Genomic DNA, 57,671 nt, shown 5'->3' on the forward strand with positions numbered 1-57,671 from the left:
AACATAGAAGAATCGGTTCTCACCTCCCTTGCAAAAAGCATTGCGAGTGCACGAGAAGAAGGGTGGCGTGTTGTACTTGTTTCTTCTGGCTCTGTGGGTGCCGCCAAAAAAGAGTTTGATGCTGGACGACTCGGAAAAGTATCCGCCACGGAACTCGCACAAATTCGGAGTGCTGTTGGGCAGCCTATGCTCATGAAACAATATCGTGATATTTTTCAAAAACATGGTATTCCCGTAGCACAAGGACTCGTAACGCGTTCAGATTTTTCCAGTCGTGAACGGCATCTTTCGATGCGAAATATTCTCGATAAAATGCTTCGGAGCAATATTCTCCCTATTCTCAATGAAAATGATTTTTTGACACCTGAAGAGCTCGATTTTTCCGACAACGATCAGCTTGCTGGATTTTTGGCGGGGCTTCTTTCAGCAGACCTTCTCGTGCTTCTTTCAAATGTGGATGGTGTGTACAGCGGAAATCCAGAACAGCCAAAAAGCAAAAAAATTGACGTCATCGAGCGTATAACACCAGAAATCCTGCGTTTCATTTCAGAAGAGAAGAGTGAGCACGGACTCGGCGGTATGCGAAGCAAAATGGAAACCGCACACCTCATGGGAAATATTGGTATCGAACTTGTTATCTCCACAAGTCGCACGCCAAATGTTCTCTCTCGTATTCTTCGAGGAGAAGCAGGCGTTGGAACTCGTTTTCTTCCTCTTAGAGGAAAAAAACAATCGGGTATTCGAGTATGGCTTGCGGCAGGTGCCACGGAATGCGGAAATATTGTAGTGAACCATTGCCTTGCTTCGGTACTCAAAACAAATCCCGGAACCTCTATTTTGGGAGTAGGAGTAGTGGCAGTGGGCAAAGATTTTGAGGAGGGAAGTGTTATTCGTATTGATGCGGAAGATGGAGAACACTTAGGACGAGCAGTTGCCAAAATTTCCTCAGCAGAAATGAGCCATCTTCTTCACTCTGGAGAAACACGAGGAAAAATCTTTATTCATGCGGATGATCTTTTTCTCTTCTCTCGAGAATACTCAAAAAACAAAATGTGAAGCGTCGTTTTCTCCTTTTCGGCTCTTTTTCGAGTTTTCTTGCTGGTGTTGCCCTTATTTCTCTTTTTTCTATTCCTGTTGCTGGAATAGTAGGTACTGGATGTGTTTTTGGAATGCTCTGTGTTCAGAAGGCACGGTTTTTTCCGCTTTTTCTTTGGACGATATTTTTCGTACTCGGAATGTTGCGCGCCACCTATATTCCATTTCTGCCGCCATCGGGAGATATAGGAAACTTTGCTACAAATGACGGGATAAGTGTGGAAATTACGGGAATGCTTTCTTCTCCGCCAGATATTCGTTTCTCCCAAGAAAAATGGATTCTCACCGCAGAATCCCTTCGCCTTTCTCCAGAAGAAGACGTGCAATTGACAAGAGGAAAAGTGCTCCTCAGCATTCCTCGCCGTGGAGCAGAAATAGAAGTTGGTCAACGGATCCGCGCTCATGGCATGCTCAAGACGCCCTTTGAATTTCCAGATTTTTCATATCGAACGTTTCTCGCCAAGGATGGTATTTTTTCTGTTATGAGTCGCCCAAATATCACGCCTCTCGAACGCAACCCCTTCTCTGGAATGCGCCTCCTATATTCCCTCAGAACGTCATTCTTAAATATTCTGCAAAAACACGTTCCTCCGCCAGAATCTGCACTTGCCGCCGGTATTCTCATCGGCGACCGAAGTGGATTTTCTCCCGAGCGAGAACAAGATTTTCGTGTGACAGGACTCGCTCATCTCGTGGCACTTTCGGGGTACAACGTCACCATTCTTTGTATTGCAGTGTTTTGGGTATTTTTTTGGATTCCAAAAATAGCGAGAATCCTTTTGACTATTTTCTTCCTTGTTTTTTTTCTTCTCTTCGTTGGAGGCGGATCATCGCTTGTTCGTGCCTCTGTTATGGGCGGGATTGGTCTCTTTGTTGTGCATTCGGGAAGAATTTCTCGAGGGGGAGATGCACTCCTTCTTGCGTCTTTCATTATGGTGCTCATCAAGCCGGCGATTCTTCTGTCAGACCCATCATTTCAGCTTTCTGTTGCCGGTGTTTTGGGGCTCCTCCTTTTCTCCAAACCACTGGATAATGTTTTCAAAAAAGGAATTTCAAATCGATTTTGGCGAGAAATTCTCGTTGCTACTCTTGCGGCACAAATTGGCGTATTTCCGCTTCTCTCCTTTTTGTTTGGAGAGATTTCGCTTATCGCACCACTCGCGAACCTTCTCGTAGTTCCCCTTATTCCCTTGGGAATGCTTCTTTCATTTCTCACAGTACTTGGCGGGGAAATTTTTGACATTGTGGGAAATATTTTTGGATTCTTTGCTTGGTCACTTCTTCATATATGTTTCTTGGTGATTGAATCTCTGGCAGATATTCCAGGAGCGCGCATTGGTTTTGGTTCTTCTAAAATTATTGTTTCTTGCATTTCTTTGGGAGGAATTTTGACATACCTTTTTTGGCAGAGAAAGCAGATGATGGCAGAAAAAATAAACGCCAAAGAGCCATGAATATTGTTCGGGAGAAACAACACAGAAAATAAGCGTCAAACTCTCTACAAATCTGCTACCGCAAAAAGTATGGAGGAACTTTTTTGATATTAAAAAAACAAACTTTCAAATAGAACAAATACTCAGAAGGATTATCTATAAAAACGTTCTTCCTTTTCTATTTCTACTCACAAAAAAGACCTCTTCGGAAGAAAAAGTCTTGAATGGTAAAACAGGGCATAGAGGATACAAGGGTGTTTTTTGTTTTCGCTTTGCCGTTGATTTCAAGCGAAAGAGTTATATTGCAAAAAACAAAGAGGGGAAAAACTACACAGAAGCAGTTCTTTTGGTAGAAAAGAGAAGTCCCATTTCAAGTGCCGCTTCTGGTTCTTTGAATCATAGAGAGAAGAAGGGGTTGGAACATGTCAGAGAAAAGATTGAAAAAACTTGAGAATCTCAAATAATTTCGGTTAAAAATGGCACGATATTTTTTCAACACAAAGGCAACAGTGGAGCAATGTAACAGTATTTCCGTTGTAAAAATGAAACAATGGGGATTTTTTGAAGAAAGTTTTCGGAGTGGCTCTTTTACTTGGGGAAATGGTCAAAATAAAACAAGAGTGGAATATTCTTTTTCTTTACCAGAGAAAAAGCTTCGGCTTCAGTATACTTTCACAAGTGATCCTGACGACCCAAGGGCAGAACAGGACTACACAATACACCTCAGCACTACTCCGTGCCGTTATGGTGGGGTTCGGTATTGGATGCACTGCCCAAAGTGCCAAAGAAGGGTGGGGAAACTCTTTCTTGGTGGAAAATATATTTTCGCTTGTCGGCAATGCTGGGATCTCACTTACAGCATTTGTAATGCTTCGGGTCTTGAAAGAAGAATGGGGAAAATTCTTTGCTTTCCTGATCTTGATGAAGAGTTTTCAAAGCTCAAGAGGCGATATTATCGAGGAAGAAAAACAAAAAAGTATAAGAGGCTTTTGCGTCATTCGGACAAGATAGACAGAGCATTTTTCTTTTGGGGAAAAGGTTTGGAGCGGAGAAATGAGGCACTCAGAAAGTGTGTGTAAGCCGCCCCAAAATAATCAGAAGAACAAAGAGAATCTCAAGAAAAAGAGAAGACGAAAAAGGCGGCGTCACTTTACACAACTTATATTCGTGTAAAGTCTTCCCTTATTCCTTTGGGATTTTTTGAGGGTTTTTTTATTTGTGGGCTTTGGCTTTTTTTCAGCAACAAGACTTTTACACAATATCAGTTGTGTAAAAGCGGTTGGAGCGGAATGTTTCGAGATTGGGAGGGGTTTTCTTGTCTTGCACAAAAGGAGGAAAAAGCCGCCCGAAGCTGGACAGGGAAAGTGTAGGGCGGCTTTTTCCGGGACTTTTGGAATATTTGATTTTTTCCATTTTTTTCTTTTTTTTGGCACGATGGAAAAAATTCCCATCAAGATATGTACAAAGATGATTCAATCATTTCCTCACTTTTCTCTTTGCTGAAAAAAGACTCTCGTTTTTGGAATGAAGAAAAAACGGAGCTGAATGAAACGAAGCTCAAAGACCACGCCGACAAGCTCGATACTGAGCTTTTGGAGCTCCTTATGAATGATGAGACTATGAAAGAGCGGTTTTTTGTATCAGTGGGGAAAGCGTGGATTTTTAAGAATAATGATTTCAAATTTTTTCTTGAGGAAAATAGTCTTGATAACAGCTACACGCAATTTGAAAACAAAATCGGTCTCACGGCAGGAAATAAACTTTTGAGGGAGCGGAGTGAAGTGGTCCTGAATTTTCCGTATAAAGATTGCGTACTGGAAGGAGGACAAACGACCGAGGAGGGCATGGAAACGGTGTTTGAGTATGATGAGAAGGCAGAAGACTTTTCTGAAACCAAAAAAAAGAGGAAGGAGATCTTTTTTAATGAGATTTTGGCGAGGGATGAAATTGACCGACTGGAAGAGGCAAAGGCTTTGGTGAACTGGAAGAAATGGACCAAAGACGGGGAGGAAAAAGTGGAGAAATTGGAGAGAGATGAAGATGGAACGATAAAAGAAAATTTGATCATAAAAGGAAATAACCTTTTGGCGTTGCATAGCCTCAAAAAGCAATTTGCGGGCAAAGTAAAGCTGATTTATATTGATCCGCCGTATAACACGGGAAACGATGGTTTTAAATACAACGATAATTTCAACCATTCCACTTGGCTGAGCTTTATGAAAAACAGGCTGGAATTGGCAAAAGAACTTTTGAGAAATGATGGTGTGATTTTTATTTCAATTGATGATAACGAACAAGCATATTTAAAAGTATTGATGGATGAGGTCTTCGGAAGAGAAAATTTTATAACAAATTTTATTTGGACAAGAAAGAAAAAAGGATCTTTCTTATCCAAAAAAATTAGGAAAATGACAGAGTTTATTGTTTGTTATACAAAAACTCCTAATAATTTTTCTTTTTATGGAGAAGATGCGTACTCTGACAAATGGCAACCCATAGTAAAAAGAACAAACTCTTTAAAAGAGTTGAAAATTCCACAAAATACAGTTTCTACTGTATTAAAAGATGGGATATATAAAAAAGGATTTCAAGGTACAACGGAAACGGGCATTGATTTTTTAAATAATTTTGAAGTGAGAGAAGGGGTGATTATTACAAATTTAGACATAAAGGGAAGATTTGTCTGGACACAAGATTTTCTTAATGAGGAGATTAAAAATGGCTCAAGAATATCATTATCAAGTAAATTTGGTTTCAATGTTTTGAGATATAATCAATCAGAGAAAATAAAAACTCCTTCGACTCTTATTAATCAAGAAAATGGGGTCGGGACAAATGAAGATGCTACTCAAGAATTAGCAAAGATATTTGGTTCAGGGATTGGAGAAATGTTTGCTTATAATAAGCCAACTTCCCTTTTGAAATACATAATAAATATGCTTACATTTAATGAAAAAAATGCGATTATTCTTGATTATCATGCTGGCTCTGGAACCACTGCTCATGCCGTTTTAGATCTGAATAAAGAGGATGGTGGAAATCGGCAATTTATTTTAGTGGAACAAATGGACTATATTGAAACAGTGACGGTTCCACGAGTTGAAAAAGTAATAGAACAGCAAGGCGGTGGAAGTTTTGTGTATTGCGAGCTAAAAGAATGGAATGAAGAAGCAAAGCAGAAGATTTTGGCGTGTGGAAGCATAGAAGAGCTGGAAACGCTTTTTAAAGAGCTGTATGAGCGGTATTTCCTCAATTACACGGTTTCGGTGAAAAAATTCCGTGAAACGGTTCTTCCCGATCCTCGTTTTCGCTCTCTTCCGCTCAAACGGCAACAAGAAATGTTTTGCAAAATGCTCGATCTCAATCAAATGTATGTTCCCGTTAGCGAACGAGAAGATGCTCTGTACAGCATTTCAAAAGAAGATTTGGAGGTGATGGAAGAGTTTTATGGAATTTTGTAATTTATTTTCTATGCCATGAAAAATACTATGCTTACCCTCTTTGACTATAAAAATATAAAGGTTCGCACCGTCATAATAGACGGTGAAATTTGGTTTGTTGCGAAGGATATTTGTGATGTTTTAGAGCTTACGAATCCTACTGAGTCTATGCGTTCATTGTCGGATAAAATGAAAATGACACTGGAGGGAAAAGAAAGCATCCTCAGTATTACTGAGGATCCTAATGCCGTGAGAATTTCGCTTATTTCAGAGCCAGGGCTTTATAAACTTGTTTTTAAGTCTCGAAAGCCAGAAGCAGAAAAGTTTAGTGATTGGGTGGTGGGAGAAGTCTTGCCAACTATCCGAAAAACAGGAAGCTATGGCACGACAAAAGCCCTCAGTCCTATGATGATGCGGTTTAGTTTGAACTCAAAACAAAACAGTACTTTGGGGTATTGGTCCATGCTCAATAAAATGGTGGAGCTTTTTGCTCTTCCGCTCGAACACAACGGCTTTGAGATACCTGAAAATGTTATTCCAGATATTAGTACCGGACAGCTTTTTAGTAAGTATTTGAAAGAAAAAGGGCATGATCCAGAAAGAATATGCAAAACCTATACGCATATTTATCCAGATGGAAGACAAATCCCCGGGGTGCGACAATATCCTGATTCTTTGTATCCTCTTTTTACCGAATGGTTCCAAAAAGACTGGCTTCAAAAAAGATGTGCAAAATATATTATCGACAGAACAGATGATTATATTCTTCCCTATTTACAGAATACCTTTCCGAATATGATTGAGTACAAAGAGCTGAAAAAACTCAAAAAAGATAATACGAAATAATTTTGTTTTCCTCCTTTCTCATGACCGACCAAAAATACCTCTTTGATTTAGTACTGGAAAACACGGGAAGGCGAGTCCTTTCCAAAATTGAAGTCCCCGAATATATCACGCAAAATTTGCGTTTCCCTCTTTGGGATTGGCAAAAAGAAGCTCTTCAATATTTTTTGGCGTTTGATGATCCAGAATTTGAGTATGAAAAGCCACTGAATGATCCGAGCCACCTTCTCTTCAATATGGCAACAGGGACAGGGAAAACGCTTCTTATGGCGTGTTTGATGCTGTATTACTACCAAAAAGGACACCGAAACTTTCTCTTCTTTGTAAACCAAAATAATATTGTCGATAAAACAGAAAATAATTTTTGCGATCCGAACCATAACAAATACCTCTTTGCGGAAAATATTGTTCTGGATGGAAAGACCGTAAAGATAAAAAAAGTGGAAACCTTCTCGGATAATAGTGATGACATACAAATAAAATTTACTTCGATTCACAAGCTTCACAATGATATTTACACGGTCCGAGAAAATGCCGTGTACCTCGAAGATCTCCAAAATAAAGATATTGTCATGCTGGCAGATGAAGCACACCATTTGAACGCTGACACGAAGAAAAAGAAAAATGAAGCGGAAGAGCTTGGACTTGAATTTATGGAAGAACTCAAAGAGGGGGCTTCTCAAAAGGATATTGAAAAAAGCTGGGAAAATACGGTGATGAACAAGATTTTGAAAAAAGGGAGAACAATACAAGAAAAGAAAAACAACAATGTACTTCTGGAATTTACGGCGACGGTTCCAAAAGATGAGAGCGTACAAGAAAAGTACCGAGAGAAAACCATTTTCAAATTTGATTTAGAGGCATTTTTAAAAGCCGGATATACCAAAGAAATAAACCTTATTTCTTCCTCTTTTGATAAAAAAAGAAGAATTGTACAAGCCCTTCTTTTTCATTGGTATAGGCACAAAATTGCCCTCAAAAACAGTATCCCCAATTTCAAACCCGTTATTCTCTTTCGGAGCAAAACCATTGCCGAATCAGAAGCGGACTATCAAGAGTTTTTGGATATTATTGAAAATCTTACTTCAAAAGATTTTGATTTTCTTTTGAGCATAGAAGAGAAAATCACCGAAGGAAAAGAAATCTATCAAAAAGGGCAAAGCCGCATTCAGGGAATTGTATCTTTCTTGGAAAAAAATGATATTTCCTTTCAAGAAGTTATTGAGTTTTTGCAGTATAACTTTTCAGAAAAACACTGCATTATTACCAACTCAAAAGACAAGGGGGCAAAAGGACCAAGAGGAGCAGATAAAACAACGCCAGAACAAGACAAGCTTCTTAATAGCCTCGAAGACAAAAACAACCATATACGGGCAATTTTCACCGTCCAAAGGCTTACTGAAGGATGGGATGTGCTCAATCTTTACGATATTGTGAGGCTTTATACAGGGCGAGATGAGGGAAAAGAAGCTTCAGGAAAAAGAAAAGCAGGAAGTTCAACCACTTCCGAAGTGCAACTCATTGGGCGAGGGGTACGATACTTTCCTTTTGCGTATAATGACCACGACAAACGAAAACGAAAATTTGATGGAGATTTAGAGCATGAAATGCGAATACTGGAAGAGCTCTATTTTCATAGTGATAATGATGAACGGTATATTGATGAACTCAAAAGGGCATTGAAAGAACAAAAACTCATTCAGGATAATAAAAAGATTAAAACCTTTTCTTTAAAATCTTTTTTTCAGGAAAGTGATTTTTACAAAGAAATAAAAATTTTTGTGAATGAAAAGCTCGAAAATCCAAAAAGAAAGAAAAAAACATTGGAAGAAATACAAGCAGACTGGGAGTTTTCTCACGCTATAAAAAAAGAAAGAACAAAAGAAGAACAGGTGGGAATTGGAGATAAAGATAAAAAAGATAAAACACTCTATAAAAGCGAAATGCAAGAAGGAAAGACAGAAAAAAAATATCTTTCTGACTTTGAAAGACACCTTGTTTTGAAAGCCCTTCATGCACACGGAAGAAAAGCAGGCTCCCTTTTATCTTTTGAAAGACTCAAAGAGGAGCTCGATATACAAAGCAAAGAAGAAATACTCAAAAAAGAGCTTTTTGGTGGTCTTTCTTTGAATGTGATACTCCCCAAAGGAGAAGCGTGGGAAAATGTCTCAGGAGGGCAAAAAATAAGTATTTTGCTTGCCTTCTTTGGGCAAGTAGAAAATGAAATGAAGGCATTTTCACGCCCTCATATCGGAAGCGAGTTTTTTCCCGAAAAACTCAGTACATTTTTTGAAGAACCAAAAGAAAAAAGCATTCTGGAAGAAGATGAGAACAAGAGACTTGAAGAAGAGCTTTTGCAAAAAAATTGGTATGTATTGAACGGCTTTCATGGAACGGGTGAAGAAATAAATCTGATTAATTCCCTAAAAAACCATATGGGGAACTTGGAAGAGAAATATGAAGAAGTGTATCTCCTCAGAAATGAGGAAGTATATAAAATCTTTTCTTTTGAAGATGGAAAGGGCTTTCAGCCAGACTTTTTACTCTTCCTCAAGACCAAAGAAAAAAAGCTCTCTTATCAAATTTTTATAGAACCAAAAGGAGGACAATTTTCCGACAATGAAGGAGGCTTTCAAAATTCAAAAGAAGGATGGAAAGAACAGTTTTTACAAAAAATCTCTGAAAAGTACGGAAAAGAAAATATTTTGAAAGAAGAAGGGAAGGACTATCTGCTTTTTGGGCTTCCTTTGTATAACGAAAAGCAGAAGGGGGGTTTTGAGAAAGAATTTTCTTCATTGTACGAGAAAGAATGAGCTGGCAAAGAGTTACGCTTTTGGCATTTTTTAAAGAAAACCTCTCAAAGGCTTTGTTTGTTCTTTTATTTTCGGGGATAAGCCTCCTTTGGTATTTCTTTTCAGGAGAACCCTTTGAGTGGAAAGAAATTGAGGTTGTTGATGCTCTGGAATGGCAACGCCTTTTGTATAGTGCATTGACCTTTGTTTCTCTTGGAGCATTTTTATATTGGATCAAGTTTTATAAATTATTGCATTTTCTCTTTGTAGAAATACTTGGAGATTTTAGGGCATACAAAGAGATTAAAGGTATTATTTGGGGAGGATTACTTCTTTTGATGTATTTTAAAATTGTTCCTTGGTGTGTGGGAATAATAAACGAAGGAATTTCTTTTTTGTATAATATTACGGCTTTTGTGCTGTATTTATTCCCTCCTCTGGGTATTTCTCTGATACTTTTTGGAGGATTTTTTCTTATCAGAAAACGGAAGAATCCCAAATGATTTCGGTTTCAAAAATGACCAACTTTCAAATAGAACTGGCAGAGCCCGAAAAACTCTTTCTTGTGTATTACGCGCTTTTTTACCACAAAAAAAAGGATTGGAAAGAAAGGCTCAAAAGAAAATATGTTTTTCTTGATGTAGGAGCGAGGGCGTGTTTGGAGGATAAGGAAATAAAACAAAGCCTCAATGATTTCTATGAAGAAGAAATCCTGACTTCTTTTTATATTTGGGACTACAAAATAGAAAAGAAGGAAGATAAAGAAGAAAATATTGATAAACTCTTTTTTTTCGGAAAAGAAAAACCAAAATAACTCCCAAAAGATATAGGATTTCTCAAAGAATTTCCTGATATTGGAGGGTGGAATAGTGATTTTCAGTATTATGACATTCTGGCAGAGGTCAACGAAAAAAAAGCAGATCAATATATTTCTGAATATCTCGAAAAGTGGGAAAAGAACGATTTGTATTTCATAGAATACAATATTTTACGAAGAGAAAAACAAATGGAAATAGTTGTGAAAGATATTTTTTCCATCATAAAAGATCATTCTCATACAAACTTTCTCATTCATGAACCAAAAGAAGAAAAAATAAAAAATGAAATAGATTTTGTCGCTACTGTTCTTTATCTGGAGAGTATTGGAGATATTGAAATAACAGGTTTTTTCTCAAAAGATGTTTATTTTGCTTCTCGTGACAAAGAAGAAATTCATTTCCGTATTTCCCTTACAGAAAAATTCTTTGAAGACTTTACTTACAGCAAAAAAACAGGATTTGTACATTTTGATTTCAGGGAACTCACCACAAAAGAAAAGCATAAAAAAATATTCTTTGATCCTCCCTTTCGGCTTTGGACACCGAAAGCAGAATACCGAATGAACAAGGGAAAATTTCCCTATGAACTCATGAGTGTTTCCTTTGATGACATGGCAATAAAAAGCGTTCAAATAGAGGATTTGAAGGCATTGATGAAAGTGGAGGAAAAAGAGATTCAAAAAGGAATTGAGAATTTCAGAGCAACACTTCGAGAAAAATTTTCTTTCCCTACAAATGAACTCTTTTTCTCGGTACAAGATGGAGAAATAACCCTAAATCCAAAAATATTCAAAAAAAGGGAAAAAAAGGAAGAAAAAGGAGGGGAATAGGAGTATTCTTAGGAAAGCCCCTCTGGAAGAATAGGGGCATGGAAACGGAGATAACGAGAATAAAAACGGCATTTAGTGACTTTGAGTTTTTTTGCCATTACCCTGAAGAAAACCCAAGGGGGGCAGAAAAGGACATTACAGGTGTTCTTTCTCATATTGGCGTTTTTGATACTTTGAAAAAATATCAAGATTGATACCAAAATTTATTTGGGTTACAGTTGGCTCAATGAAAGAATTTCCAAGTGAAAACAGCGAAAAAAGAAGAGTTGCTATTTATATTCGTGTCTCAACTGCTGAACAAAAAATAGATGGATACAGCCTTGAGGCACAACAGAAAAAACTTCTTGATTATGTAAACAATAACACTGCGCTCAATCTCACAACAAAAGAGGAGTGGATTTTTACGGATACTCACACGGGAAGTGATCTGATGCGCCCACAACTGGAAAAACTTCGGGCAGGAGTTCGAGAAAGGAAATTTGACGCGGTTTTGGTTTGGAAAATTGATCGCCTTTCTCGGAGTCTCAAGCATCTCCTCATGATGTTTGAAGAAATGGAAAAGCATGATGTGAGTTTTGTATCGGTTCAGGAGAACATTGATTTCAAGGGTCCTATTGGCAAATTGATTTTTCAGATATTCGGAGCTATTGCCCAATTTGAACGCGAACTCATAAAGGGAAGAACGCAAATGGGAAAGATCGCTTCGGCAGAAATGGGGAACTATACAGGAAATGCTATTCCGTATGGATATGAAGCCGTAAAGAATAAAAGCGGAAAAGGAAAGCGTCTCAAGATTATTCCACAAGAAAAAAAGTGGGTCGAAAAGATGTACGAATGGTCAATTTATGAAGAAATGGGTCTTGGGCAAATTACCAATCGACTCAATACACTTGCAGTTCCAAGAGGAAATCAAACAAAAGGAAAAGGGGGTCTTTGGACAGAAAAGATGATTAGAAATATTCTCTCCAATCCAATATACAGAGGGGAATTTGTGGCAAACAAAAAAGATGAAAACGGAAGAATGCTTCCCGAGGATAAATGGACAGTAGTGGAGATTCCTTCTTGTGTTTCTGAATTTACCTTTCAACAAGCTCAGAATGCTCGTAGCGAACGAAAAGGAAGCGGATCAGGGACAGACTACCTTTTGAGCGGAAAAATCAAAGACATGAGCCTTGAAAAGCCAAAATCATTTGTTGGAAAAAAACGCTCTGACAACGCCTATTCTTACGCCAGAAAGCAATTCAAAGGAAAAGATGGAACGCATCACTCTGTTTTTGAGATTCCTGCCAAGCAGATTGAAGAATATGTTTGGGGAAAGATTATGGAAGCCATGAAAAATCCAGAAATCTTTATAAAAACCTACCTTTCTCAGGAATATTCTCAAAAAACCAATATTCTCCAAATCGAAGAAGAAATTGCACTCCTGCGAGAAAAGAAAATGAATTTGGAAATGAATATCGCCAGAATTGAAAACGCCTTTGAAAACGGAAGCTATTCAGAGGAAAAGATGGCAAAAAGAATTATGGAGAAAGAAGAAGAAATGAGCCGAATTGAAGAGGAGATACAAGAAAGGGAAGACAGGCTTATTTTTTTGAGTTCTCTTGATATTGAAGTGAAAAAGCTCAAAAGCGCATCAGAAGAAGTAAAATACCGGTTGGAAAACCTGACCCCAAAGCAAAAGAAAATTCTTTGTCATTTGTTTGTGGATCGAATTGAAATGAACCGAACACGAGAAGAGTCCAAATGGAAAGTGAGTGCAGAAATCTTTTTTCGGTTCAACCCTCAGAAGTTTGTGAATGGGCAGGAGGGGGATAGAATCGGAAAAGGGCTTGAGCAAAACAAAAAAAAGACCTCTTCGGAAGAAAAAGTCTTGAATGGTGGCCGGGGGCAGAATTGAACTGCCGACACGTGGATTTTCAGTCCACTGCTCTACCACTGAGCTACCCGGCCTCACAAAAAAATACTGAGCTATTCTTCCTCTTTTTTTCCGCCTTGGCAAGATTATCCATTTCGAAGAAATAAAAGTGCCTCCTCAACGCTAACATCTCCATGAACTATCTTTGCCATTGCCGCTACAAATCGCTCTGGATTTTCATGTTGAAAAGCATTTCGACCAATGGAAAGTCCGGCACATCCTGCGTCCATAGCACCACGAATCATCTTGAGCGTTTCTTCCTCTGTAAGCTTCGACCCCCCCGCAATAACAATGGGTGCAGAACACCCTTTTACCACTTCTCGCATTGATTCAGGATCCCCCGTGTAGTAGGTTTTAACAATATCCGCTCCTAACTCTGCTCCCACTCGAGCGGCAAGTGCCACTGATTCCATTGATTTTTCGGGATGTTTCAGGCCTTCTCCACGCGGATACATCATGGCGAGAAGAGGAATTCCCCACTCTAAGCATTGTCCTGCAATTTCTCCCAAATCTCGCAGTTGTTGTGATTCTGTTTTTGAACCAATATTTACATGAACCGATACCGCATCTGCTCCCATTTTTATAGCACGTTCTACAGTATTTACAAGAACCTTATCGTTCGTATCAACAGGGTTCACGCATGTTGAAGCAGAGAGATGAAGAATGAGTCCTACATCTTTTCCATGATGACGATGCCCATACATAGGAAGCCCTAAGTGTCCGATAACAGCGTTTGCTCCTCCATTTGCCACGGCATCCACGGTTTTTCCTACATCAATAAGACCAGGAATAGGTCCTTCGCTCACACCATGATCCAGGGGGATGATAATAGTTTTTCCTGTATTTCGATCAAGAATGCGTTCTCTTCTGATATATTTTCCGGTCGTTGTCATATTTTGAGAAAGAAAGAAATACCCCTTCACTTTTTTTTGAGGGGGACGGAGGAGAAAAATGGTTTTTCCAAAAGCTCTCTGCCCCTCTTTCAGGCAAATTGATAAAAGCCAAAAAACCAAAACCACTTTCTCATACGCTCCAATCCTGCCGAGGAAATTGAGAAAAATCAAGAAAAAGAAATGCGAGATTTTTAGTATAAAGAGATACATCACCGGATTTTGACTTTCCCTTATAAAAACGGCAACGTGCGGTATGTATTTGCCGTCTTCTCCCATGAACACTTCTGAGGGTTCCTCTCTGAAAACCAGTCGATTTTCTCCCCATATTCTGAGGATTTTTTTTGGTGTTCTCATTCTCTCTTTTTTGGGAAGTGCTTTATTTTTTCTCCTTCCTTTTTTTGCTGATTCACCAGAGGTGTCTAGTGGATTTGTTTCTGGAGTAGAACGAGATATAGCAAGCAATGGTTCCTTTCTTGTTTCATTCACAGAGCCAATGAATCGGAAAAGTGTGGAGAATGCCTTTTTACTCTCCCCTTCTCTTGATGGCGATTTTGAATGGGAAAGTAATGCAGCATTCCGATATGTTCCAAAAAACTCTCTTACAGAAGGAGATCGTATAACGCTTACCATTGCTCCTTCCGCAAAAAGTCATCGAGGGAAAGAGCTTCTTTCAGAAGTACAACTCATATATCGCGTTGTGAGTCCTCCAAAAATTTCGCTTATCACCCCCATAGATTCCGCCTCATGGCGAAATGTTCAACGAGCACAGTCCGGAGAAGAGGGAAAGCAAATTCCCGAAACAACGCTTATTCGTCCTGGACAACCTGTTACCGTTCTCTTTGATCGTCCTATTCATGCGCTAGGAGAAGAATCTGCTACCACACTTCAGCAATTTCTTACAACAGATCCACCTGTTTCAGGGGAATTTCGTTTTCTGGGAACAAGTGCCTTCGAATTTCGCATAAATGAGGAACAATGGCCAGTGGCACAAGAAATAACAATGACTCTTCATGAGGGTTTTCCCACAGAAGATGGTGGAAAGACACTTTCTGGAGCATCATGGAAGCTCAAAACACCGGTTCCAAAGCTTGTTTCCGTGCGTACCGGAAATATCTCTTTTTCAGAAGATTCCGAAGAAAACACGTTTCATGCAGAACATATTTCCCCAAATTCAACGCTTGTCCTTACGTGGAGTGATCCGGTAGAACTCGGCAGTTTTTATGAACATTTTTCCATTACTCCAGATCGATATTCACAGCAAAAAGATCAGGCAATGGACGACATTCTTATTCAGAACCCCGAAAATCCCAAGGAAATTATTCTCGATTTTGACCCTCCTCTTGTTCGCGAAGAAAATATTGTTCTTCATATCTCAACGGGTATTTCCCCTCGATCTGGAGATCTTCCCACAGAAGAATCGTATTCCATTTCATTTCAAACTCTAAGAGACCCTTGTTTCTCTCTTGTGAATGATGATGGGAATCAAACTTCTCATGAAAATATTCGTCCAGGATCATCGGTGACACTCGAATTCTGTACGCTGATGACATATTGGGATGAGAAAAAAGGAGAAGAAAAAAACCAATCCGAAGATATGCTTCGTCACCTTTCTCTCACACCAGAGATAGATCCAAAAGATATCTCCGTCTCTTGCTCTGGGACGCAGTGTTCCCTTACTTTTCCTAAAACACCACAAACTGAATATTCCTTGTCTCTTTCTGAAGGATTAACAGATGTTTTTGGACAACCGATATCTTCAGAAAAAGACCTCTCCGTTTCTGTTGGCGACTATGCTCCTTTTCTCACCGTAATGACTCGAGGAGATGTTCAAGGAGTTTATCGTTCCGATCAGCCGGCATCGGTGTATTTGAGCGCACGAAACGTGGACAACGTGCGATTTGTAACATGCGAAATTCCTGAAGAAAAAGTTCGCCAAATTGAAGGAGAAGGAGGATGGGGATGGTATCAGTTTTCGTGTGTGGGAAACCCTACTCGCAAAGAAAAAAATATACCCGTTCCAGGAACACCAAATGAACTCATTACTTTTGAAGCCCCCCTAGAAGAAGCCAATGCACGCACGCCATTTCTTTTTTGGGAAGCGAGTTCTACTCAGGTGGTAGATTCGTGGAGCAAAAAACCGTTTGTATTTTCGGGAGTTGCCTTTCGTGTCAATGCATCACTCACCATTAAAACAGGCTCTAGCAAGGCACTTGTTTGGATGACAGATTTTACCAGTGGCGCTCCGGTATCGGGAGCAAAAGTAAAGCTCTCTGGAAGTGATGGAAAGACATTTGCAGAGGGAACAACAGATGCGACAGGGATTGCCTCATTTTCGCTTTCGGAAGAGCACTCTCGTTTTTTCGCCATGGGGCAAAAAGATGAACTTTTTGCAGTAGCAGGAACTGAGTGGAGTCGCGGTATTTCAAATTGGGATTTTGGCATTCCGTTCGATTGGAATTCATTTGAAACCCGCACCATTGGAACCACATTTACTGATCGCCCCATCTATCGTCCAGGTGATACTGTACAATTTAAGGCAATTCTTAGAGATGATCGTGATGTGCTCCTTTCTCTTCCAAAAGCAGAATCGGTTCGCGTTCGTATTGAGAATAGTCAAGGAGAAGAAGTTATAAATGAGCTATATCCTATTTCTTCTTCTGGGACATTAAATGGATCGTTCTCTACTCCTGACTCTGCCCCTACAGGAAGATATTTTCTTTTTGTCACCAAGGATAAAGAAGAAGACTGGATTACTGATACAACATTTTGGATGGAAGAGTATCAGAAGCCACCGTTTCGAGTGAATATTACATCAGCACAGAAAGAATATGTTTCCGGAGACGATTTTTCTGCAACTATCAATACTTCTTATTTTTTTGATGCACCGCTTCCAAATGCACGTATCTCTTGGCATGTAGTAGAGACAGATCTTTCCTTCGACCGCTGGAAAGGAGAAGGTTGGTATTCTTTTGGGAATGAAAAGGGTTGGTGTGAATGGGGGTGTGAAGAAAATCAGGAGGTGCGCTTTCAAGGGGAGGGGGTCACTGATGAAAATGGAATGCTCGCCATTCATTTTCCCCTTAAACTTTCTGAAAACCGCCTTCTTACACTTCGGGTAACAGCAGTCGACGCAGAAGAACGAACTGTTTCCGAAAGTGCCACTTTTCCCGCATTTTCGAGCGCATTTGTATTTGGCGTCCGAAGTGATCAGTTTTTTCTCGATGATACCGATGAAACAGTTTCTGCAAATGTTATTGCGAGCGATACCAACGGGAATCTCCTGTCTGGAAAGAAATTCTCTGCAAAACTCCTTCAGGTGACATGGAACAGCATTCAGAAACAAGATGTTGATGGAAATTTCTACTGGGAGAGCGCAGAGGAAACAAAAGAACTCGAAACAGCTTCTGGAACAACAAACGTTGGAGGAAAAACAGATATTTCGTTTTCACTCCAAAAAAGTGCTAATTACTACGGTCAACTTCGTATTCTCGTAGAATGGGAAGATGACCGAGGAAACACTGGCTCCTCTTCGGATAGTGTCTGGAGGAGTTCTGCCGAGTATCCTTCGCCATGGCGACGAGAAAACAATGATCGCATTTCGCTTCAGTCGAGTGAGCTAGAAGTAAAGCCAGGAGAAAGCATCACTATCCTTCCAGAATCTCCTTTTGCAGAAGAAGCCTATGCTCTCATTACCGTTGAACGACGAAATGTCCTTCAAACACAAGTCACAAAGCTTCTTCCCGGACAGCCCATCATTCTCCAAACAACAGAAGATATGATCCCCAATGTATTTGTTTCTGTTATTCTCTCGAAGGGAAAAGGAAAGTTGGGGGAAGCAGAAAATATGATTCGAGAAAGAAAGGATGTCAAAGAAAATATTGGGGTGCTTTCGGAAAAAATTACCGCCCTCATGCGCCAACAAGAAGAACTTTCAAAAAAACTTGTAGAAACAGGGGATTCTGCAGAAGTAGGTATTCAGAAAGCTATATCATCCGTAGCACAACAAATTCAAACCATTTCTCAAGAAAAAAAGAGTGCAGAAGAAAAAGACGCATCGCTCACAAAAACCATTGAAGAACTCTTTGGAAGCAAAGATATTCCCGAACTTGGAGCAGAGTCACCTCGCCCAGAAATGAAGATGGGGATGATTCCTGTTCGAGTTTCTCCCGAAAGCCGTAGACTCTCTCTTACTATTACCTCTGGAAGCGAAGAATACCTTCCCGGAGAAGAGGCAGAACTTTACTTTTTAGTAACAACTGCGGATGGTGATCCAGTAGGCAATGCCGATCTTTCGATCGCCGTGGTAGATGAATCGCTCTTGGCACTGAAAACACGAGAAAATGAAGATCCTTTTGCGGTATTTTATGCTCTCCGTGACCTTGGGGTTCGCACCGCACACTCTCTCGTGTACTTCATTAACCGGATTGATGTCACCTCACAAAAAGGAGAAAAAGGTGGTGGTGGTGGTGAAGATTTGGAGATTCTTCGAAAACGACGAGGTGACTTTCGAGATACTGCTTTTTGGCAAGCGGAACTCAAAACAGATGCCAGTGGAAAAGCAACGGCAACATTCACACTTCCAGACAATGTCACCACATGGCAAGCATGGGCAACAGCAAATACCCCTGATTCTCGCTTTGGAAGTGCCAAGGAAAATTTTGTGAGTCAAAAACCTCTTTTTATAGAACCCATTACTCCTCGATTTTTTGTAGCAGGAGATACGGCACTTATAGGGGCATTGGTACACAATGGCACAGAAGATGAACGTATTATTGGATTTAATTTTTCGGCAGAAAATGCGGAAGTTCTTCGAAAAGACACCGAAAGTTTCACACTTTCTGCAGGAGAAAGTCGAAGCCTTTGGTTTCTCATTCGCGCAGAAGCAAACAAGGAAAACCGCCAAGGAGATCCTCTTCCCATCAATCTTCATTTCTCTGCAAGGGGTGATGCCGAACGAGCTATAGATTCGATAGACTGGAGCATTCCGGTAAAAGCACCCATTTTAGGAGAATCATTCGCCACAAATGGAATACTTTCAGGAGAAAATGTAAAAAAGACAGAATCACTTCTGCTCTCAAAAAACACACTTCAAAACGCAGGATCCCTTTTTCTCTCCGTTTTTACGGGACTTGGCGAGAATTTCTTTGCCGATCTCGATTCACTCATTCACTATCCCTATGGGTGTGCAGAACAGATTATGAGCGCGCATATTCCAAATGTCCTCCTTTGGCGTCTGTACCAAGAGAAAAATTCTCTTCTTTCTCCAGAAAAAAAGGATGAGCTCGAAAAGAATATTCGTGAAGGGATTCAGCGTATTCTTCCGCTTCAACAATCTGATGGTGGTTTTGCACTCTGGAAAGATTCTGAAAAGAGTCTCCCCTATCTCTCCTCTTATATTCTTTTTGGATTGGAGCAAACCCGTCTTTCCGGATTTTCCGTGGACGAACAGGCACTTGATAATCTTCGAGAATATGTGTGGAATATTTTAAAAACTCCCCCCCTAAAAAATTCTCCCGATACACTTTCGCAGTGGGATACGATGGCATTTGCCGCTTATGCGCTTTCGGAAGGCATTCCTTTTGATCTCTCGCTTTTTTCTGTTTTTGCAGGAAATACCGATAAACTCACCTCCGAAGGAAAGAGCTTTCTTCTGCTTGCTCTTTTGAGCCGAGACTTCTCAGAAGAAGCAGCACAAAAACTAGAGGAAAAACTCACTACAGAAATAGAAGCATCCGTTGTCCAAACCGATCGAGACACATTTCTTCCGGGAGGAAGCGATGCAAATTTTGGCTCCGATATTCGCTCGACCGCCATTGGCTTTCTTGCACTAAAAAAAGCAAACCCTGATCATCCACTTCTTCCAAAATTTCTCTCCTACCTCCGTGGACAGAAAAAATCTCCAGCAGAATATCTTGGCGGAGCATGGGGGTCTACCCAAAGTACCTCATGGGCGCTCCTCGCATTTCTTGAGATTCTTAAAGATTCTTCGACAACCGAAACAGAAATCCGTGGACTCGTGAATCTTTCGCCAGTTCTTTCTGCAACGCTCTCATCAGAAACACCAGAGACAACCGGAAGCGTTCCTGTGAGTGATCTTATTCTCAATTCAAAAAATAGTATCGATATCAGCTCTAGCACAGGGACAGCGTACTACGACATTGTTGCCAATACATTTATCCCTGCAGAAGATGTAACAGAAAAAAATAATGGATTTGGTATAGTGCGCGCCTTCTTTCGCACAGAAGATAAAGAAGAGAAAACTCCTGTCTTTTCCGCAAAAAAAGGAGAACTACTCCGCGGAAAAATTTCTCTTCTCGTTCCAGAAAACCGAAATTATGTCGGTATCACCATTCCACTTCCTGCCGGTCTGGAGGGCATTAATTTTGCACTCGAAACAGAAGATGAATCACTCAAATCATTGATCAATTCTTGTGACTTCCATTGGTGTCCAGAGAATGACCTTTGGTACTTTGGACATCGAGAATTCCGAGATGATCATATTTTTCTCTTTGCTGACTGGCTTCCACAAGGAAGATATGAATTTGAGTTTCTCGCGCGAGCAACGACAGAAGGGGAATTCCGCCTTCTTCCCGCAAAAGCAGAACAGATTTATCGACCAGAAGTATTTGGAACTTCTGAAGGAGATCTATTTATTGTGGATCGTGCGAGCGAATAAGGGGGAACAAAAACCCTATTGGAGAAGATCTTCTTTTTTGCCATACTCTCTTCTGTATTCTTTTTTATAAGGAGTAATGCTCAGAACACATACCTGCGGACAGCTTCGCAAAGAAGATGATCAACAAAGAGTAACACTTTGTGGATGGGTACACCGTCGTCGCGATCATGGTGGTATTATTTTTATCGATTTGCGCGATCGCCACGGATTGACCCAAATTGTATTTGATCCAGAAGCAAGTGGGGATGCCCACCACATTGGAGAAACGGTTCGTTCGGAATATGTACTCCGCATCACCGGATCCGTTCGTCAACGCATGGAAGGCATGGAAAATGCGAACATGGACACAGGAAACATTGAAATATTGGTATCAGAAGTAGAAATTTTAAATACGGCTAAAACACCACCATTTGAAATCGATCAAGACAAAGACGTTCGAGAAGACTTACGACTCGAATTCCGATACCTCGACCTTCGTCGAGAACACATGGCGCGGAATATTATTCTCCGTGCAGAAATGACAAAAACCATTCGAGATTATTTCTGCGAACACGGATTTCTCGATATTGAAACTCCTATTCTCGTAAAAGGTACGCCAGAGGGAAGTCGAGAATATCTTGTTCCTTCACGATTGCATCACGGAAGTTTTTATGTTCTTCCGCAATCGCCTCAACAGCTCAAACAACTCCTTATGGTAGCGGGAATTGATCGATATTTTCAAATTCCCCGATGCTTTCGAGATGAAGATCAGCGTGGTGATCGCCAGCCAGAATTTACACAAGCAGAAATCGAAATGAGCTTTTGCGAACAGGAAGATATTTTACAAGTTATTGAAGGATGTCTTGTTGCCCTTACCGAAAAACACGCACCAGAGAAAAAATTTCCAAAATCGTTTCCACGAATGACTTGGCAGGAAGCCATGGAACAATATGGCTCCGATAAACCTGATGTTCGATTTGACCTTCAATTTACCGATCTTACAGAAGCAAAAGAAGGATGTGGATTTGGCATTTTTGAGAAATCCGAGCGACTCTTTGCTTTGCGATCTCCAAAATCTTCAGGAGAGCTGACACGGAAAGATATTGATGATCTTACAGAACTTGCGAGAAACCATGGTGCTGGTGGACTTGCTTGGCTTCGCATTGGAGAAGATTCCGGTCCTGTGGCGAAAAACTCCAAAACAGAATTCCTAAAAACCGTTACAGAAAAAACTGGAAGCCAATCGGGAGACATTGTATTTTTTGGTGCAGGGGATTTTCGACAAGCAACCGAACCTCTCGGACAAGTACGATTATCACTTGGTGATCGTTTTGGACTGCGAAATCCCGAGGAATTTGCGTATCTCTGGGTGACAGATTTTCCTATGTTTGAAAAAGGAGATGACGGAAGCATTGGCGCCGTGCATCATCCATTCACCCGTCCCCACAAGGAAGACCGCGCTAAGCTCAAAACTGACCCTCTTCATTGTCGATCAGTGGCGTATGATGTGGTGCTCAATGGCATTGAACTCGGCGGAGGCTCTATGAGAATTCATGAAGCAGATTTGCAGGCAGAGATTTTTGATATTTTAAAGATTTCCCCAGAAGATGCCCAAAGACGGTTTGGACATTTGCTTCGGGCATTTCAATATGGTGCCCCTCCACACGGAGGACTTGGCATTGGTCTCGATCGACTGGTTATGCTTTTTGCCGGCATGCCAAATATTCGAGAAGTTATTGCGTTTCCAAAAAATCAAAGTGCGCAAGACCTCATGCTTGGTGCCCCAAGTCCAATGCCAAAAAATCAGGTGGAAGAACTCGGGATTCAGCTCATAGAAAAAAAGGCATAGGACTCGCTATCTTTCTGGAAAGAGCATGCTTTCAATTCGCCTTTTGAGTTGATCCATCCCCTCTCCTTGCTCTGCAGAAAGACAAATCGGACTTTGATTGGAATATTCCCGCAGCGGAAGAAAAGAAGCATTTCCTTCTGCAATTTGTTTTCGCTCCAGAATTCGATCGTATTTATTGAACACGAGGATGCGTGCCTGATTTTTGCAATCAATGCGCTGAAGAATGTCCTCTGTAGTTTCTATTTTTTCGCGATAATCGGGGTCGGAAATATCCACAACATGAATAAGTATATCTGCCTCACGTGCTTCAGTAAGCGTTGTAAGGAACGATTGAATAAGCTGTGGTGGGAGATCGTGAATAAAGCCAATGGTGTCCGCTACAAAGATGCTTGTCTTTACAGAGGGAAGCCAAAGCACTCCAATTTTGGTTTCCAGCGTCACAAAAAGGGCATCATCCACTTTTATTCCTGGTTTTCTTGTGAGGACTTTCATAAGGGAAGATTTTCCGGCATTTGTATATCCCACAAGCGCCACCACCGGCATCCCTGTTTTTTTTCGATTATTTTGTTGCGAGAGCATTTTCTTTCGGGTAACCGCGAGCTTTTCCTCAAGAAATTTTATTTGCCTTCGAATATGTCGCTTTTCCTCTTCAATCCCCCTCTCTCCTGCTCCACGTGTTCCAATTCCAGCTCCAGAACGCTCAAACAGTGTTGTGGCTTCTCGTGCATAAATTTTGGGAATATCATGATGGAGTCGTGCCAATTTAATTTGTGCTTTAGCTTCGGGAGCACTGGCATGCCGATCAAATATCTCAAGAATAAGATCAATGCGATCCCATATTTTTATGTTCTTTGGAAACAGTTTACTGAGATGAAGATGCTGATTTGGCTTTAAAACACCATTAACAATAACAAGATCAATATTGTTTTCTCTCGCAAATACAGTGGCTTCCTCTATTTTTCCTTCTCCGAGGAAAGTTTTTGCTGATGGACGTCCGCGCTTTTGAATAATTTTTTCTACGACAATTCCTCCCACCGTTTTTACAAGCGCCAACATTTCATCAATACTTCTGTATTCTACAAATTTTGTTTTTCCCAAAGGAAAAACGTTAAGAATAATGGTTTTTACTTCGTGAATATATTTCATGCGAACATTCTCTCAAAATAGAATTTTTCAGCAAATTTCTGAAGAATATCTTTCGGCAAAGAGGAGCTAAAAAGCGTTTTGAAGAGACCAGAGTACTGCCTTTGTATCTTGAAAACGGCTCCTGCTTCCAAGGAGCACAATAAGAAAATCTTTTTCATGAATGGTGGCAAGCCCAACAAAACATTCTCCTGCCGCTTCTGTTGTTCCTGTTTTAAGACCAAAAATGGGAAAGGTGCTTCCGAGAAGCTCATTTGTTGTCCTGAGCTCATGAGAAAAGCGATGGGAGATATCGTTTACTGTCATACTCCTTACGGACACCGTATTCCGCACAAAAGGAAACGTGAGTGCATATTTCGCAAGAAAGGCAACATCTCTAGCGGTAGAATAATTTTCTGGATTATCAAGACCATGTGGATTTGCAAAATGAGTATTCGTCAGCCCCAAATAGTGTGCTCGACGATTCATGAGTTCTACAAAATGCTTTTCTGTTCCTCCCACAGAATATGCCAGTGTTACCGCCGCATCATTTGCAGATTGAATGAGAAGCCCCCGAAGAAGATCTGCCCCTATCATCTCCTCTCCCGAAAGGAGAAACATTCGACTCCCCTCAACCTCTGTCGCCAGTTTTGGCACTGAAATAGGATTTTCTATCTGTCCCTGCTCGAGCGCAAGAATAGCGGTCATCAGCTTTGTAAGACTCGCTATAGGGAGTTTTTCACCTTCGTTTTTCGCAAAGAGTACGGAGCCCGTTTGTATATCAAGAAGAACAGCCGAACGAGCAGAAATCTCCATATCGCTGAGAAGGAGCTCCTGAGAAGGAGGAAGAAGATGCTCTTCAAGTGTGGGAATAATTCGAGAGCTCTTTTGAAAAATATGATCAAAAACAACAAGTTTCTCGTCTCCAAAAAAAGAAAAGAATGAGAGAAAGCCAGAAAAAAAGAGAGAAGCAATGATCATGTTTTGGGTGCGTAAAAAATCTTATTCGTTATCCGAAGATCAACATGGTCAAGTTCTTTGTTTAATGAAGGTTCCGCAGAAAGGGCAGTTCGAAGCTTCTCGAGTTGCTTCTCAGGCGGAGAGGAAAAATCAATCCAAAAGGCAGTTTCGTCCTCAGAAATAAAATGGACTTCACGAGCACTCCGAAAATATCCTGCTCGAACAATTGGCTTTCCAAGAATCTCAGAAAGTTCTGCTTTGGTATTCTGAAGATAACGAATAAATTCCTCGGAAATAACCCTCTTCTGCTCCGCATTTCTTGGACGACATGGATCTTTTTCATAGACAGAAAATACATCCTGATCCTCTTTATCTGAAGCAGTCGCCAAACCCTTTTCATTTACAAAAGAAGTTTCCCGAAGAGTTTTGGATTCTATTTTTCCTTCTTCAGAAATAGTTTTCTTTTCGTATTCACACACCCATCGAAATGCCACTGGATACGAGGAGAGCCTGATCTGAAGGGTATTTGGAAAACTCTTGTGAATGACAACTTCTTTTATTTCAGGAAAGGCGGTAAAAAAATCTTCCTGTACTTTTGATTTCTGTAAAAAAACGAGATTTTTTCGGAAAAATTTTTTAACATAGGCATCCAAATCTTGCGTTTGCATTCTCATATCGGTTCGAGAAATGAGCACATGTTGTATGGCAAAAAACGCACTTAAAGAGACGATTCCCAAAAAAATTCCAGCAAAGAGCGCAAGAAAGAGAAACGCGCGAATTACTAAAAGCGCACGACCGAACTTTCTTCGAAAAATACCTTTCGGTTTTCCACGGTCAACCCTCTCTCGTGTCTGCGGACGTTGTACACTTTTTTGAAGACGACGAGAAAATCCGGAAGAGTTTTTGGCAAAAAGCTTTTTTCTCTGAAACGGTTTTCTCATGAAACAAAAAGGATGTTGAGGTGACTAGGAAATCATCTTGATAGATACTTCTACTCCCGCTGGAAGATGAAGATTCTGAAGCTGGTCAATTGTTTTGCTCGTTGCCTCTGTGATATCAATAAGACGCTTGTGTACACGAATTTCATACTGATCTCGTGCTGTTTTGTTAACAAACGTTGATCGGTTTATTGTAAACTTTCGAATTTTTACAGGAAGTGGAACTGGCCCAGACGTTAATGCGCCCGTGCGTTTTGCGGTTTCTAAAATAGTCTTAGCGGCATCATCAACAACAGTGTGATCGAAAGACTTTAGGATAATACGAATCTTTTGCATAACCGCAGAGGACATGAAACACAAAAAAAGAAAAAATCTCCAAGAGGAAGAGTGAGACATGGTTTCTGCCCAAAAAAGTCACATCCTTTTTGGAGAAAAAAATTGGAAAGGAACAGAAAACCAGCTTGATACTGAGTCGGATGCTTTCCGACTCAGAACAAATCGGCTTTTTTACTCAATAATCTTTGTCACAACTCCAGCACCAACCGTTCGGCCTCCTTCGCGAATAGCAAACTTTGTCTGGTCAGCAAGAGCAATGGGTGCCCCAAGAACAACATTCATCTTAATGCTATCTCCTGGCATCACCATTTCAACACCATCAGGGAGAATAACCTCACCGGTAACATCCGTAGTTCGGATATAGAACTGTGGTTTATATCCCTTAAAGAAAGGTGTGTGTCGTCCACCTTCTTCTTTTGAAAGCACATACACCTCCGCCTCAAACTTTGTGTGAGGCTTAATAGTTCCTGGCTTTGCAATAACCTGTCCACGCTCAATTTCTTCACGCTCAATACCACGAAGAAGAATTCCTACATTATCCCCTGCACGTCCCTCATCAAGAGTTTTCTTGAACATCTCCACTCCTGTTACGATAACTTTTCGCGTATCATGAATTCCTACGATTTCCACCTCTTCTCCTGTTTTTACAATTCCCTGCTCAATACGACCAGTGGCCACTGTTCCTCGTCCTTTGATAGAGAAAACATCTTCTACTGGCATGAGGAAGGTCTTATCAATTTCACGTTTTGGCTCAGGAATATAGTTATCAAGTGCCTCAGCAAGTTCCTTAATCGGCTTCATGGCCTCCTCATCATTGGGGTTCTCAAGAGCCTTGAGTGCAGATCCTCGAATAACGGGAACATCATCACCCGGAAACTCATACTTGCTTAAGAGCTCACGAACCTCCATTTCCACGAGATCAATAAGTTCGGGATCATCCACCTGATCTACCTTATTCAAGAAGACAATAATAGCAGGAACTCCTACCTGACGAGCGAGAACAATATGCTCTCGTGTTTGAGGCATTGGACCATCAGCGGCAGAAACCACAAGGATAGCTCCATCCATCTGAGCAGCACCAGTAATCATGTTTTTGACGTAGTCAGCATGCCCTGGACAGTCCACATGAGCGTAATGACGATTTGCACTTTCATATTCAAGGTGCGAAGTATTAATAGTAATTCCACGCTCTCTCTCTTCTGGAGCATTATCAATATCCGCAAAGTTCTTAATGCTACTTTCTCCACCGAAAAGCTTATGAAAGCCTTGGGATATGGCAGCACTTAGAGTTGTTTTTCCATGATCAACGTGTCCAATAGTTCCAACGTTGACATGTGGCTTCGTTCGTTTAAACACTCCAGTTGACATTTGATAAAAATAGAGAAAGAAAAAATATCGCTAACGATTGTATCTCGCCCTTCCTGAAAGTGTCAAATGCTTTTCGGGGTGAAACAGCCGAACACCATTTTAATACCCATCGTATTTCTCATGCGATAGTGGTGATGAACTCGCAATGCCTTCAAAAAACCGCTAATAAATTCTCCCCTTCTTCTTCCAATAGTTAAATTATGATCATTTCTTAGTTTTCACAGTCATTTTTTTACTCAAATCTACAAAATGATTATTTCATATAAACCACGAACACTTGTATTCATAAACCGTCAAAAAGAAAGATGATTGGTTGTCATCTTTTCCGTAAGAGAGGTTACTCATTAAAAAGTGATGATGGTGGGCGAGAGAGGACTTGAACCTCCACGAACAAATAACGTTCACAAGGCCCTCAACCTTGCGTGTCTACCAATTTCACCACTCGCCCAAACGTAAACTGACGCAGGGAATTCTTATTTTTTTTCCCAAGAAAGTCAAATAAAAAGCGACATTTGTGCCGAAAGAACCCTGTCAAAAAAATTTGCAGAATTCGATTTGAATCTGGTATTTCAGAGAATTTTAAAAGTGTTTTTTGGTAGTGCCCTTCTCCTTCTGTAGAATTTTGCCTATAGACACCTAAACACGAAACAAGGGTAAAATAATCAATCTCAGGATAAAATTGAAACCCCAAAAAAACACTTATTTTTAAAATGAAAGATCTATTTGTACTTTCCGCCAAGAGCTCAAGAGAAGAGGGGGGGAAAGTACTTTTTCTTAGTGTACCGAAATCGCCAAAAAACCATTGGGAATATCACGGAGAAGTAGATCGGTTTTTGTGGCAGGAAGAGTTCGTATAGGGAGCCTTTCGCATTTGGTACCCATTTGTATCTTTAATAATCCCCGCTCCAAAAGCAAGGAATACTAACTAAAATCCAAAACAAGAAATAAATACCGAATTTCTTTTCCCGCACAAAATCGGAGAAGATCTTGACACTAAAAAACAAAAAAAGGAGGGGTTCGGGAGGATTCACCGAAACCTCACTGGGACCAACCACAAAAAGCGCATCATACCCCCTCCATAGCCTTTTCAGAAAAATCTGAAGTATCAAAAGTATTAAGAACACCTATTTGATCAAGAGAGAGTCCCAGGTAAAAAACAAAAACCCGCCACTCATCCTGACGCATAAAAAGATGATATCGATTTTGAAGGAGAAAAACCCTGAACCGACTTTAATCAATAGCCATCTGAAAAAAAGATAGTGGGAGCGTAGGTATTTTTCTGGAAATCCTCAATCTACAGATCTTCTCTCTACCAAGAATGTTAAAAAGAAAGTATGAAGCGCATCATTGTTATCTCCTAAAAGCTTGAGAAAAGATCGCTGTGCTCCTGCTAAAAGTATTTTTTTATTTCCCGAAGGAACACTGGAAAAAGCAATAATTTCCTTTGCATATTGCTGAACAGCAGAAACAATAGTATCTCCTGTAATGCCATCTTCATCGAGATAGTAATCGAGAAAAACAAAATCAAAAGTTTTTCCACTTGCCAAAAAATCATTCGCCGAAGAAAACCATTCTAACTCTGCGGAAGCAGGAATAGCATTTTGAATTTGTTGAAGACCGTAGGATTTATCATCAACAAGAGCGATACTCAAAAGAGGATCTGCTGTCATGAAGATCAGAGACAAAAAAAGACCGTGTCTTGGCGGCGACCTACTCTCCCAGGACCAAGGGTCCAAGTACCATCGGCGCTGACGAGCTTAACTTCTGAGTTCGGAATGGGATCAGGTGTACCCCCGTCGCTAGAACCACCAAGACGCGATCTTTTTTAAGAAATCACGCGGAAGAAGAAAGTTTTTCACTTCTCAAATTGCAGAAGATGTTTATCAAGAAAAGGGAGGTATAAAGAGCGAAAAAGAACAATGGACCATTAGTACCGCTCGGCTAAACATGTCACCATGCGTACACCTGCGGCCTATCAACCTTGTGTTCTCCAAGGGGTCTCATAGGGAAAACATTCTTAGGATAGGCTTCCCGCTTAGATGCTTTCAGCGGTTATCCCTTCCGAACGTAGCTACCCGGCATGCCCTTGACAGGTACAACCGGTACACCAGAGGTTCGTCCATTCCGGTCCTCTCGTACTAGGAACAGATTCCCTCAGTTTTCCAAACTACCACAGCAGATAGGGGCCAAACTGTCTCACGACGTTCTGAACCCAGCTCGCGTACCGCTTTAAATGGCGAACAGCCATACCCTTGGGAGGTGCTCCCCCCCCAGGATGCGACGAGCCGACATCGAGGTGCCAAACCGAGTCGTCGATATGAGCTCTTGGACTCGATAAGCCTGTTATCCCTAGGGTAACTTTTATCCGTTGAGCGATACCCCGCCCACGCGGAAGTACCGGATCACTTGCACCGACTTTCGTCCCTGCTCGACTTGTAGGTCTTGCAGTCAGGCTGGCTTTTGCGCATACACATTCAGCACGATTTCCATCCGTGCTAAGCCAACCATTGCGCGCCTCCGTTACTCTTTAGGAGGCAACCGCCCCAGTTAAACTACCCGTCAAACACTGTTCCTGAACCGGATTCTAGCTGCTAGATTTTTAGACACAAGGTCTAGTAACCAGAATGCGGCTCAGGTTAGAGGCGCAACGCAACAAGGGTGGTATTTCAAGGGTGACTCCACCCCGCCTAGCGACAAGGCTTCAAAGTCTCCCACCTATCCTACACATGTTACGCCGCACCCCAATGTCAAACTGTAGTAAAGCTCCATAGGGTCTTTCCGTCTAACTGTGGTTACTCGGCATTTTTACCGAGATTGCAATTTCACCGGGCTCGCGCTCGAGACAGTGCCCAGACCGTTACCCCATTCGTGCGGGTCGGAACTTACCCGACAAGGAATTTCGCTACCTTAGGACCGTTATAGTTACGGCCGCCGTTCACCAGGGCTTCGATTCGGAGCGTGAACTCCTCCTCTTAACCTTCTGGCACTGGGCAGGGGTCAGCCCCTATACATCGTCGTTATGACTTAGCAGAGACCTGTGTTTTTGGTAAACAGTCGCCCGGGCTCTTTCGCTGCGGCTTCCAACCTCCTGATGAATCAAAAGGGCAGAAGCGATCCTTATCCCGAAGTTACGGATGCTTTTTTGCCGAGTTCCTTGAGCGCAATTCTCCCGAACACCTGAGTCTACTCGACTCAACCACCAGTGTTGGTTTGCGGTACGGTCAAAAATAATTCTCGAAGCGAAGCTTTTCTTGTCCACTTGGGTTACCCAACTCGCCTCCCCTCGCGGGGTGGTATTTGGCATAATCTTTTAGCTCTCCCGACGGATTTACCTATCGGGATCAACGCCTAGAGACTTGCACCCGAATTCATTAACGGGCTTGGGCTACCAAATGGCGTCCCTCCGCTTCTCGCTCCCCTATTCGCCAGATCATCTTGAACATACCCCGAAGGGCATGAACTCGAGTCACTTTAAAACAAGTTCACGTTGGACGAACTATTTCTGGTTCCGGAATATTAACCGGATGTCCATCGACTACGGCTTTCGCCCTCGCCTTAGGACCGACTAACCCCACGCTGATTGCCATTGCGTGGGAAACCTTGGTTTTGCGGTGTGAAAGGTTTTCACTTTCATTCCCCGTTACTCATCTGAGCATTTTCACTTCCGAACGCTCCACCAGACCTCACAGTTTGACTTCACAGCAGATCGGAACGCTCCTCTACCACTCACGCATAAGCGTGAATTCGCGTCTTCGGTTGAAGCCTTAAGCCCCGTTATATTTTCGGCGCAAAGACGTTGGACCAGTGAGCTGTTACGCACTCTTTAAAGGAATGGCTGCTTCTAAGCCAACCTCCTGGTTGTCTCGACATTTCCACCTCCTTTACCACTGAGACTTCATTAGGGACCTTAGACGGCGATCTGGGCTGTTTCCCTTTTGACTACGGCACTTAGCTGTCGCAGTCTGACTCCCGAACAATACATTACAGTATTCGAAGTTTGTTACGGTTTGGTACCCTTTGTGGAGGGCCCTAGCCGTGACAGAGCTCTACCCCTGCAAGTTAACATTCGAGGCTAGCCCTAAAGCTATTTCGAGGAGAACCAGCTATCTCCGGGTTCGATTGGCTTTTCACCCCTAACCACAGGTCATCCCCGCGTCTTGCACACGCGTGGGTTCGGGCCTCCACGAAGTGTTACCTTCGCTTCACCCTGCCCATGGTTAGCTCACCCGGTTTCGGGTCAAGTGCCGGCGACAAACGCCTTTTAAGACTCGCTTTCGCTTGGGCTCCGGGTATTACTCCCTTAACCAAGCCACCGACAGCTTACTCGCTCAGCCGTTCTACAAAAAGTACGCCGTCATCCCGATAAATCGAGACTCCGACTCTTATTCTGGCAAGAAATTTCAGGTTCTATTTCACTCCCCTTCCGGGGTTCTTTTCACCTTTCCCTCACGGTACTGGTACACTATCGATCTCTAGATCTGTTTAGCCTTGGATGGTGGTCCACCCAGATTCAAGCCGGATTCCACGTGTCCGACCCTACTCAGGAACATCCTACCGAATATTCCGCTTGCGCCTACGGGGCTCTTACCCGCTATGGCTGTCCGTTCCAGGAGTCATTCGGCTTCCTGGAATATTCAGATGTTGGAGTCCTACAACCCCCCGCTAAAGCAGGGTTTGGGCTTTTCCCGTTTCGCTCGCCACTACTCAGGGAATCTCTATTTGATTTCTTTTCCGCAGTTACGTGAGATGTTTCAGTTCACTGCGTATCCTGCAACCGGACTATTTTATTCATCCGGAGCTTTCCCGACGTATCGGGATGGGTTCCCCCATTCGGAAATCCTCGGGTCAATGCGTATTTGCCCGCTCACCGAGGCGTATCGCCGGCTTCCGCGTCCTTCATCGGAATCTAGAATCGAGGCATCCATTTCTTGCCAATACTTTTCTTTTCCGCAAAACCTCCCTCTTGATAAACAACTTCCATCATTTGAGGAAGATATCTTTCAGGAAAATTTTTTTAAATTATCTTTGTTAGACTTTTGTTGTGATGTCAATCATCACAACACTTTCTCCTTCCGTTGATTTTAAAGAACAGAGCGCCTCTGAAACACATCCCCAAACGTGTGAACGGAGATATGTCGAAACTCAGAAGAAGCGCCAGAAGATTCTTTCAAAAGTGCGTTTTTCTGTCAAATACTTTTTTTAAAAATTCTTTAGAACAAGAAGTTGCTATGAGAAACACATCTCCATAAACGCCTTGTGCACCCGAATATCATCAGTAAGCTCTGGATGAAAACTAGTCGCCCACACTGTTTTTTGCCGCAAAAAAATAGGTTCGTTATTCCACTCTGAAAGAATTTCTGTATTAGATCCGATTCGGGAAAAACGAGGAGCGCGAATAAACACCGCCGGAAACCGACCTACAATACCCCGAATAGAAACCGGAGCAATTTGGGAAGATATCTGCGAGCCATACGCATTGCGATCAACATCTGCATCGAGAATTCCCAAGGAATATTCGCTCCCCGATTTCGACAAAAGAATGGCCCCCGCACACGTTCCCCACACGGGAAGTCCTTGTTTAAGAGCTTCCTGAAGAGGTTTTTGGAGATTATTTTTTTCGAGGAGCTTCCCCATAGTCGTGCTCTCGCCTCCGGGAAGAATTATGCCACACAGTCCAACAAGATCATTTGGAACACGAACTTCGCACACTCCTGTGCCACAACGAGAAAGGGCAAAAAGGTGCTCTCGAACGCCCCCTTGTAATGCCAGTACGCCAATTTTTTTTTCTTTCATCTCATAGTTAAGGAGAATTGAAAACTTTTTTTTTGAATGAGTATTTCAAAATGACTGTATAAGAGTTTTGTTGGCGCATTATTTCCCCGAACGAATAGCATCTAGAAACACGTCAAAAAGATATTCTGTATCTTTCGGACCAGGACATGCTTCTGGATGGAATTGAACGGAAAAAATTGGCTTCGTTTTATGTCGTAATCCCTCCACGGTTCCATCGTTCAGATTTGTAAACCAGACCTCAAGTGAGTCAGGAAGACTAGAATCGTCCACGGCAAAGCCATGATTTTGACTTGTAATCACTGCTTTTTTCGTAGATACATCAAGACAAGGCTGATTCACTCCTCGGTGTCCATAACGAAGTTTGTAGGTTTTTGCTCCCAGCGAAAGTGCGAGAATTTGATTTCCTAAACAAATTCCAAAAAGAGGAATTCCTTTTTGATCTGCCCATTCGATATTGGGAGCAATAGTGTGTGCTACCATTTCGGGATCTCCCGGACCATTTGCAAGAAAAAGCCCATCAAGAGAATACGGAAGTGCAGAACAATCAACATTCCACGGACAACGGATAATGCGAACACCACGTTGAAGGAAGTTTCGCAAAATGTTGTTCTTAATTCCTGTATCAATAATGGCAATCGTAATGCCACAAAATTCTTCTGGCTCCAAAACACTCACCTCACTTACAGAGACTTCTTCTACCAAATTTATCTCGTTCGGATCGGGAATATTGGAAAGTGGTCTTTCTGATTCAGGAACAATTTGCCCCAGCATCACACCGTGTTCTCGAAGCTTTTGGGTAAGTGCACGAGTATCTATGCCACTCAGCACGGGAATTCCTTTTTCCAAAAGCCACTCCGAAAGAGATTTTTTTCCAGAGTAATGCGAAAACTGCTCCGAAGCATTTCCTACCACTACCCCTCGAACATGCACATTAGAGGATTCAAAATGAGAAATAATACCATGTATATCATTTTCTTCTGAAGGAATGCCGTAATTTCCAATAAGAGGATAGGTAAAGACGAGAATTTGTCCGCGATAACTCGGATCGGTAAGCGACAGTTCATATCCCGACATACCGGTATTAAACACCACTTCTCCATGAGAAAATACAGGTGCCCCCAGAAGTGTTCCGGAGAATTGTGTGCCGTCGGAAAGAAGAAGTTGACCGTGCATTCCAGAAAAGTATGCCTGCTTTTTTTTACTCTTTTCAACTGATTTCCTTTTTTCCCGAATGCATATTGATTTTTCAAAGAAAAAAACAAGGGGATATACAAAAAAACACCCGCAAAATACGGATGCTTTTTGTGTGTATGTTTCTTCTTGAGAGATGGGGAAACAGGGGGATCATCAAGACGGAGAAAGAAGGTTCTCTGCTGATGGATGTCTGTTTTCCTCTTCTCTAAGGAAGGAGGGGGTGGCGGTGTCTCTTGAGGGGTGCCATTTCCTTGGTTCTTCTGCCTTCCTCCGGAGAGGTTTTGAGCCGTTCCTGCGGCTTGTCCGTTACTCGTTTCTGACAAAGAACAACAAGGTTCTTTCGAAACGCGAACACTCTAATGAGAACATTAAAGATGGGGGTGAGAATCAAAGGGAAGAGACGGTTCTTTTGATTCTACTTGGAAAGCAAGAAGAAAGAAGCAAAGAAAGGAGAACTCTTCGGGAAGACGAACGTGATTCGTTTCAGAACTTCAGAAATATAAATTCAGAAGGAGTAAAAGAAACGAGATGGTCACGTCGAGGGTCGAAGAGCTCGGGACATTCTCTGCTTGCTTCTTGTTGTGGGAGAGTAAAGTGTGTGGGGAACGAGGAGTGTTAAGGGTCGTAGGTTTTTTGGTCGATTGGGGATGTGTGTGTTTGGGGATGTGTGTGTTTGGGGATGTGTGTGTTTCCGTTGGTGTTTTTTTTGGTCTCGATGTTTCGTATCACTCTGCCATCCTCATTCCTCATTCGTCAACTTTTTAGGGTGGAAAAATAAATGAGGTGGGGTATAGTAAAAAAATACAACAACAAAGAAAATTTGTTTCTTGTTTTTTCAGAAGCCATTTTTATGCTTTTTTTCTTTTTTGTGAGAGAAAGAATTTTTCCTTTGGAAAAAGAAATATGCTCTCCCTTTTTGGAGAGAAAAAGTGATATAATATGAAACGATTATGTCAAATATTCCCAATCCTTCACCGGACGACATTTCTTTTGCCCTTTTTGAAGCACGAGATGATGCGCTCCAAAAAGCGGAAATATCTGGCATTCTCTCGGAGGCACAGCGAAAACAATATCGCCAAACAATTCTAAAAAATCTAGAAATCGCCATTGCTGGTGCTCCATTTCTAAACAATGAACAAAGAAAAAAGTGGAACAATGGCATTTCCCTTTTAGATATTACAGAAGCAGAAGAATTGCTCGACGCAATTATCCGCGAAAGCATGCGATATAAGAAAAAAACTCGAGATATTCGTCTTGAATTTCTCAAAACAAACCCAAATATTTCTGTCTCCTAAAGGTCATCATGGGAACCCCTCAACAACAAACAATTTCACCAGAAATACAAAGAGAACAGGATCTTCTCAGGGATTCTGACAAAAATCTTCTCACAAACTTTCATCGGCGTGCCGAACAAAACTGGAAAACCGGAGAAGATATCGTTCTTAACACTCTTCGAACAAAAACAGAGCAAACACCGCAAACACCTTTGGATTTTGAAAATTCTCCCGAAAACCAAGTGGAGCAACTTGACGAAATGGCAATCAACTTAGGAATTCTTATTGCTCAAGCCCTTCAAAAAAAACCGGATCTTACTGCAGAAGATTTTCTGAAAACAGCACAAACAAGGGATCCTCTTTTGGCAGAAAGTCTTCAAAATCTCAAATCTTGTTTTGGTGAAAAGTCAGGAACTGCTGTTGGAAAATTCGTCTCAGAGCGATTTTCTGCGCTCTTTTCCGCGGTACAGGCAACGGTAAAAACTCTGGAAACGAACAAAGACAATCCCCATTTTTTTGAAGATCTCCTCCAAAGCCCTCAGGAAGCGATTGGCAAGGCATGGAACACTGCGGAAGAAAAGGCAAAAGGAATTTGGGAGTATGTTTCAAAAAACCCAAAGCAAGCGCTTGTTACAGGAGGCATCATTTTAGGGGGAGCATGGATGTTGAGCAAAATATTCGGAGGAAATAAAAAATCAGCCACACAAGAAGCCGAAAAAGAAGGGGGATTTTTTGGTTCTCTTTTAAAGTGGCTCGGAATTGGTGGACTTGGTGCCGGCATTTTCATGGCAATTGGAAAAGGACCAGGAGCCGTAGGAAAATGGGTACAAGAACAAATCTCGGGATTGACCGACAAAATGGCGCAACAATTTATGGAAAAAGTAAAGGAAATAATTCCCGAAAGCATGCACGGTATTTTAGGACTCGATGGAAAAGGCGGTGGAGTTGTAGGGGCGATTTCGGAAGGGATGGAAACGGCACACAAAGAATATGCAGATTTTCTTAAGGAGCATCCAGATCTAGCAAAATTGCTCCCCGAAAATCTCGGGAGTCTTCTCGGAATTTTAGGAGTATCTGCCGCAGGAGGACTCACGCTGAAAAAACTCCTTTCCGGTTCTTCTAAAGAAGGGAAAAAAGGACTCTTTCGTTTTCTTTTAGGAAAAGCAGTCAGCGCACCTATCGGAGTCGCAAGACTCATCATGAATCCTCTTGTTCTTTTGACGGGACTCGTGGGAATTGGACTCTTCGCCGATAGAAAAGCCGTTGCAGAAGATTGGAAAGAGTTTACCAAACAAGACGAAGAGGGGAAAAGCTTGTGGGGACGACTGCAAGAAATGGTGTCTTCTGGAGTAGAAACCGCATCAGAACTTGCCGAAGCATTTCAAAAAAGAACCTCTGAAATTTTAGAAATTTGGAAACATCACGGATTTGGGGGAGGTGCACTCAATGAAATTCAAACATGGTTTTCGGAAAACATTACGCTTAAAGTGGCAGAAGAACTGGCAAAAAAAACAACATCCGGAGCTGGTTCACTTTGGGACAAAATAAAAACATACCCAGTAGAAATGGGAGCAGGAGTTCTGATTGCCTTTGTAATTTCAAAAAAACTCATGGGGCACGCAAGAGGGAATGTTTTGAAATACAGCGCCATTGCAGGGGCATTTGGATTAGGGGCATATTTAGCAAACATTGGCGCTGAAGGAAGAACTCGATTTTATGCCGCCTTTTCAAAAACTTGGCAAACACTCAGGGGGTCTGGAAGAGAACTTGATCCCGACGTCTTCAACGAAGTTTTTCCCAAGTGGATGGAAGAAAGTCTCGAAGAAATGGGAGTGGAATTTCCAGATACGGCTTTGAGGAAAGAAGATTCAAAAACCATACTTTCTTCCCTCAATTCGCTTGAAGCAAAAACACAAAAAAACACCGACCAAAAAACGAAGTATTTTCGAGAAGCCATTGCGGAAATACGAAGGGCAATTCAAAACGATTCTAACAAAGAAAAGGTTGTTCTTTCTTCTGCGCTCTTTACGAAACTCATTTTCTTTGCAAAAGAACTTGGGTTTTCCTGCTCTGTTGCAGACGGGAAAGATGGAACTTTTGTCCTCACCATTGACACGTTCTCATTTCCGGGATTCCAAGAAAACCCTTTTTCTTCTGCATTTGAAATGACAGAAAGAGAAGAAAAAGAACAGCGAAAAATGAGCATTCAAGCTGGACTTCATCGCCTCTCTGTAAAAATAGCTCCCTATAGTGCAGAAGCAAATAAGAATGAAACACAAAAAAACAATGCAAAAACAATTCTCCAAACGCTTTCTACCGTGCAAGATGCACTAGAACAACCAGGTTGGTCGTACGATAAATATGAAACGCACTATCAAAAAATTGTCTCAGCACTCACTATTTTTGGAGCATCCGTTCAAAAAACAAGCGGAACGGTATACGTCACCCTTCCGGCGGGAGATCGTGTTGATATGGGAGTTGCTCCAAATATTCCCCGAGAACAATTCCTCAATAATCTCTCTCAAAGAGAAGGAAGTTTTTTGCAAAAGGGAGTAGCGATGCTTTCGCCCACAGCAGCAGGAGCAGTAAGAGGTATGGAAAATGCCTTTGAAAATATTAATCAAAAAACCGCCCGTCTACTTCTTCATTTTGTCCCAGCAGGATCAGATATGGAAAAGAAAATTTACGATCTTCTTGCAAACCCAGAGAAACTCAATGACGCAACATGGCTTGCCCAATTTATTGCTACCATTGTCACTAGCGATGAAAACATAGGAATGCAACTCTGGACCGGTGGCGCATCACTCGTAATCGGATCGTACGAATTTGCCATTGAAGGCTTTTCATCTGCTATTTCTGGAGCATTTTCATTGCTCTCTGGAGAAGATTTTAACGAAGTAATAGCACAATCTGGTGGTGCCATTTTGCTCTTTGGCGGAAAGACTATTGGAGCGGTAACAGGGGCAACAACAAGCTTCTTGCGACACCCCTTTACACCCTCAAAGGTTTTAAGTGGGGCAAAGTTCGGAGCAAGAATAGGAAGTGTTCTGACATACCTTCCAATGAAAATAGTGAAGCTTCCTCTCAAAACCATTTCACTCTATAACAAGGGAAAAACCGAACGGGCAACTCGCGACATGCGCAGTCTTCACACTCCAAACATAAAACCCGATGCCCCTCTTTTTCAAGAAGGAGTCGATGGAAAAAAAGTTTTTAGAAATCCAGATGATATTGCTCGTGAGATGGAAGGAAAGCCACTGAGTTCAACAGATGATTATCTGAAGAAGGCATTTTCAGACGGAAAAAGTATTCCGAGAATTGATCTTCCCGAAAATTTTGATGAACTTCTTCCAGAAGAAAAAGCTACTGCTCTTCAAAAAAATGCGGAAAATATTGTCGCCGCAGAGAAAGGCGTAAACGCCCGTATTCAGCATGAACTTGATAAGGTAGCGGATTATGCAAAGCAAAATAAGCTCCCACATAATCATCCCGATATTCAAGCAAAACTCAAACATATTAATGAGGAAATGATCGCTCCTCTGGCAAGAGAAAAACTTCAAAAGATTGCAGAGATCAATAAGCACTACGGAAAACTCCCCAAGAGCGTCAAAACACCAGAACTCAAGGCGGCGGTTCGTTCTACCATTTATGGCGGAACAAAAGAAGGGATGAGTTTTGCAAAATTTAAAAAAGCCGCGACAGGGCGTGTCAAAATGATGGGAGTAATGGCACTCATTACTGCCGCCACCGATACTGCGTTCAATTGGGAAAAGATAAAAAATGATCCTGAGCGTGAACTCGCACAACTCATGACCAATATGGGACCACAAGCAGTTCAAATTCTTGTGGATTGTCTTCCTCTTGTTGGAACCTATTCGAGTTTTCACTCTGCCTTTGCTGGAACAGACATGATTACCGGAAACGATGCGAGTTCTTTTGGGCAACGAGTGGCGAACAGCATTTTTGGCGTTGTGGGAATAGCACTTGATGCGGCTTCTATCGCAAGCCTTGGAGCAGGAGTCGTTCCCGCTACACTTGCAAGAGTGGTAGCAACAACAGCAAAAATGGGAAGAAGGGGAGAAAAAATAGCAACAATGATTACAGATATTCTTCCGCAAATCGCAAAGATTGCAGAAAAAATGGGGGGCTGGAAAAACTTTGCGAAAAAGTTTTCCGAGATGCTGAGTGGCGGATTCGATAAAATCGCAAAATACGGAACATACGCCGGAACAGCAGTCGTTGTTGGAAGTATGGGAATTTCTCTTTTTGAATCAAACTTTGGGTCGTTTGACCCTGAAGATCTTGACCCTGATTTACGACCAGACTGATGGCTCTTTGGACATCACGCCCTAATCCCCCCCTTGCCCCCACAAGATCTTCTTTGCCATTATTGCACGCAATGAACAGAAACTTTCCTCTCATTGCTGGCGTTGACGAAGCCGGACGCGGATGTTTGGCAGGACCAGTGGTTGCCGGAGCCGTTATTTTGCCACCAGAATTTCCAGGAGAAATGCTCGGCGACTCCAAAAAAATGACGGAAAAACAGCGAGAGAAATCGTACGAGTGGATAGTGAATCATGCGTATTGTGGCATTGGATTTGCAAGTGCAGAAGAAATTGACAATCTTGGCATTCGACCTGCAACATACCTTGCTATGAAGCGAGCCATTAAAAAACTCCAAAAAACACCAGATTTTCTTCGGATTGATGGAAGAGATCACTTTCGATTTGATATTCCATCACAAGAAATTATTCGTGGAGATAGTCAATTTCCAGAAATTTCCGCAGCAAGTATTATCGCAAAGGTTTCTCGCGACAGATATATGAAAACAATATCCGAGCGATATGCCCCATTTGGATTTCATCGACACAAAGGATACGGCGTTGCGAAACATGTTCGAGCAATAAGAGAGCACGGACACACACCACTTCACCGAAAAAGCTTTAACCCTCTACGAAAATGGCTTTCGCAAGAAACACTATTTCAATAAATCGCTAACACGTCGCCCTTGACTCACGTTGATCCAAATGTTCTTGAGATATTCCATGGAGCGATACGCCAGCTCTGCCAAAAATCCCCGAAGCTTTCGAAGAAGATCAACCGCAGTCGAAAGTTCGTGTGCCTTGGTAGTAGGGCACTTCGAAAGCTCTTTCACACTTATTTCTACTTCTCGAATTTCTTTTTTTATCTCCATACGAATCTGTCGAATCACCTCTTTTTTTGGAGGAATAACAATTTTTCCAATCTCTGGAAGTTCCAATACCTCTTCTTCATCATCGCGAGTTACAGCACTACCGCCACCCGTGGAAGGCTCTGACTTTTTATTTTTGTTCTCTCCTGCCACTTCAGAAATTCGAGAATCGACAAATTCTACTGCTTCACTCTCACTTCGAACCTCTGCACTAAACACCGCTCCTTCCACTCCTTTTCGTGAAGTTCCGAGACTCTCAGACAGAGAAACTCTTCCGCTTTTTTGAAGTTGTTCCTTGGTGCCGATTTCTGTCTCTGCAGTGGGGTTGTTCATAATTTTTTGAGCGCCAATCTTGGAAGATAATCCACTCCCTGTCAAGAGCATTATACGCCTTTTTCAAAAAAGAAAAAACCTGCAGGAAAAAGGAATAAAGACAGTTGCCTTTGGAAGGAATTTTTGTTTAAAATGCCTTCTGATTTGCGGAGAGATGGCCGAGCGGTCGAAGGCGCACGCTTGGAAGGCGTGTGTAGCAGTAATGTTACCGAGGGTTCGAATCCCTCTCTCTCCGCCAGACAATAATCAAGACGACTCGCAAAAATTATTTGTGCTTTTTTAGTGCTATCGGTTTTACCAAAATACAATAACCTCTTCAGTAAAGTTTTACGCCAAGAGGAACTTCTTTTTGTGGCGACATCAAAATCACTTCTCCGTTTTTATCGGGAACACCGAGCGTAAGAACTTCCGAAAGAAATGATCCGATTTGTCGTGGTGGGAAATTTACTACTCCCAAAACGAGTACCTCAAGAAGGGCTTCCTTTTTGTAATTTTCGGTAATTTTTGCAGAACTTTTTTTCATCCCGATGTCTTCACCAAAATCGATTGTCAATTTATATGCTGGTTTTCTCGCTTCTGGAAAATCTTCTACATACACTATTTTCCCCACGCGAATATCGAGTTTCAAAAAATCGTCAATGGTCGCCACAAGATAGGTTTAGAAAGAAAAAGATTCGTTCAAAATTTTTTTTAGAAAGGTGAATTTTTAAAAATAAGAATCATCCTCCCATTTTTTGGGTTTATTTTTCCATGTTGAATCAGGTTTTCCTTTTCTTGTCGCGTCCAGCCCTTGATCTGACTTTCTCGTTTCATCGCCTCTGATCGATCTAAAAAACGTTCGCAGTATACTATTTTTACTGGTCTTCTTGATCTGGTGTATTTCGCTCCTTCTCCAGAATTGTGTTTCTGCTCTCGGGCGTGAACATCGCGACAATAACCAGCGTACAGAGAATTATCCGAACAGCGAGCCAAATAAGTAAAATATTCAGACATACTGATCAAATGACTGAAATGAATATTTGCGAACCTCGGGACCTTGATGGTGGAGTACTATGAGTAAGAGGTTCCGTTTTGTAAAATAATGAGTCGAATGGTGGGCGGAGAGGGATTCGAACCCCCGAACCCGTAAGGGAACAGATTTACAGTCTGTCGCCGTTGACCGCTTGGCTATCCGCCCATCCACACTCCGTTTTGGAATGGAGCCACCTGTCGGATTTGAACCGACGACCCTTCGCTTACAAGGCGAGCGCTCTACCAGCTGAGCTAAGGTGGCAAAAATTCCATAACATTATTCATTATGCAGGAGAACTCTGTCAATTTGCCAAGGTTGATTTTTTTTAAAAATCATCCTATTACATATTCTGCTCAAAAATTTCTTTCTCCAAAAACTATGTCTATTTTCAAAAGAGTCTTCCTCTTTCTGGCGGCAAACATTGCGATTATCGCAGTGTTTTCGATTATTCTTTCTGTCTTGAACGTTCAACCATATCTCACACCATATGGACTCAACCTTGAAAGCCTCCTCATCTATTCTGCTATTATTGGATTTACCGGTTCGCTTGTTTCGCTTCTCATTTCAAAGTGGATGGCGAAAATGGCATTTTCCATTCAAATTATTACTGACCCAAGAGGAGGAGCAGAAGCAAATCTTTTTTTGACCGTTAAACGGCTTGCTGAGAAGGCGGGAATTAGCATGCCAGAGGTTGGAATATACGTCTCTCCCGAGCCGAATGCTTTTGCCACCGGATACAGCAAAAACAACGCTTTGGTGGCGGTTTCTACCGGACTTCTTGAAAGCATGACTCAAGATGAACTCGAGGGAGTATTGGCACACGAAATTTCTCATGCGGCAAATGGGGACATGGTGACGATGGCACTTTTGCAAGGAGTGGTAAATACATTTGTCATTTTCTTTGCGCGCATTGCCGCCTATGTAGTGCAAAGCTTTCTGAGTCGCGAACGAGATGATAACGGACATGTTGGCGGTTTGGCGTATTACCTCACCTCTATTGTTTTTGAAATTCTCTTCGGAATTCTTGCGAGTATTCTTGTAATGAGCTTTTCTCGTTGGCGTGAGTTTCGTGCAGATGCCGGAAGCGCTCAGCTTTCTGGAAGCGAAAAAATGATTGCTGCACTTCAAAAGTTGCAAGTGCTCACCGCAAAAGTTCCAGTGGACGATACGCGGGGAAAATCATTTCGCTCGATGCAAATTTCCGATCAACCAAATCGATTTTTTTCTCTCTTCTCCAGTCATCCACCACTTGAAGCACGTATTGCGGCACTGCAAAAAGGAGTCCGCCAATAGTTTCGATACATAGAAATGAGCAAGGGGTTAAAACCCCTTGCTTGCAAAAATGAAAGAGATTCAAGAAATCCTAAAAAAAGAGTAGAATAACTCAAGATACCCTTCTTTTATGTCTGGAGAACTTCTCTACGAATACGGCAAAAATCCGGTGAACTGGGGACGACTTGCGACACCAGATATTTCTCACACGGAAAAAAACATCTCCTGTGGAGAGGAGCTTTCTCTCGATTTGAAATTAGGAGAAAACAACACTGTTCAGGAAATTGGATTCGAGGGAGAAGGACGGCTTATTACCATTGCCGCTATGAGTCTCCTGTCGGAAGAAATGGAAGAAAATCCCCTTTCTCATATCGAAAAAATCGGAAAAAAAGACCTCCTCAACCTCCTAGAAGTTGATCAACTTTCGCCTCGACGACTAAAGTCTGCTCTTTTGAGCTTGCTCACATTTCGCAATATTTATCACAAAAGGATAGGAAAGAGAGTGCTCGATTTTGGTGATCTTATGGAAGAATAATGAAAATCGCTTGTCTCGTTTCTGGTGGAGTCGATAGCTCGGTGGCACTTTCGCTTTTGCGAGACGCCGGACACGACGTGACAGCATTTTATTTAAAAATTTGGCTCGAAGACGAACTGAAGCATTTGGGAGATTGCGCATGGGAAGAAGACCTTTTATTTGTGGAAGAAACCTGCAAAAAACTCAATGTTCCCCTCACCGTTTTTTCCCTTCAGCAGGAATATTGGCGGTCAGTGGTACAAGAAACCATTGCCGAAGTACGCGAAGGACGAACGCCAAATCCAGATATTTGGTGTAACGAGCGGATTAAATTTGGTGCGTTTTACGAAAAGATTCCCGATGAATTTGAAAAAGTTGCGACCGGTCACTATGCGCAAGTTGAAGAAAAAAATGGACAATTTCTCCTCAAAACATCTGCCGATGCCAAAAAAGATCAGACCTATTTTTTGAGTCGCCTCAGTCAGCGCCAGCTTTCACGGGCATGGTTTCCTATTGGACACCTTCAAAAACAAGAAGTGCGACACATTGCGGAGAAAAAAAAACTTCCTTCTCAAAATCGTCCCGATAGCCAAGGCATTTGTTTTTTAGGGAAGTTCAAGTTTTCCGATTTCCTCAAAACGCATCTCGGAGAAGAAGAGGGAAATATTCTTGAACGAGAAACAGGAAATATCCTCGGAAAACACCAAGGATTTTGGTTTTACACGCATGGACAACGCCAAGGAATTGGACTTTCGGGTGGACCGTGGTTTGTAGTAGAAAAACGCCCAAAGACAAATGAGATTCTTGTTTCCAAAAACGCAACGGAAAAATCGGGGAAAAATACGCTTTTTCTCACAAGTGAAAACTGGATTCCTGTTTGTCCAACAGCAAAAAATTATCGCGTCAAAATTCGTCATTCCGAATCTTTTGAAGAAGGCGCACTTGCTTTTGGAAACAATGGAGGTGCTGTTGTTCACCTCAACAAGCCAGATCGCGGTCTCTCTCCTGGACAAACAGCAGTACTATACGATAACGAATACTGCTTGGGTGGTGGAATTATTTCTGATTGTAAATAGTCAAAGGCTTACTGCTTCATGTGTCGAATCATGGTGACGAGATTAATTCCCCGAATAAATTCTTGATTTCCCGAAAGAGCAAACCCATGCCGTTCAAAAAACCGAATGGCAGGAATATTCTCTCGAAGAAGATCTGAAAAAATTTCCTTGGTTTCTCGCAGGTGGAAAAAAATATATTTCATAAATTCACTCCCAATTCCTTGTCGTTGAAATTCTCGAAGAATATAAATTGCCTTCATTTCCCCAAGATCATCATTTTTCAGAGCATCACAAAATCCTACAATTCCTTTTTCATTTCGTGCAACAAGCAAAAGGTGTTCCGGCTTTTTCCCCATAGAAACATCACGAAAGTGGGTTATTTGAGCTTTTTCGGAAGAATTCAGAAGTCCTTCAATACTTTCTGCTGGCAAAATGCCATCGTAGGTTTCGTGCCACGAAACGCGATGTACTCGAGCGATTTCTTCGGCATCTCCCACGCTGGGTTTTTCCACAATAATCATCGGGAAAAGGAAAGAAAAATGCGGTCAGTAGCATGCGAAGAGAGTGGAACAGTCGCCCAAACAACAGGAAGAAAAAGGAATGGCATAATATCAAACGGAATAATGTGAGGAAAAATCACGAAAAAACATACTGAGGCAAGAAGTCCGCCGGCAATGACTTTGTACGCTCCTTTTTTCGATTGATTCGCGTAGGTTTCGTAGAGCAAGAGAGAAGAAAGTGCACTAAAGAGTAAGAGAAATCGAGAAACAGGAAGTCCGTTTTCGGTGGGAAGAAAAAGGAATAAGGGACTTCCGAGTGCCATTACTCCAATAATAACAAAGAAAATGGCAGAAAGAGCTTCTCGAAATTTTCCTTGAAATGATTCTTGTTGGGCAAGCGCCATGAGGAGAGTGGCAAAAATATTGGATGAAAGTGCCGAAACAAACGTCAACGAGAAGAGACTGAATCCAGAAAGAATATCCTTCTCATTTCCGGTGATCATGGGGATGCTTCGAATGAGAGAGAAAAAGAGAAGCGCCACAATACTCCCAAGGAGTGCACCCCCTATTGCCGCCAACTCTGAGAGCAAAAGCGTTTGAAGAGAGCCCCTTTCTTTTTCTGTGTTTTTTTTCATCATCGTATATTACCAAAAAAAAAACTTTTCGGCAATGTCAGCATACTTCCTCCTTCTGAAACCTTTCTTGCTCGTCTCCAAAAAACAAAGCATAGTAATTTGGCAATTTCTTTATAAATGATCGACGAAGTTCAAGGGGTTCCAACCTCTATTTCTGATCGGCATGTTAGTCTTTCTTTGGGAGCAATTTCTTTTCGTCTTTCGTGTGGTCTTCAGACACTTTCTACCCTTTCCATTGGAAAAGAATGTGTCCTAAAAACCTATCTCCATGTACGAGAAGATGAGCTTTCTCTCTATGGATTTTTGGGGGAGTCTGAACGAGAGCTTTTTTTGCAACTTTTGTCGGTTTCTGGAATCGGACCAAAGGCGGCACTTGAAATACTTTCTCTTGGAGAAGAATCCGTACGAAATGCCATTTGCTCAGAAGATGTGGCTCTTCTTACTTCTGTCCGTGGTATCGGAAAACGAACCGCAGAACGAGTGCTTGTAGAACTTCGAGAAAAAGTTACTGCACCACAAAAAATGAATACAGGAATCGCACGAAAAAGCGATGCCTTCTCAGAAGCGACTGATGCACTAGAAGGACTTGGATTTAAAAAAGCGGATATTCTTCGGGTCTTTTCAGATGCCCCAGATCGGCTTATGGACACAGAAACGCTCATTCGATGGTTTTTGACAAAAAAGTAGAAAAATGCGAGAATAAAGAAGAATAAGAACACAAACACCACATGTTATTTTCCTACAAAAGTACCAGCGGGTTTACCATGATTGAGCTTATTGTGAGCATCGCAATTGTGTCGCTCTTAACAACTGGCATGATCGCCTTTTCGCAAACAATGGCAGAGCGCTCAAAACGAAGTCAATTTCAAACAGATGTGGAAGAGATTTTGACATTCTTTCGTCGTGCACGGTCGGACGCTATTGGAAACCGACTCGTCAACGGCGAGGTTCCCGAGGGTGGTTTTGGGGTGCAACTCCAAAAAGTAAGCTCTGATGGACACAATAAAATACGCATGACATATTTTGTTGATGACTACGATAATGATATTGGTGGTGCTGGAAATGACGGGGTATACACAGAAGGACAAGACACACGATTAGAACAGCGAGAAATACAAATGTTTTGGACATTTGTCCCTCGAAATCCTATTCCCGATCCCGATCATCCAGAATACCCTTCCGCCACGGTAGATGATGAAGGGGCAATAACCGTATTTTTCATTCCACCAAATGCCGAAAGCATCATCAATCATGGTGGCGATGATCAGAATGATCTGCGGAGCATTGACCTTCGCTTTCAGTATCGGGAAACAATAAAAAACATTTGCCTCAATCGTATTTCTCGTTTTTTAGAGATCGTTGGTGATCAAAGTTGCTAATATGAAATATTCTTTTCGACATCAACGGGGATCCATTCTCATTCAGGTTGTTTTTTCCATCCTTATTTTTTCTATGGGACTCACGGGATCAGCTGCACTTATTGTTGCCGCCATTGAGTCGAATACTATGAACGAGAATCGTTTTATGGCAACAAATTTAGCGCAAGAAGGCATTGAAGTGGTGCGAACACTTCGAGACACCAACTGGATGACGTATTCAACAAACTTGCGAGAGTGTTGGAATTTTTGGGATGATACAGATGAAAATGGAATTGCCGACGATTCGGATGCCGATTGCACTCCGAATGCAGATGGACAAAATGATCATCCGTGGGGAAGAAGCGACAAAAGTGGAGGAATTGATCAAAACGCGTTCTTGGTCGATTTAAATACGAACAATTTTCGCTGGAATATTATTCCCGAGGAGAAATTTGATGATATTGATGGAACCGGCGGTTTCCCCGATTACACTGACGGATTTCGTCTCTACGAAAAAACAACGAGTGGTGGAACATTTTACACACACGATAAATCGGGAGATGTCACTCGCACAAAATTTTCTCGAAAAATATATCTCTACTATATCGATAATAATTTTGATGATACTGGTTCATCATGTGGTGCAGGAGGATGGCCAAGTGATTGTGACGAAAATGAGATTATTGGGGGAGAATTCCCAGCAGGACAAAAAGCAAATGACAACCGCATTCTTGTCATTTCAAAAGTAACATGGCTTCATCGAGGAGTAGAAAAAAATGTGACCATTAGCACGATCATGACTGATTTCTATGACCGGAGCGAATGGACATCATGATGCAAAAAAAAACTGCTGGCTACACCTTTATAGAAATTCTCGTGGCGATTGGCATTTTTTCCATGCTCCTCACCATGACAACGGTAATTACAGTCAATTTTTACAATGCCCAAAAACGAGAACGTATTCGCAATGCCACTATTGAGGAGACACAGTTTCTTCTCAATCGTATTGCCAATCTCATTCGAGATAATGCTATCGACTACTCAGAATACTACTCAAATAATTTAGAAGAGACCGGAGGAGGAACAGCATACGCTCAAGACGCCGTCCCTGAAAATGATGATCGTGAAGATATTGTCTACGGCAATGAGCCAAAAGAGTATGAACATCAGTTTTTCTTCTATCCTACCTGCGACCCAGGGGAAAAACACGGAGACGGCAACTGTGACCGTGATGATCCAAATGCATTTAACGAAGGAACGTTTTCTACCGAAGCTGATAACGATATTGGAAACGATGCGCCAGATGCTTCTGCACTCTATGGACTTCAAGATTCTTCTGGAACAGCTCAAGAAGTATCATATCTCCAACGAGAGCTCTACCTTATTTCTCCTTCTGGAACGACAAAAACTGTTTTGCGCCGCATCGGAAATGGAATCGATGATGATGTCGATGGAGATACCGATGAAGATGACAACTCCTTCTGGCAGACCACAGCAGAAGATGGAGGAGAACAACTCGGCATTCTTCAACTCGATGCTAATTCTGATGTCGATAGCGATGGAGAACTCGATTTTCTTTCGAACGCTGATGATTTTCAAGCAGATGGAGACACAAGTCCCGAAGTTGAAGATTTTATTGCCATAAGCCCTCGGAATATCGATATTGTTGATCTCAAATTTTATATTTCTCCGCTCGATGACCCAAGAAAGGCATTTAGCGAAACCGGAAAAGACAACCAAATTCAACCGCATGTTACTATCCTTCTCACTACTCGTCCTGGTGTGCTATTGCGGCGACAAATGGTAGGAACTCCATTCACTCTCTCTGTTCAGACCACCATCTCTCAACGTCATCTTCAAAATGTTCTTTTACCCGCCCCTTAATGAGAAAACTTATTCATGACACCTCTGGAAATGCCATTCTTATTGCACTTGCCATAACGAGTTTTCTTTTTATCGCCGCGGCAGGGGCTACACAAGTTATTCAATCTTCTCTTCAGCAATCCCCCAAATTGGTGAATTCTGGTAAAGCATTTTATGCCGCAGAAAGTGCTGTAGAGAGTGCATTATATGAGGCATCGGCAAGAGACTCTGGTTATGAAGTATCTGCTGGAACAACCGCCGGAGACGCCGCATTTGTTCCTATGAATCGTATTAACAAAACCCAGGCAAATTGGACTGCCCGTTCACAACTTTCTATGGAAAAAATTCAGGAAGACTTTGTAGATAGCACCCAAGACCATCCTTACCAAAAAGTACTCTTTATTCCACCAAGAAAAACAAAAAATATTCCTGCGAACGATGATCCGCAATATGGAGAGTGTGCCGATCTTACGGACAACTGTTCAGATACTTATCAAACTTATTTTAGCCTTTCTAACTGGCGCCCTATTCGCTTTGGAACAACGGCTTCGTTTAATTTATATAGTGATATTAGCAATAAGCAAGCACCGCTCCCCATGGGAGGAGCAACAAACTGCAACGCTGGATACGTAAACGTCAACGGGCAATGCATGACAGAGACCCTAATGTGCTCCGATCACAGCACCCCCATTAATGGTTTTTGTCCGGAGAACACAAAGAGTATTTTTCGAAATCAATACGGAGATCCTAATAATAGTGTGGAAAGTTTTTTTATCGACCTTTTTATTCCGGGGGATTTTGAGGTTCCCTACAATAGTGCTGATCGACCACTTCTCTCTTGGCGTCTTGAGGCAAAAGCAAAAACAAGTACTGGTCAGTTTGAAACCGTTTTCCTAGACTCTATTAGTAAATGTGATGAACCATCTACTCCGGGTGCTATTTGTCTTTCAGATTTTTCCGGTGACTCTCTCGCCCCCTCCTTGTTCGTTCAACGACATGTTAACTCCGTTGGGAGTTCTGGAATACAAGGAAGATGGGTGCGAATTCTTAATCCATCGGGTATTCTCAAGGGAGGAGACCAAAACTTTTGTAAAGAATCTTTTACTAATATTATTCGGATGAATTACCTTTGTAACAAGCTAATTTATAATCTTGCTTTCCCAAAACTCACCCTGCAGTTGGGGAAAAAACCAATGGTAGAAATAGACTCAGAATCACATGATATTTCAGAGGCATACGTTCGTGTTGGTTTTGTACTCGGGAGTTCGGTAACAAATATCGGCCAGTTTTTTCAAGATTTCTCATTGCCAGACGATAAAGTCACCATTGAGGCAGTAGGAGATGCAGAAGGATTCAAACAAAAGGTGCAAGTGCAAATTGAACCACAAGAGCTAGCTCCTATCTTCGACTATGCCATTTTCCAGCCATAAAGTTTACTGATATTCGTAATAAAAATTAGGCTCTTGAGTAGCAGATTTTAAAATTTCTTCAAAATCTTTAGCATTTTATCATAAAGATTCTGATCTTTATAGTTCCATCGGAACTCACATTCTTTCAGATGAAGATTAAACTTATGAGAAGCAATACCGTTGAATTTAGAGAGTCTTCTCTTGGCAAATGACCAGAAAGATTCTATGCCATTCACATGGCATTTTCCTCGAGCAAATTCATCATGGGAATGGTAGACACGATAGTGATCATACCCATTTAGAATGAGTCCGTCATAAGCCCTCCAGCCATCGGTGTGGATAGTGGAACCTTCGAGTATTTTTCCCTGTATGATAGGCAATAACTCTTCTCTACTGCATTTCTTTACGATGGTTACTGATACTTTTCCGTCTCGTTTAAGTATACCAAAGACTGGTGTTTTTCCGGCTGCCCCTCTTCCTCTTTTACCTCGTACTCTTTTAGCTCCAAAATAACTTTCATCAAGTTCAAACTCTCCAGATTCCTTACTTTGAGCGATGGCGTGAAGAGTTATTTTTTCTCGGAAGATATTAAAATACCGATCAATAGTCCTTCGATTTATTTCTAGAATTCTTGCTGTTTTTGAGGCATCGATATCTTCACAAAAACACATCAATATTTTTTTTATTTTGTAGTCTGATATTTTGGCGTGTTTAAGCATGTTGAGAGGATAATCGAAATGATTTTCCTACTCAAGAGCCAAAAATTATACTTCCTTCTGTACTGTCACAACTTCTACTGGATGCTGATGGTCATTGTCATCTTTCCATGACCAGCTCTTTCTCTTTTGAGCACTAAGACCGATTCTTGCAAGATCGTTTTCATAATTTGGCTCAATATTTCTGTAGACTCTTGTCTTGTCAACTTTTCCATAGAGGATCTCTCCATTTTCTCTCTCATAATGTTCCGTTCCGGTATCCATAAAGATAATAAGCTCGCCATTGGGACTTTTTCTAAACCAGCTCTTCAGTGACGATTTAAAAAGCCAAAGATTATACTCTTTCATAAAATTGAAAATAGACTCTTCCACTTGTGTACGTTTTTCCTTATCCGATGTTTTTAGTGGAAAATCTCTCTCAAGAATTTTCCAGAGTGCCTTTCTTACTGGGACAATAGTTGCATTCTGCACCATGAGTGAAAATCCAATATCTGCAAAGGGAATTCTTTCGTCATCGTAGTGTCCATTGTGAGAGACACAAGAAGCAGTGTTTGACCAGATTCCTCGCATTTTGATTAATATTTCTTCGACACTCTTCGAGGCTTCTCCTTGATCATCAAAAAATTCCATTAAAAAACCATCAGCACCCCCACTAATATCATCCGCAAGAAGACATATATTTTCTGGAACATCTTTTTTTTTCCTCCATTTTTGCTCAAGTTTTTCATAAACCTTCTGAAGATCTGAGCGACTGATACTATGAAAAACAAGGTTTTGGGCACATGCAATAATGTCGCCCATTTTTTTACGCTCCCCCTCCTGATAATCAAGTTGCAAGCCGCCTCTCTCGAGATCAAACGGGGTGGCGCCCAAAAAATATAATGTTTTTTTCGAAATATCTGTAACCTTAATAAGCCTTTCATATACTTTTTTGCAAATATTTCCATAGTGCTCATTATCTTGGGGCAGAGTATTAAAATCTTTTTCCATGTAAAGGGAATACAACCTTTGCGCCAACTCCTGATTCGAGCCTGGATTCATTCTGTTTATGTCATGTCGCTGCATTCTTCCACTTCTTTTTTCTGCAACAGGACGATATCCTTTAGCCGACACATTATCCGAGAGGGCGAGCGTCATCTTTTTTAAGTTATATTTACAAAGTATTTGATTTTTTAAAAAAATCAACCTCTTGTCAAGTTTCTTACTCCATGCACCTCAAGAAGTTCATCGAATATCTCACTTACCTGACTATAGCGCTCCACTTCAATTCCTATTTTGTAAAGTGCATTTCGAGAAGGACGAAGAGAATATACCCTGAGGGTAGCAACATTTATTTTCCTTTTTGCAAATATTCCCAAAATATCATAGAGCATCCCCTGTCTATCTTTCGCCTCAATATTTATTTGAACTATTTGTGAGTTTGGATTTAAAACATTGGCGGTAAAAAGAAAAAAGAATTTTGCATAAAAAGCCTCTTTCCATTTGTCAAAATGAGAAAGAAAAAAGGATTCTTCTCGTATTTTCTTTTTGCACTCGAGATATTTTTCCAGAAATTCTTTTGGACTAATAACACCTTCTCCCACTTTTTCTATAATTTGTCGGAAACTATTTTCGGGATATTCATTGTCGAGTATTTTTTTCATTTTTCTACTCATCATTTTTTCGTAGCTTTCACCAATTTTTAAGAACTCCCTCACAAGAGCCGCTCTTCCCATGATATATTTTTGTTGCTTGGTCAGTCCCGAAAACCAATGCAGCATGTGATATTTTGCAATTCCTGTTCGAGTATGATTGAGCCAAAAATTCTCTGCCTTAGGAAATCTGCTATAAATTGGTTCCACCACATCTCCGTTTTGTAAAATGGTGGTGATGGGCTGAAGAATTCCATTTATCTTAATGTCCTCAAGATAGTGTGCCTTTTTAGCATCTGACACATAAGAAAAATCAATTCCAGAGGCGTGCACAGGAAGTGCCATTGCTTTTCCCTGACGAGTAAATGTTAATATTTTTTTTTGAAGAACATCTTTATGAAGATCTGACCAAAATTGCTGAGAAAAATAATAGTTTTTATCAAGCGCATGAAGGGAGTTTTGAAATGGTTTTTTCAAAAAACTCTCTGGTGAAAAAAAATATGACCCACTTTGGTTTGAGTAATTCATTGCTCTTGTTTTTATGTGAAATTCAAGAGGCTTTGACATGCTGGTGAATACAGAGGTGTGAATCCCTTGGTATCCATTACTCTTTGGAATAGAAATGTAGTCTGCAAATTCCTTTTCTTTCCAAAAATATTTTTTATGGAGAGCTCCAAGTGCTGCATAGCATTCAGAAGCGTTCTCAACAATAACATCAATATGAAAAGGATGAATTTCTGAAGACGGAATATTTTTTGCCTCCATTTCATAAAAAATATCAGCAGGAGAGTAAAAAGAGGGGCGTATTTCAAAGTACAAAAATTGCTTCTGAAAATCGCTCTCTATTTCCGAAATAACCTTTTTGGAGTCCCTGAAAATCTCAGTTTTCCATCCCGAAAGATTCTTATGAAGCTCCTGAAAAACGTCAGGGTGAATAATGGGAAAACAAAAATCTTCATAGGTTTTTTTAAATTTCCAAATGCCAAAAACTTTTGCAAGAGGGTAGTAGATATCCATTGTTTCTTGAGCAATTCTTTGTTGTTTTGTTTTGAGAAATTCAGAGATAGTCTCCACATTGTGCGCTCGATCTGCCAATTTTATAATAATTGCCCGCTCATCAAGAACACTTCCTGAAAGTATTTTTCGAAAAGTTGCTGTTTTTTGAGAATCAAAACTCCCAAAAAACTTTGTCTTTGAGACCTTCGTTACCGCATCAACAAGATGTCCTATGGATTCACCAAATTGAGAAGAAATTTCTTGAACAGTAAGTATTGTATCTTCAATAGTATCGTGCAAAAGGGCGGCAATAATGGTTTCTTCATCTGCTCCAATATCAAAAAGACTTTGAGCAACCGCAACGGGATGAGAGAGATATGGCTCTCCTGTTTTTCGTTTTTGTCCATGGTGTACTTTTTCTGCAAGTTGATAAGCACCTTCTATACGCTTTTCATCGAAATTTCCCTGTTGTTGTATTGCCGATTGCAATTCGTTCCACGTCATTTCTTTCTTGGTACCGTTTTTTTGAGAAAAACACCACCTTTTATGTGCATCCATAATATATTTTCTACACAACTCATGAAAAAAATATTGTTGGGCATATTGAGTTTTTGATTATCGTGCGAATCACGCGCTTGCATAACCTCTCCTTAAAAAAAGAGAGGGGAGCTGTGCAGCAATCTACAAATTCTCTGCCCTTTCTTTTAGTGCTTCAAAGGTGCTTTTAAGTGTTGTGATCTCTTCTTCTTGTTGATGAATTTTTTCGAGCAGTTCCGCCATTGTTCCCTGATCTACGGTTTCAGCTCCAAAAAGGACAGGAGAAGAAGTATTTGCTGCTCCTACGGGCCATGCGGAACGACAATCACTTCCGATGCAAAGTTCATCTGCTTTTACTTTTCCTACCACTTCTAGTGCTTCACTGGGAGTACTTGTTCCAATTCCTACATTTCCGAGGAGATGAAAGATGCTTGATCCTCCTAGAACTTGTGTCCAGAGATCGGGAGTGGCGTATAAGAGAGAGAAATCTGCTGTGCAAGAAACAGGAGCATTCATTGTGATTACTCCATCAGAGCAATCTCCATCTCCACTCCATCCAGAGAATATGCTTCCGGCATCAGCACTTACGGTAAGAGTCACTACTGTTCCTTCGGTGAAAGAAGTGGTGCATGTTGCTCCACAATCAATTCCTACAGGAGCACTGGTCAACGTTCCATTTCCCGTTCCGGTTTTGGTGAGGGAGAGAGTCTGAAGTATTGGAGTGCTAATCGTTCCTAAAAAGTAAGCAGAGCCAGAAGAGGTTCCCTTGTCATCATCGAGTGGGGCAGAAACAACTGCCTCTCCTTGCGAGAGAACTACCCGTCCTCCAAATCGATCTTGATACGCTCCATCGGACGCATAAAATTTTTCCTGCTGTGACCATGTCCCACCAGAAAGCTCAAATTGGTAGGCCGAGCCTCTTTCAGATCCCTTTGGGGTACTGTCACCATACGCACCAACCAGAAGGGTATTATTCTCAAACGCTACCGAAGAGCCAAATTTCCTCCCCGTTGTAGGACTACTCGGAGAAAGGATTTGTGTTTCCACAAAATTGCCACTCTGTTTTTGAAAAACAGTAACCCGCCCTGCATCCCCTGTAGTTCCTTCTTTGTAAAACGGCGCACCGGCAATAAGCGTATTACCCTTTATATTCATTGCTAAACCAAATCCCTGACCAGGAGACGACGTGGAGGGGGCCACCTCTTGGGTCTCTTCCCACACACCAGTCGTGGCGTTGCGGGTAAAAATATAAATTGCCCCAGAGTATGTAGCATTTCCGCTGGGAGTGGCATTCCAAGAGGTGATGGCGATTGTTTCTCCACTCATAGCAACTTCTATTCCAAAATGATCTCCGTTAAAGCCATTACTCGCTTGAAGTTTTTGCACCTCTATCCACACTCCTCCAATTTTTTCAAAAACATAGGCATCTCCGTGGACAGCATAAATTGGCGTCCAAGGCGCGCTAATAACCGCATAATTTCCTCCGTCAAATGCAACACTATCTCCAAAAAAGTGATTTATTTCGTAAGGATCACTTGCGGTTAATTTCTGGGTTTCTGTCCACACTCCTCCAATTTTTTCAAAAACATAGACTGCCCCTTCTGATTGATGTGTACCAACCTCTTTCGTCATAGCACTAATAAACATGGTGTTTCCAGAAAGAGCAATGCTATTTCCGAAATGATCATTGTCATTTCCATCACTTGCGGTTAATTTCTGGGTTTCTGTCCACACTCCTCCAATTTTTTCAAAAACATAGACTGCCCCTACTCCAAGATTTGAAGTAAAAAAATCTTCTGTAGCATCCGCCCCAACAACAAGTGTGTCTCCTTCCATCGCCATAGCGGCACCGAAGGTGTCGTAAGAGACTCCATCGGACGCAGTTTTTTTGTTCGTAAGTGCCGTGTCGAGTGCAGAAAAAACCGGTTCAAAAAATGAAGAGAATACCGGAAAAAAATTGAGTCCTCCTCGTGGCTCTTGAAACGTAAAATCCTTATATCGCAACATTTGCATTTCGATATCCGATTGGCTCATGTACTGATTTGCTAAGACTGGCGTTTCAAAAAGAAGAAGTATTCCAAAAAAAGAAAAGACGAGAATACTATTTCGAAAGAGCATGTGTTTCATAACGGGATGCAAAAAAGGAAAATGACAAACACACTCTTTTATTCAGGCACGCTCTCGCCTTCTGAAACGTTTTCTTTATCTTTTTCAAGAAGAGTAATCTGTTGCTCAAGTTGTTCAATCGATTGACGAAGAGTATCAATCTCTTCTTGTCGAGCTTTTATTTTTTCGAGCAGTTCCGCCATTGTTCCCTGATCTACGGTTTCAGCTCCAAAAAGGACAGGAGAAGAAGTATTTGCTGCTCCTACGGGCCATGCGGAACGACAATCACTTCCGATGCAAAGTTCATCTGCTTTTACTTTTCCTACCACTTCTAGTGCTTCACTGGGAGTACTTGTTCCAATTCCTACATTTCCGAGGAGATGAAAGATGCTTGATCCTCCTAGAACTTGTGTCCAGAGATCGGGAGTGGCGTATAAGAGAGAGAAATCTGCTGTGCAAGAAACAGGAGCATTCATTGTGATTACTCCATCAGAGCAATCTCCATCTCCACTCCATCCAGAGAATATGCTTCCGGCATCAGCACTTACAGTAAGAGTCACTACCGTTCCTTCGGTGAAAGAAGTGGTGCATGTTGCTCCACAATCAATTCCTACAGGAGCACTGGTCAACGTTCCATTTCCCGTTCCGGTTTTGGTGAGGGAGAGAGTAAAAACAGCATCGGAGGAAAATATGGTTTTTGAATTTTCTGCCGCGTTAACAAGGAACGGCGTAAAAAGAAGAATAAAAAACATTCCACGAAACACGCTTTTTCTTTTTTGAAAAATTTTTTTTGAAATAATGAAAAAGAGAGACATAGTCTTTACGAAAAAAGAAAAAGGTCGTTAAATATTCATTTTGTTTCAATTTATGGTAAAAAAGTCAATAATTTTTGAGTATTTTTCATTTGCTTTTTTAAAAAAAAACTTTTTTTAATTCACAAGAAAGCCAAAAAAATGAATATAATATTTATATATTTTTGCAAGCTATTTTTCGTT

The 57,671-nt window shown here is 41.4% G+C and carries 42 protein-coding genes, 5 tRNA genes and 2 rRNA genes (1 of these 49 cut by a window edge); 24 read left to right on the forward strand and 25 right to left on the reverse strand.

Annotated features, from left to right (window positions below):
• The 10 genes from proB to IPN35_04970 form a co-directional block, all read left to right on the forward strand.
• Nucleotides 1-1,056, forward strand: the 3' portion of a protein-coding gene (gene proB, locus IPN35_04925) for a glutamate 5-kinase (protein ID QQS58906.1). It extends 57 nt beyond the left edge of the window; only the last 1,056 of its 1,113 coding nucleotides appear in the window; its start codon lies beyond the left edge, outside the window; its stop codon occupies nucleotides 1,054-1,056.
• Nucleotides 1,053-2,549 carry a ComEC family competence protein gene (locus tag IPN35_04930; GenBank protein ID QQS58907.1) on the forward strand — a complete coding sequence of 499 codons (1,497 nt, stop codon included), beginning with the start codon at nucleotides 1,053-1,055 and terminating at the stop codon, nucleotides 2,547-2,549. The genes proB and IPN35_04930 overlap by 4 nt, the downstream gene beginning before the upstream one ends.
• 455 nt (nucleotides 2,550-3,004) lie before the next feature.
• Nucleotides 3,005-3,607, forward strand: coding sequence for a hypothetical protein (locus tag IPN35_04935; GenBank protein ID QQS58908.1), 603 nt, complete (start codon nucleotides 3,005-3,007; stop codon nucleotides 3,605-3,607).
• A 945-nt stretch (nucleotides 3,608-4,552) separates the two neighbouring features.
• Nucleotides 4,553-5,989 (forward strand): site-specific DNA-methyltransferase, encoded by a 1,437-nt coding sequence (locus tag IPN35_04940; GenBank protein QQS58909.1) that lies wholly within the window; start codon nucleotides 4,553-4,555, stop codon nucleotides 5,987-5,989.
• A 15-nt stretch (nucleotides 5,990-6,004) separates the two neighbouring features.
• The gene (locus IPN35_04945) at nucleotides 6,005-6,814 is read left to right on the forward strand and encodes a Bro-N domain-containing protein (GenBank protein QQS58910.1); all 810 of its coding nucleotides are present in this window, start codon (nucleotides 6,005-6,007) and stop codon (nucleotides 6,812-6,814) included.
• 20 nt (nucleotides 6,815-6,834) lie between these two features.
• Nucleotides 6,835-9,624: a DEAD/DEAH box helicase family protein gene (locus IPN35_04950; protein ID QQS58911.1), complete on the forward strand. Its 2,790-nt coding sequence runs from the start codon at nucleotides 6,835-6,837 to the stop codon at nucleotides 9,622-9,624.
• Nucleotides 9,621-10,106 carry a hypothetical protein gene (locus IPN35_04955; GenBank protein QQS58912.1) on the forward strand — a complete coding sequence of 162 codons (486 nt, stop codon included), beginning with the start codon at nucleotides 9,621-9,623 and terminating at the stop codon, nucleotides 10,104-10,106. Before IPN35_04950 ends, IPN35_04955 begins: the two co-directional genes overlap by 4 nt.
• Before the next feature lie 14 nt (nucleotides 10,107-10,120).
• On the forward strand, nucleotides 10,121-10,417 hold the full coding sequence (locus IPN35_04960; GenBank protein ID QQS58913.1) for a hypothetical protein: 297 nt from the start codon (nucleotides 10,121-10,123) through the stop codon (nucleotides 10,415-10,417).
• Between the two features lie 192 nt (nucleotides 10,418-10,609).
• Nucleotides 10,610-11,251, forward strand: a complete 642-nt coding sequence (locus tag IPN35_04965) for a hypothetical protein (GenBank protein ID QQS58914.1) — start codon at nucleotides 10,610-10,612, stop codon at nucleotides 11,249-11,251.
• A gap of 226 nt (nucleotides 11,252-11,477) precedes the next feature.
• Nucleotides 11,478-13,148 (forward strand): recombinase family protein, encoded by a 1,671-nt coding sequence (locus tag IPN35_04970; GenBank protein QQS58915.1) that lies wholly within the window; start codon nucleotides 11,478-11,480, stop codon nucleotides 13,146-13,148.
• On the opposite strand, the gene IPN35_04975 is transcribed toward IPN35_04970, so the two are convergent.
• Together IPN35_04975 and IPN35_04980 are read right to left on the reverse strand one after the other, a co-directional pair.
• Nucleotides 13,127-13,201 (reverse strand) — tRNA-Phe (locus IPN35_04975). The two genes, IPN35_04970 and IPN35_04975, sit on opposite strands and share 22 nt — an antisense overlap.
• A 51-nt stretch (nucleotides 13,202-13,252) precedes the next feature.
• Nucleotides 13,253-14,059 carry a class I fructose-bisphosphate aldolase family protein gene (locus IPN35_04980; protein ID QQS58916.1) on the reverse strand — a complete coding sequence of 269 codons (807 nt, stop codon included), beginning with the start codon at nucleotides 14,057-14,059 and terminating at the stop codon, nucleotides 13,253-13,255.
• 274 nt (nucleotides 14,060-14,333) lie between these two features.
• Here IPN35_04980 and IPN35_04985 point away from each other — a divergent pair, with 274 nt between their 5' ends.
• Both IPN35_04985 and aspS read left to right on the forward strand, forming a co-directional pair.
• Entirely contained in the window at nucleotides 14,334-20,735 is a 6,402-nt protein-coding gene (locus tag IPN35_04985; GenBank protein QQS58917.1) for a hypothetical protein, read from the forward strand.
• 76 nt (nucleotides 20,736-20,811) lie between these two features.
• On the forward strand, nucleotides 20,812-22,563 hold the full coding sequence (gene aspS, locus IPN35_04990) for an aspartate--tRNA ligase (protein QQS58918.1): 1,752 nt from the start codon (nucleotides 20,812-20,814) through the stop codon (nucleotides 22,561-22,563).
• 6 nt (nucleotides 22,564-22,569) lie between these two features.
• On the opposite strand, the gene hflX is transcribed toward aspS, so the two are convergent.
• From hflX to carA, 11 genes are all read right to left on the reverse strand, one after another.
• A complete protein-coding gene (hflX, locus tag IPN35_04995) occupies nucleotides 22,570-23,709 on the reverse strand; it encodes a GTPase HflX (GenBank protein QQS58919.1) in 1,140 nt (379 codons plus the stop codon).
• 66 nt (nucleotides 23,710-23,775) lie between these two features.
• Complete coding sequence (locus tag IPN35_05000; GenBank protein QQS58920.1) at nucleotides 23,776-24,666, reverse strand: D-alanyl-D-alanine carboxypeptidase; 891 nt, start codon at nucleotides 24,664-24,666, stop codon at nucleotides 23,776-23,778.
• Nucleotides 24,663-25,586: an FtsQ-type POTRA domain-containing protein gene (locus IPN35_05005; protein QQS58921.1), complete on the reverse strand. Its 924-nt coding sequence runs from the start codon at nucleotides 25,584-25,586 to the stop codon at nucleotides 24,663-24,665. Before IPN35_05005 ends, IPN35_05000 begins: the two co-directional genes overlap by 4 nt.
• A gap of 24 nt (nucleotides 25,587-25,610) precedes the next feature.
• Nucleotides 25,611-25,934, reverse strand: a complete 324-nt coding sequence (gene rpsJ / locus IPN35_05010) for a 30S ribosomal protein S10 (GenBank protein QQS58922.1) — start codon at nucleotides 25,932-25,934, stop codon at nucleotides 25,611-25,613.
• 156 nt (nucleotides 25,935-26,090) lie between these two features.
• The gene (tuf, locus tag IPN35_05015; protein QQS58923.1) at nucleotides 26,091-27,287 is read right to left on the reverse strand and encodes an elongation factor Tu; all 1,197 of its coding nucleotides are present in this window, start codon (nucleotides 27,285-27,287) and stop codon (nucleotides 26,091-26,093) included.
• A gap of 358 nt (nucleotides 27,288-27,645) precedes the next feature.
• A tRNA-Leu gene (locus IPN35_05020) sits at nucleotides 27,646-27,735 on the reverse strand.
• An 841-nt stretch (nucleotides 27,736-28,576) separates the two neighbouring features.
• Nucleotides 28,577-28,957 (reverse strand): hypothetical protein, encoded by a 381-nt coding sequence (locus IPN35_05025; protein ID QQS58924.1) that lies wholly within the window; start codon nucleotides 28,955-28,957, stop codon nucleotides 28,577-28,579.
• A gap of 27 nt (nucleotides 28,958-28,984) precedes the next feature.
• Nucleotides 28,985-29,100 (reverse strand): 5S ribosomal RNA (gene rrf, locus IPN35_05030).
• A 94-nt stretch (nucleotides 29,101-29,194) separates the two neighbouring features.
• Nucleotides 29,195-32,235 (reverse strand): 23S ribosomal RNA (locus IPN35_05035).
• Between the two features lie 278 nt (nucleotides 32,236-32,513).
• Nucleotides 32,514-33,080 carry a pyridoxal 5'-phosphate synthase glutaminase subunit PdxT gene (pdxT, locus tag IPN35_05040; protein ID QQS58925.1) on the reverse strand — a complete coding sequence of 189 codons (567 nt, stop codon included), beginning with the start codon at nucleotides 33,078-33,080 and terminating at the stop codon, nucleotides 32,514-32,516.
• Nucleotides 33,081-33,158: 78 nt separating this feature from the next.
• On the reverse strand, nucleotides 33,159-34,253 hold the full coding sequence (gene carA / locus IPN35_05045; GenBank protein QQS58926.1) for a glutamine-hydrolyzing carbamoyl-phosphate synthase small subunit: 1,095 nt from the start codon (nucleotides 34,251-34,253) through the stop codon (nucleotides 33,159-33,161).
• 971 nt (nucleotides 34,254-35,224) lie between these two features.
• On the opposite strand from carA, the gene IPN35_05050 reads away from it, so the two are divergent.
• From IPN35_05050 to IPN35_05060, 3 genes are all read left to right on the forward strand, one after another.
• Complete coding sequence (locus tag IPN35_05050) at nucleotides 35,225-35,569, forward strand: hypothetical protein (GenBank protein ID QQS58927.1); 345 nt, start codon at nucleotides 35,225-35,227, stop codon at nucleotides 35,567-35,569.
• Between the two features lie 8 nt (nucleotides 35,570-35,577).
• Nucleotides 35,578-39,876, forward strand: a complete 4,299-nt coding sequence (locus tag IPN35_05055) for a hypothetical protein (protein QQS58928.1) — start codon at nucleotides 35,578-35,580, stop codon at nucleotides 39,874-39,876.
• Between the two features lie 71 nt (nucleotides 39,877-39,947).
• The gene (locus IPN35_05060; protein QQS58929.1) at nucleotides 39,948-40,538 is read left to right on the forward strand and encodes a ribonuclease HII; all 591 of its coding nucleotides are present in this window, start codon (nucleotides 39,948-39,950) and stop codon (nucleotides 40,536-40,538) included.
• Here IPN35_05060 and IPN35_05065 read toward each other — a convergent pair.
• Nucleotides 40,527-41,123, reverse strand: coding sequence for a hypothetical protein (locus IPN35_05065; GenBank protein QQS58930.1), 597 nt, complete (start codon nucleotides 41,121-41,123; stop codon nucleotides 40,527-40,529). The two genes, IPN35_05060 and IPN35_05065, sit on opposite strands and share 12 nt — an antisense overlap.
• Before the next feature lie 97 nt (nucleotides 41,124-41,220).
• Here IPN35_05065 and IPN35_05070 point away from each other — a divergent pair.
• Nucleotides 41,221-41,310, forward strand: a tRNA-Ser gene (locus tag IPN35_05070).
• A 78-nt stretch (nucleotides 41,311-41,388) separates the two neighbouring features.
• Here IPN35_05070 and IPN35_05075 read toward each other — a convergent pair.
• From IPN35_05075 to IPN35_05090, 4 genes are all read right to left on the reverse strand, one after another.
• Nucleotides 41,389-41,721, reverse strand: coding sequence for a tRNA-binding protein (locus tag IPN35_05075; GenBank protein QQS58931.1), 333 nt, complete (start codon nucleotides 41,719-41,721; stop codon nucleotides 41,389-41,391).
• 41 nt (nucleotides 41,722-41,762) lie between these two features.
• Nucleotides 41,763-42,065 (reverse strand): GIY-YIG nuclease family protein, encoded by a 303-nt coding sequence (locus tag IPN35_05080; protein QQS58932.1) that lies wholly within the window; start codon nucleotides 42,063-42,065, stop codon nucleotides 41,763-41,765.
• Nucleotides 42,066-42,163: 98 nt separating this feature from the next.
• A tRNA-Tyr gene (locus IPN35_05085) sits at nucleotides 42,164-42,249 on the reverse strand.
• Nucleotides 42,250-42,269: 20 nt separating this feature from the next.
• A tRNA-Thr gene (locus tag IPN35_05090) sits at nucleotides 42,270-42,345 on the reverse strand.
• A gap of 117 nt (nucleotides 42,346-42,462) precedes the next feature.
• On the opposite strand from IPN35_05090, the gene htpX reads away from it, so the two are divergent.
• The 3 genes from htpX (at nucleotide 42,463) to mnmA (ending at nucleotide 44,946) form a co-directional block, all read left to right on the forward strand.
• The gene (gene htpX, locus IPN35_05095; protein QQS58933.1) at nucleotides 42,463-43,377 is read left to right on the forward strand and encodes a protease HtpX; all 915 of its coding nucleotides are present in this window, start codon (nucleotides 42,463-42,465) and stop codon (nucleotides 43,375-43,377) included.
• A gap of 109 nt (nucleotides 43,378-43,486) precedes the next feature.
• Nucleotides 43,487-43,891, forward strand: coding sequence for an iron-sulfur cluster assembly scaffold protein (locus IPN35_05100; protein ID QQS58934.1), 405 nt, complete (start codon nucleotides 43,487-43,489; stop codon nucleotides 43,889-43,891).
• Complete coding sequence (gene mnmA, locus IPN35_05105) at nucleotides 43,891-44,946, forward strand: tRNA 2-thiouridine(34) synthase MnmA (protein ID QQS58935.1); 1,056 nt, start codon at nucleotides 43,891-43,893, stop codon at nucleotides 44,944-44,946. The genes IPN35_05100 and mnmA overlap by 1 nt, the downstream gene beginning before the upstream one ends.
• 8 nt (nucleotides 44,947-44,954) lie before the next feature.
• Here mnmA and IPN35_05110 read toward each other — a convergent pair whose 3' ends face one another.
• Nucleotides 44,955-45,446, reverse strand: coding sequence for a GNAT family N-acetyltransferase (locus IPN35_05110; protein ID QQS58936.1), 492 nt, complete (start codon nucleotides 45,444-45,446; stop codon nucleotides 44,955-44,957).
• Nucleotides 45,443-46,063: a hypothetical protein gene (locus IPN35_05115; GenBank protein ID QQS58937.1), complete on the reverse strand. Its 621-nt coding sequence runs from the start codon at nucleotides 46,061-46,063 to the stop codon at nucleotides 45,443-45,445. The genes IPN35_05110 and IPN35_05115 overlap by 4 nt, the downstream gene beginning before the upstream one ends.
• Nucleotides 46,064-46,177: 114 nt before the next feature.
• Between IPN35_05115 and ruvA the strand changes: the two genes are divergently transcribed.
• The 5 genes from ruvA to IPN35_05140 all read left to right on the forward strand — a co-directional run bounded on the left by ruvA (nucleotide 46,178) and on the right by IPN35_05140 (nucleotide 50,711).
• A complete protein-coding gene (ruvA, locus tag IPN35_05120) occupies nucleotides 46,178-46,747 on the forward strand; it encodes a Holliday junction branch migration protein RuvA (GenBank protein QQS58938.1) in 570 nt (189 codons plus the stop codon).
• A 77-nt stretch (nucleotides 46,748-46,824) separates the two neighbouring features.
• Nucleotides 46,825-47,439 carry a type II secretion system protein gene (locus IPN35_05125; GenBank protein QQS58939.1) on the forward strand — a complete coding sequence of 205 codons (615 nt, stop codon included), beginning with the start codon at nucleotides 46,825-46,827 and terminating at the stop codon, nucleotides 47,437-47,439.
• The gene (locus IPN35_05130) at nucleotides 47,423-48,253 is read left to right on the forward strand and encodes a hypothetical protein (protein QQS58940.1); all 831 of its coding nucleotides are present in this window, start codon (nucleotides 47,423-47,425) and stop codon (nucleotides 48,251-48,253) included. Before IPN35_05125 ends, IPN35_05130 begins: the two co-directional genes overlap by 17 nt.
• Nucleotides 48,241-49,302 (forward strand): type II secretion system protein, encoded by a 1,062-nt coding sequence (locus tag IPN35_05135; protein ID QQS58941.1) that lies wholly within the window; start codon nucleotides 48,241-48,243, stop codon nucleotides 49,300-49,302. The genes IPN35_05130 and IPN35_05135 overlap by 13 nt, the downstream gene beginning before the upstream one ends.
• Nucleotides 49,302-50,711 (forward strand): hypothetical protein, encoded by a 1,410-nt coding sequence (locus IPN35_05140; protein QQS58942.1) that lies wholly within the window; start codon nucleotides 49,302-49,304, stop codon nucleotides 50,709-50,711. The genes IPN35_05135 and IPN35_05140 overlap by 1 nt, the downstream gene beginning before the upstream one ends.
• 47 nt (nucleotides 50,712-50,758) lie before the next feature.
• On the opposite strand, the gene IPN35_05145 is transcribed toward IPN35_05140, so the two are convergent.
• From IPN35_05145 to IPN35_05165, 5 genes are all read right to left on the reverse strand, one after another.
• On the reverse strand, nucleotides 50,759-51,409 hold the full coding sequence (locus tag IPN35_05145) for an IS1595 family transposase (protein ID QQS58943.1): 651 nt from the start codon (nucleotides 51,407-51,409) through the stop codon (nucleotides 50,759-50,761).
• Between the two features lie 45 nt (nucleotides 51,410-51,454).
• Nucleotides 51,455-52,396 carry a hypothetical protein gene (locus IPN35_05150; GenBank protein QQS58944.1) on the reverse strand — a complete coding sequence of 314 codons (942 nt, stop codon included), beginning with the start codon at nucleotides 52,394-52,396 and terminating at the stop codon, nucleotides 51,455-51,457.
• Nucleotides 52,397-52,587: 191 nt separating this feature from the next.
• Complete coding sequence (locus IPN35_05155; GenBank protein ID QQS58945.1) at nucleotides 52,588-54,591, reverse strand: bifunctional (p)ppGpp synthetase/guanosine-3',5'-bis(diphosphate) 3'-pyrophosphohydrolase; 2,004 nt, start codon at nucleotides 54,589-54,591, stop codon at nucleotides 52,588-52,590.
• Between the two features lie 123 nt (nucleotides 54,592-54,714).
• A complete protein-coding gene (locus IPN35_05160; GenBank protein QQS58946.1) occupies nucleotides 54,715-56,697 on the reverse strand; it encodes an FG-GAP repeat protein in 1,983 nt (660 codons plus the stop codon).
• Between the two features lie 38 nt (nucleotides 56,698-56,735).
• Nucleotides 56,736-57,491, reverse strand: coding sequence for a septum formation initiator family protein (locus IPN35_05165; protein QQS58947.1), 756 nt, complete (start codon nucleotides 57,489-57,491; stop codon nucleotides 56,736-56,738).
• Nucleotides 57,492-57,671: the final 180 nt, after the last annotated feature.

Source organism: Candidatus Peregrinibacteria bacterium (assembly GCA_016699755.1).
Taxonomy (GTDB): Bacteria; Patescibacteriota; Gracilibacteria; order CAIRYL01.

Coding starts and splice junctions, on each gene's coding strand:
- hflX (QQS58919.1), bottom strand. CDS start 23,709: ATGAAATATATTCACGAAGTAAAAACCATTATTCTTAACGTTTTTCCT.
- pdxT (QQS58925.1), bottom strand. CDS start 33,080: ATGAAAGAAAAAAAAATTGGCGTACTGGCATTACAAGGGGGCGTTCGA.
- IPN35_04945 (QQS58910.1), top strand. CDS start 6,005: ATGAAAAATACTATGCTTACCCTCTTTGACTATAAAAATATAAAGGTT.
- aspS (QQS58918.1), top strand. CDS start 20,812: ATGCTCAGAACACATACCTGCGGACAGCTTCGCAAAGAAGATGATCAA.
- IPN35_05050 (QQS58927.1), top strand. CDS start 35,225: ATGTCAAATATTCCCAATCCTTCACCGGACGACATTTCTTTTGCCCTT.
- IPN35_05025 (QQS58924.1), bottom strand. CDS start 28,957: ATGACAGCAGATCCTCTTTTGAGTATCGCTCTTGTTGATGATAAATCC.
- IPN35_05150 (QQS58944.1), bottom strand. CDS start 52,396: ATGGAAAAAGATTTTAATACTCTGCCCCAAGATAATGAGCACTATGGA.
- IPN35_05005 (QQS58921.1), bottom strand. CDS start 25,586: ATGAGAAAACCGTTTCAGAGAAAAAAGCTTTTTGCCAAAAACTCTTCC.
- IPN35_05160 (QQS58946.1), bottom strand. CDS start 56,697: ATGAAACACATGCTCTTTCGAAATAGTATTCTCGTCTTTTCTTTTTTT.
- tuf (QQS58923.1), bottom strand. CDS start 27,287: ATGTCAACTGGAGTGTTTAAACGAACGAAGCCACATGTCAACGTTGGA.
- IPN35_04970 (QQS58915.1), top strand. CDS start 11,478: ATGAAAGAATTTCCAAGTGAAAACAGCGAAAAAAGAAGAGTTGCTATT.
- IPN35_05080 (QQS58932.1), bottom strand. CDS start 42,065: ATGTCTGAATATTTTACTTATTTGGCTCGCTGTTCGGATAATTCTCTG.
- htpX (QQS58933.1), top strand. CDS start 42,463: ATGTCTATTTTCAAAAGAGTCTTCCTCTTTCTGGCGGCAAACATTGCG.
- rpsJ (QQS58922.1), bottom strand. CDS start 25,934: ATGTCCTCTGCGGTTATGCAAAAGATTCGTATTATCCTAAAGTCTTTC.
- IPN35_05125 (QQS58939.1), top strand. CDS start 46,825: ATGATTGAGCTTATTGTGAGCATCGCAATTGTGTCGCTCTTAACAACT.
- IPN35_05000 (QQS58920.1), bottom strand. CDS start 24,666: ATGATCATTGCTTCTCTCTTTTTTTCTGGCTTTCTCTCATTCTTTTCT.
- IPN35_05165 (QQS58947.1), bottom strand. CDS start 57,491: ATGTCTCTCTTTTTCATTATTTCAAAAAAAATTTTTCAAAAAAGAAAA.
- IPN35_04955 (QQS58912.1), top strand. CDS start 9,621: ATGAGCTGGCAAAGAGTTACGCTTTTGGCATTTTTTAAAGAAAACCTC.
- IPN35_04960 (QQS58913.1), top strand. CDS start 10,121: ATGACCAACTTTCAAATAGAACTGGCAGAGCCCGAAAAACTCTTTCTT.
- IPN35_04965 (QQS58914.1), top strand. CDS start 10,610: ATGGAAATAGTTGTGAAAGATATTTTTTCCATCATAAAAGATCATTCT.
- IPN35_05100 (QQS58934.1), top strand. CDS start 43,487: ATGTCTGGAGAACTTCTCTACGAATACGGCAAAAATCCGGTGAACTGG.
- IPN35_04980 (QQS58916.1), bottom strand. CDS start 14,059: ATGACAACGACCGGAAAATATATCAGAAGAGAACGCATTCTTGATCGA.
- IPN35_05060 (QQS58929.1), top strand. CDS start 39,948: ATGAACAGAAACTTTCCTCTCATTGCTGGCGTTGACGAAGCCGGACGC.
- IPN35_05145 (QQS58943.1), bottom strand. CDS start 51,409: ATGCTTAAACACGCCAAAATATCAGACTACAAAATAAAAAAAATATTG.
- IPN35_05115 (QQS58937.1), bottom strand. CDS start 46,063: ATGATGAAAAAAAACACAGAAAAAGAAAGGGGCTCTCTTCAAACGCTT.
- IPN35_05110 (QQS58936.1), bottom strand. CDS start 45,446: ATGATTATTGTGGAAAAACCCAGCGTGGGAGATGCCGAAGAAATCGCT.
- mnmA (QQS58935.1), top strand. CDS start 43,891: ATGAAAATCGCTTGTCTCGTTTCTGGTGGAGTCGATAGCTCGGTGGCA.
- IPN35_04985 (QQS58917.1), top strand. CDS start 14,334: ATGAACACTTCTGAGGGTTCCTCTCTGAAAACCAGTCGATTTTCTCCC.
- IPN35_05155 (QQS58945.1), bottom strand. CDS start 54,591: ATGGATGCACATAAAAGGTGGTGTTTTTCTCAAAAAAACGGTACCAAG.
- ruvA (QQS58938.1), top strand. CDS start 46,178: ATGATCGACGAAGTTCAAGGGGTTCCAACCTCTATTTCTGATCGGCAT.
- IPN35_05055 (QQS58928.1), top strand. CDS start 35,578: ATGGGAACCCCTCAACAACAAACAATTTCACCAGAAATACAAAGAGAA.
- IPN35_05135 (QQS58941.1), top strand. CDS start 48,241: ATGGACATCATGATGCAAAAAAAAACTGCTGGCTACACCTTTATAGAA.
- IPN35_05140 (QQS58942.1), top strand. CDS start 49,302: ATGAGAAAACTTATTCATGACACCTCTGGAAATGCCATTCTTATTGCA.
- IPN35_05065 (QQS58930.1), bottom strand. CDS start 41,123: ATGCTCTTGACAGGGAGTGGATTATCTTCCAAGATTGGCGCTCAAAAA.
- IPN35_04935 (QQS58908.1), top strand. CDS start 3,005: ATGGCACGATATTTTTTCAACACAAAGGCAACAGTGGAGCAATGTAAC.
- carA (QQS58926.1), bottom strand. CDS start 34,253: ATGCACGGTCAACTTCTTCTTTCCGACGGCACACAATTCTCCGGAACA.
- IPN35_04950 (QQS58911.1), top strand. CDS start 6,835: ATGACCGACCAAAAATACCTCTTTGATTTAGTACTGGAAAACACGGGA.